The sequence below is a fragment of the Subtercola sp. PAMC28395 genome, from assembly GCF_018889995.1.
In the GTDB taxonomy this organism is placed as follows: Bacteria; Actinomycetota; Actinomycetes; order Actinomycetales; family Microbacteriaceae; genus Subtercola.
Genome location: NZ_CP076547.1, coordinates 3152289 through 3209959, shown reverse-complemented (window position 1 = coordinate 3209959; position 57671 = coordinate 3152289). Strand labels below are relative to the sequence as shown.

49 protein-coding genes and 1 tRNA gene (2 of these 50 cut by a window edge) are annotated in these 57671 nt (G+C 64.5%); 18 read left to right on the top strand and 32 right to left on the bottom strand.

Annotation, left to right across the window (positions count from 1 at the left end; translation table 11 throughout):
- Nucleotides 1–273 carry the 5' portion of an alpha/beta hydrolase fold domain-containing protein gene (locus tag KPL76_RS14625; RefSeq protein ID WP_216334320.1) on the bottom strand. It extends 918 nt beyond the left edge of the window, so only the first 273 of its 1191 coding nucleotides appear in the window; the start codon lies at nt 271–273; its stop codon lies beyond the left edge, outside the window.
- 380 nt (nt 274–653) lie between these two features.
- Here KPL76_RS14625 and KPL76_RS14620 point away from each other — a divergent pair, with 380 nt between their 5' ends.
- The 6 genes from KPL76_RS14620 (at nt 654) to KPL76_RS14600 (ending at nt 9859) form a co-directional block, all read left to right on the top strand.
- The gene (locus tag KPL76_RS14620) at nt 654–3122 is read left to right on the top strand and encodes an Ig-like domain-containing protein (protein WP_216334318.1); all 2469 of its coding nucleotides are present in this window, start codon (nt 654–656) and stop codon (nt 3120–3122) included.
- Nucleotides 3123–3149: 27 nt separating this feature from the next.
- Entirely contained in the window at nt 3150–3302 is a 153-nt protein-coding gene (locus tag KPL76_RS15005) for a PT domain-containing protein (protein ID WP_371733913.1), read from the top strand.
- Entirely contained in the window at nt 3253–5133 is a 1881-nt protein-coding gene (locus KPL76_RS14615) for an alkyl/aryl-sulfatase (protein ID WP_371733912.1), read from the top strand. The genes KPL76_RS15005 and KPL76_RS14615 overlap by 50 nt, the downstream gene beginning before the upstream one ends.
- Nucleotides 5134–5178: 45 nt before the next feature.
- A complete protein-coding gene (locus KPL76_RS14610; protein ID WP_216334308.1) occupies nt 5179–6111 on the top strand; it encodes a Ppx/GppA family phosphatase in 933 nt (310 codons plus the stop codon).
- 227 nt (nt 6112–6338) lie between these two features.
- Nucleotides 6339–8444, top strand: a complete 2106-nt coding sequence (locus KPL76_RS14605; protein WP_216334306.1) for an adenylate/guanylate cyclase domain-containing protein — start codon at nt 6339–6341, stop codon at nt 8442–8444.
- An 11-nt stretch (nt 8445–8455) separates the two neighbouring features.
- Nucleotides 8456–9859 (top strand): mechanosensitive ion channel domain-containing protein, encoded by a 1404-nt coding sequence (locus KPL76_RS14600; RefSeq protein ID WP_216334304.1) that lies wholly within the window; start codon nt 8456–8458, stop codon nt 9857–9859.
- A gap of 60 nt (nt 9860–9919) precedes the next feature.
- On the opposite strand, the gene KPL76_RS14595 is transcribed toward KPL76_RS14600, so the two are convergent.
- The 4 genes from KPL76_RS14595 to KPL76_RS14580 form a co-directional block, all read right to left on the bottom strand.
- Nucleotides 9920–10657, bottom strand: a complete 738-nt coding sequence (locus KPL76_RS14595) for a hypothetical protein (RefSeq protein ID WP_216334300.1) — start codon at nt 10655–10657, stop codon at nt 9920–9922.
- Nucleotides 10654–11382 carry an NUDIX domain-containing protein gene (locus KPL76_RS14590; protein ID WP_216334299.1) on the bottom strand — a complete coding sequence of 243 codons (729 nt, stop codon included), beginning with the start codon at nt 11380–11382 and terminating at the stop codon, nt 10654–10656. The genes KPL76_RS14595 and KPL76_RS14590 overlap by 4 nt, the downstream gene beginning before the upstream one ends.
- Nucleotides 11379–11765, bottom strand: coding sequence for a DUF1304 domain-containing protein (locus KPL76_RS14585; protein ID WP_216334298.1), 387 nt, complete (start codon nt 11763–11765; stop codon nt 11379–11381). Before KPL76_RS14585 ends, KPL76_RS14590 begins: the two co-directional genes overlap by 4 nt.
- A 95-nt stretch (nt 11766–11860) precedes the next feature.
- A complete protein-coding gene (locus KPL76_RS14580; RefSeq protein WP_216334296.1) occupies nt 11861–12943 on the bottom strand; it encodes an NUDIX hydrolase in 1083 nt (360 codons plus the stop codon).
- Between the two features lie 130 nt (nt 12944–13073).
- Here KPL76_RS14580 and KPL76_RS14575 point away from each other — a divergent pair, with 130 nt between their 5' ends.
- Nucleotides 13074–16916, top strand: a complete 3843-nt coding sequence (locus KPL76_RS14575; RefSeq protein WP_216334294.1) for an AAA family ATPase — start codon at nt 13074–13076, stop codon at nt 16914–16916.
- Nucleotides 16917–16979: 63 nt separating this feature from the next.
- Here KPL76_RS14575 and KPL76_RS14570 read toward each other — a convergent pair whose 3' ends face one another.
- The 4 genes from KPL76_RS14570 to KPL76_RS14555 form a co-directional block, all read right to left on the bottom strand.
- Nucleotides 16980–17228, bottom strand: coding sequence for a hypothetical protein (locus KPL76_RS14570; RefSeq protein ID WP_216334292.1), 249 nt, complete (start codon nt 17226–17228; stop codon nt 16980–16982).
- A complete protein-coding gene (gene mscL / locus KPL76_RS14565; protein ID WP_371733911.1) occupies nt 17225–17701 on the bottom strand; it encodes a large conductance mechanosensitive channel protein MscL in 477 nt (158 codons plus the stop codon). The genes KPL76_RS14570 and mscL overlap by 4 nt, the downstream gene beginning before the upstream one ends.
- A 9-nt stretch (nt 17702–17710) precedes the next feature.
- Nucleotides 17711–18154, bottom strand: a complete 444-nt coding sequence (locus KPL76_RS14560) for an FmdB family zinc ribbon protein (RefSeq protein WP_216334290.1) — start codon at nt 18152–18154, stop codon at nt 17711–17713.
- Nucleotides 18155–18243: 89 nt separating this feature from the next.
- Entirely contained in the window at nt 18244–18822 is a 579-nt protein-coding gene (locus tag KPL76_RS14555; protein ID WP_216334288.1) for a 5-formyltetrahydrofolate cyclo-ligase, read from the bottom strand.
- A gap of 84 nt (nt 18823–18906) precedes the next feature.
- On the opposite strand from KPL76_RS14555, the gene galU reads away from it, so the two are divergent.
- The 4 genes from galU to KPL76_RS14535 all read left to right on the top strand — a co-directional run bounded on the left by galU (nt 18907) and on the right by KPL76_RS14535 (nt 21968).
- Nucleotides 18907–19794, top strand: a complete 888-nt coding sequence (gene galU, locus KPL76_RS14550; protein ID WP_216334287.1) for a UTP--glucose-1-phosphate uridylyltransferase GalU — start codon at nt 18907–18909, stop codon at nt 19792–19794.
- Between the two features lie 95 nt (nt 19795–19889).
- Nucleotides 19890–20543, top strand: coding sequence for a GNAT family N-acetyltransferase (locus tag KPL76_RS14545; RefSeq protein ID WP_216334286.1), 654 nt, complete (start codon nt 19890–19892; stop codon nt 20541–20543).
- Nucleotides 20544–20690: 147 nt separating this feature from the next.
- Entirely contained in the window at nt 20691–21779 is a 1089-nt protein-coding gene (locus KPL76_RS14540) for a hypothetical protein (RefSeq protein ID WP_216334285.1), read from the top strand.
- A gap of 116 nt (nt 21780–21895) precedes the next feature.
- Nucleotides 21896–21968, top strand: a tRNA-Ala gene (locus tag KPL76_RS14535).
- 114 nt (nt 21969–22082) lie between these two features.
- On the opposite strand, the gene KPL76_RS14530 is transcribed toward KPL76_RS14535, so the two are convergent.
- The 6 genes from KPL76_RS14530 to KPL76_RS14505 form a co-directional block, all read right to left on the bottom strand.
- On the bottom strand, nt 22083–22931 hold the full coding sequence (locus KPL76_RS14530) for a hypothetical protein (RefSeq protein ID WP_216334284.1): 849 nt from the start codon (nt 22929–22931) through the stop codon (nt 22083–22085).
- A 4-nt stretch (nt 22932–22935) separates the two neighbouring features.
- Nucleotides 22936–23547: an energy-coupling factor transporter transmembrane protein EcfT gene (locus KPL76_RS14525; RefSeq protein ID WP_216334283.1), complete on the bottom strand. Its 612-nt coding sequence runs from the start codon at nt 23545–23547 to the stop codon at nt 22936–22938.
- The gene (locus KPL76_RS14520) at nt 23544–24251 is read right to left on the bottom strand and encodes an energy-coupling factor ABC transporter ATP-binding protein (protein WP_253202075.1); all 708 of its coding nucleotides are present in this window, start codon (nt 24249–24251) and stop codon (nt 23544–23546) included. The genes KPL76_RS14525 and KPL76_RS14520 overlap by 4 nt, the downstream gene beginning before the upstream one ends.
- Nucleotides 24248–25645: a thiolase family protein gene (locus tag KPL76_RS14515; RefSeq protein WP_253202074.1), complete on the bottom strand. Its 1398-nt coding sequence runs from the start codon at nt 25643–25645 to the stop codon at nt 24248–24250. The genes KPL76_RS14520 and KPL76_RS14515 overlap by 4 nt, the downstream gene beginning before the upstream one ends.
- Nucleotides 25638–26999, bottom strand: a complete 1362-nt coding sequence (locus KPL76_RS14510; RefSeq protein ID WP_216334282.1) for a class I adenylate-forming enzyme family protein — start codon at nt 26997–26999, stop codon at nt 25638–25640. Before KPL76_RS14510 ends, KPL76_RS14515 begins: the two co-directional genes overlap by 8 nt.
- A gap of 248 nt (nt 27000–27247) precedes the next feature.
- On the bottom strand, nt 27248–27877 hold the full coding sequence (locus KPL76_RS14505) for a biotin transporter BioY (RefSeq protein WP_216334281.1): 630 nt from the start codon (nt 27875–27877) through the stop codon (nt 27248–27250).
- A 184-nt stretch (nt 27878–28061) separates the two neighbouring features.
- Between KPL76_RS14505 and KPL76_RS14500 the strand changes: the two genes are divergently transcribed.
- Nucleotides 28062–28778: a TetR/AcrR family transcriptional regulator C-terminal domain-containing protein gene (locus KPL76_RS14500; protein WP_253202073.1), complete on the top strand. Its 717-nt coding sequence runs from the start codon at nt 28062–28064 to the stop codon at nt 28776–28778.
- Between the two features lie 284 nt (nt 28779–29062).
- Nucleotides 29063–30688 carry an HNH endonuclease signature motif containing protein gene (locus KPL76_RS14495; protein ID WP_216334279.1) on the top strand — a complete coding sequence of 542 codons (1626 nt, stop codon included), beginning with the start codon at nt 29063–29065 and terminating at the stop codon, nt 30686–30688.
- 137 nt (nt 30689–30825) lie between these two features.
- On the opposite strand, the gene KPL76_RS14490 is transcribed toward KPL76_RS14495, so the two are convergent.
- Nucleotides 30826–33198 carry an acyltransferase family protein gene (locus tag KPL76_RS14490; RefSeq protein ID WP_253202072.1) on the bottom strand — a complete coding sequence of 791 codons (2373 nt, stop codon included), beginning with the start codon at nt 33196–33198 and terminating at the stop codon, nt 30826–30828.
- 468 nt (nt 33199–33666) lie between these two features.
- The gene (locus tag KPL76_RS14835) at nt 33667–33936 is read right to left on the bottom strand and encodes a hypothetical protein (RefSeq protein ID WP_253202306.1); all 270 of its coding nucleotides are present in this window, start codon (nt 33934–33936) and stop codon (nt 33667–33669) included.
- On the opposite strand from KPL76_RS14835, the gene KPL76_RS14485 reads away from it, so the two are divergent.
- Nucleotides 33881–34870 carry a serine hydrolase gene (locus tag KPL76_RS14485; protein WP_253202272.1) on the top strand — a complete coding sequence of 330 codons (990 nt, stop codon included), beginning with the start codon at nt 33881–33883 and terminating at the stop codon, nt 34868–34870. The two genes, KPL76_RS14835 and KPL76_RS14485, sit on opposite strands and share 56 nt — an antisense overlap.
- A gap of 495 nt (nt 34871–35365) precedes the next feature.
- Here the strand turns inward: KPL76_RS14485 and KPL76_RS14480 are convergent, their stop codons facing one another.
- Entirely contained in the window at nt 35366–35893 is a 528-nt protein-coding gene (locus KPL76_RS14480) for a hypothetical protein (RefSeq protein ID WP_216334273.1), read from the bottom strand.
- 154 nt (nt 35894–36047) lie between these two features.
- Here KPL76_RS14480 and add point away from each other — a divergent pair, with 154 nt between their 5' ends.
- Nucleotides 36048–37079 carry an adenosine deaminase gene (gene add / locus KPL76_RS14475; protein ID WP_216334271.1) on the top strand — a complete coding sequence of 344 codons (1032 nt, stop codon included), beginning with the start codon at nt 36048–36050 and terminating at the stop codon, nt 37077–37079.
- A gap of 39 nt (nt 37080–37118) precedes the next feature.
- Here the strand turns inward: add and KPL76_RS14470 are convergent, their stop codons facing one another.
- The 5 genes from KPL76_RS14470 to KPL76_RS14450 all read right to left on the bottom strand — a co-directional run bounded on the left by KPL76_RS14470 (nt 37119) and on the right by KPL76_RS14450 (nt 41620).
- Nucleotides 37119–38153: an LLM class flavin-dependent oxidoreductase gene (locus tag KPL76_RS14470; RefSeq protein ID WP_216334269.1), complete on the bottom strand. Its 1035-nt coding sequence runs from the start codon at nt 38151–38153 to the stop codon at nt 37119–37121.
- 116 nt (nt 38154–38269) lie between these two features.
- Nucleotides 38270–39484, bottom strand: coding sequence for a low temperature requirement protein A (locus KPL76_RS14465; protein ID WP_216334267.1), 1215 nt, complete (start codon nt 39482–39484; stop codon nt 38270–38272).
- A 103-nt stretch (nt 39485–39587) separates the two neighbouring features.
- On the bottom strand, nt 39588–39917 hold the full coding sequence (locus KPL76_RS14460; protein WP_216334265.1) for a protealysin inhibitor emfourin: 330 nt from the start codon (nt 39915–39917) through the stop codon (nt 39588–39590).
- Nucleotides 39918–39981: 64 nt separating this feature from the next.
- Nucleotides 39982–41115 carry a M4 family metallopeptidase gene (locus KPL76_RS14455; RefSeq protein WP_216334263.1) on the bottom strand — a complete coding sequence of 378 codons (1134 nt, stop codon included), beginning with the start codon at nt 41113–41115 and terminating at the stop codon, nt 39982–39984.
- 31 nt (nt 41116–41146) lie between these two features.
- Nucleotides 41147–41620: a DUF3052 domain-containing protein gene (locus KPL76_RS14450; RefSeq protein WP_216334262.1), complete on the bottom strand. Its 474-nt coding sequence runs from the start codon at nt 41618–41620 to the stop codon at nt 41147–41149.
- 33 nt (nt 41621–41653) lie between these two features.
- On the opposite strand from KPL76_RS14450, the gene KPL76_RS14445 reads away from it, so the two are divergent.
- Nucleotides 41654–43348: a class I SAM-dependent methyltransferase gene (locus KPL76_RS14445; protein WP_216336569.1), complete on the top strand. Its 1695-nt coding sequence runs from the start codon at nt 41654–41656 to the stop codon at nt 43346–43348.
- A gap of 80 nt (nt 43349–43428) precedes the next feature.
- Here the strand turns inward: KPL76_RS14445 and KPL76_RS14440 are convergent, their stop codons facing one another.
- From KPL76_RS14440 to KPL76_RS14405, 8 genes are all read right to left on the bottom strand, one after another.
- Nucleotides 43429–45123: a threonine/serine exporter ThrE family protein gene (locus tag KPL76_RS14440; protein WP_216334261.1), complete on the bottom strand. Its 1695-nt coding sequence runs from the start codon at nt 45121–45123 to the stop codon at nt 43429–43431.
- 9 nt (nt 45124–45132) lie between these two features.
- The gene (locus tag KPL76_RS14435; RefSeq protein WP_253202071.1) at nt 45133–45927 is read right to left on the bottom strand and encodes a dienelactone hydrolase family protein; all 795 of its coding nucleotides are present in this window, start codon (nt 45925–45927) and stop codon (nt 45133–45135) included.
- Nucleotides 45928–46102: 175 nt separating this feature from the next.
- Nucleotides 46103–47842, bottom strand: coding sequence for an ABC transporter ATP-binding protein (locus KPL76_RS14430; protein ID WP_216336559.1), 1740 nt, complete (start codon nt 47840–47842; stop codon nt 46103–46105).
- A gap of 26 nt (nt 47843–47868) precedes the next feature.
- Nucleotides 47869–48861, bottom strand: coding sequence for an ABC transporter permease (locus KPL76_RS14425; RefSeq protein ID WP_371733967.1), 993 nt, complete (start codon nt 48859–48861; stop codon nt 47869–47871).
- A gap of 163 nt (nt 48862–49024) precedes the next feature.
- The gene (locus KPL76_RS14420; protein ID WP_216334259.1) at nt 49025–50137 is read right to left on the bottom strand and encodes an ABC transporter permease; all 1113 of its coding nucleotides are present in this window, start codon (nt 50135–50137) and stop codon (nt 49025–49027) included.
- Between the two features lie 122 nt (nt 50138–50259).
- On the bottom strand, nt 50260–51891 hold the full coding sequence (locus KPL76_RS14415) for an ABC transporter substrate-binding protein (RefSeq protein ID WP_216334258.1): 1632 nt from the start codon (nt 51889–51891) through the stop codon (nt 50260–50262).
- Nucleotides 51892–52230: 339 nt separating this feature from the next.
- Entirely contained in the window at nt 52231–52905 is a 675-nt protein-coding gene (locus KPL76_RS14410; RefSeq protein ID WP_216334257.1) for a hypothetical protein, read from the bottom strand.
- A gap of 221 nt (nt 52906–53126) precedes the next feature.
- Nucleotides 53127–54704 carry a glycosyltransferase 87 family protein gene (locus KPL76_RS14405; RefSeq protein WP_216334256.1) on the bottom strand — a complete coding sequence of 526 codons (1578 nt, stop codon included), beginning with the start codon at nt 54702–54704 and terminating at the stop codon, nt 53127–53129.
- An 83-nt stretch (nt 54705–54787) separates the two neighbouring features.
- Here KPL76_RS14405 and KPL76_RS14400 point away from each other — a divergent pair, with 83 nt between their 5' ends.
- Together KPL76_RS14400 and KPL76_RS14395 are read left to right on the top strand one after the other, a co-directional pair.
- Entirely contained in the window at nt 54788–56164 is a 1377-nt protein-coding gene (locus KPL76_RS14400; protein ID WP_216334255.1) for a molybdopterin-dependent oxidoreductase, read from the top strand.
- Nucleotides 56161–56691 carry a hypothetical protein gene (locus KPL76_RS14395; protein WP_253202070.1) on the top strand — a complete coding sequence of 177 codons (531 nt, stop codon included), beginning with the start codon at nt 56161–56163 and terminating at the stop codon, nt 56689–56691. The genes KPL76_RS14400 and KPL76_RS14395 overlap by 4 nt, the downstream gene beginning before the upstream one ends.
- On the opposite strand, the gene KPL76_RS14390 is transcribed toward KPL76_RS14395, so the two are convergent.
- Nucleotides 56688–57671, bottom strand: partial view of an LCP family protein gene (locus tag KPL76_RS14390; RefSeq protein ID WP_216334254.1) — the 3' portion only. 315 nt of this gene lie beyond the right edge of the window; only the last 984 of its 1299 coding nucleotides appear in the window; its start codon lies off the right edge, out of view; it ends in the stop codon at nt 56688–56690. The two genes, KPL76_RS14395 and KPL76_RS14390, sit on opposite strands and share 4 nt — an antisense overlap.

The following is a 57671-nucleotide window of genomic DNA, read 5'->3' as shown; positions in this document are numbered from 1 at the left end:
GTGACGTGGACGGACGGAGAAGTTCGTGAAGTCGCCGAACTGCTGGTCAATGACGATGTGGCGTGTGCGCAGTGATGCCGGCGGCATCGATTGAGCCTTCTGCTGGGCGAGGCCAGCGTGTACCTGCTCGGTCGTCGTCGATCGAGGTCTCTTTGTGGCTCGGAGCAATTCTGCGACGATCTTCATCTGGATGCTCGTCATGGGGCGCTTGCCAGCCCTGCCGTCGTCATCAGCCCGGTGCGTTGCAGCCCGGTGCGTTGCAGCCCAGTGCATTGAATCTCAGTGCAGTGAATTCCATTGCGTTGCACTCCATTGCGTTGCATCGCTCAAGGATATCGAGTTCAGCGTGTGAGCCGGCGGAGACGATCTGAGCCCGCAGAGCAGCCCCGTTCCGGCGCAGCTGCCTCACGAGGAGGTCGGTTCCCGGCCACGATCCCCGGTAATTCGCGCCATCAGGCAAGAAACTGCGCAAAAGCTGCGCGAATTGCGCCCGGATCCCAGCGGGGCCGCAGAGGGTGCGACCGCTACTGTTCTAACCGGCGCTGCACCAATCGGTACACCAATCGACTTCGCGCCCCTCACTTTCACACCTGTCACTCATCCAGCAGACTTCGCTCATCCAGCAGACTTCGCTCATCCAGCAAGGGAACACCGTGCAATCCACCACCCCGGCCACCCCCCGCCGACTCACTGTCCGACACCTGATCGCTGGTCTCGTGGCTCCTGTCGTCATAGTGTTCGGCACTGTTGCCGCCGTCGCTGCACCTGCCTCGGCTGCTCCTGTCGTCTCGGTGCCGGCCGGCACCAACCTGGTCTCAGAATCGTTCTCCGGTACGACGGTCACCGAGAGCTCGTGGCGGGCGCTCGGCGACGGCTGCCTTACCCGCGCGACCGCGGCCCCTGCATCGACCGCATCGAATCTCGGCGTCTGTACACTCCGGACGGGTTCGCCGGCCGTCGACGCGGCAACGGGTTACCTGCAGCTCACCGACACGAGCACGAGCCGCAAGGGTGGTGCGGTGTACACGAAGGCGTCAGCATCCAATCTCGGACTCGACGTCACGTTCGACCAGTGGCAGTACGGATCGGCAAGCTCCGGTGGTGATGGTCTCAGCTTCTTCATCGCGGACGGCTCGGCGAACATCACCACGCCAGGCGGGTCGGGCAGCTCGCTCGGGTACGCCCAGAACACAAACCAGCCTCCGGCTCCGAACGGCATCGCCGGGGCATACCTCGGGGTAGGACTCGATGTTCACGGCGCATTCGCGAGCACGTCCGACGGGCACGGCACTGGATGCACGACCGGCCAGTCAGCGACCTTCCAAGCCAACTCGGTGGTACTCCGGGGCCCCGGCTCGGGCAAGGCGGGGTACTGCTACCTCGCAGCGACCAACCTTCCGACCGCGTCGCAGAAACTTCGTACGAACCTGAACGACCCGGGCGTCATCACTCCAGCGATGGCCCGAAAGTTTCGCGTGACGGTTTCGGCCGACCGCTTTCCGACGGTCACGGTGTACGCAGCCTTCCCCGCGAACGCCGACCTCAAGCAGGTCCTGCAGTACACGATGACCGATGCGGCTCCCTCGAGTTACCAGTTCGGGTTCGCCGCGTCGTCGGGATCGCTGACCGACGAGCACCTGGTGGGCAACGTGTCGGCAGCAACCGTTCTTCCGATCGACACGACTGCCCCTGTCGTCACGATCACCGGCGGCGCGAAAGCGCTCGTCGCCACGTCGACTCCGACGATCACCGGTGCCACCGATGAGGCCGCAGGCGCTGCGGTGTCAGTCGCAGTTGGTACAGGCGCTGGCTCGCAGAAGCTGCCGACGACGGTTGCCGCTGACGGCACGTGGAGCGTCACGCCGTCGGCGCTCGCCGAGGGCACCGTGACGGTCACGGCGTCTGTGACGGATGCCGCAGGCAATGTCGGCTCGGCGTCGCAGGCGTTGACCGTCGACACAATCGCCCCGGTGGTCTCGATCACCGGCGGCTCGAAGGCCACGGCCGTCTCGGCGACACCGCTGGTCAGCGGTACGACGGATGCGCCCACAGGCACCGTGCTCAAGGTCACGATCGGGAACCAGGTCTTCACCCCGACCGTCCAGTCCGGCGGGACCTGGTCGGTCACGCCGGCCGCGCTCGGAAACGGTGGCGTCACGGTCACCGTGGCGGCAACGGATGCTGCGGGCAACATTGGCGTGGCGACGCAGTCGCTCACGATCTCTGTCCCTGCACCGGTGATCGTGCCGACCCCGACACCCACCCCGACACCCACCCCGACCCCGACACCCACCCCGACCCCGACACCCACCCCGACCCCGACACCGACCCCGACACCGACCCCGACACCGACCCCCACCCCGACCCCCACCCCGGTGGCGGCGAGCGGATGGGTCGCGAACTACTCTGCCCCGATCATCCAGGGCACGACGGATGCGGCGGTCGGCACGAAGGTCACGCTCACGATCGCCGGTCAGGTGCTCACGACGTCGGTGAAGGCTGGCGGTCTGTGGGGCATCCGGTTGAACCCGATGCCGAACGCCACGTATGCGGTCACGATTGCGGTCACCGATCCGGCCGGCAAGCGCGGTTCCGTCACTCAGAACCTGCGCATCGACACGACATTCGGGGAATCCGCGGGCAGTGGTTCGACGCCCTGTGGCTTGCTCACAGCCAACAAAGAGGTCACCGTTTCCGTTGCAAGCCAGACGCTGAACGCGTCGATCGCACGGCTGGGCGTGTGGGCCGTCGCACCGACCTCCGCCGCGAGCTGCGGGTTCGTCGTTGTCGCATCGGTTGCTGACCAGGCCGGAGACACGGGCATGTTCAGTCGCGTCGCAGTGGGGCAGAACCCTGCTCCGACAGTGACCATCTCTGGAGGTGCCACCGCACCGGCCACGACATCGACGATCTCGGGCACCACCACTGCACCGGTCGGGTCGAAAGTCGTCGTGCGCTACGCCGACCAGACCCAGACCACAAAGGTTCTGGCTGGTGGAACCTGGAGCGTCGTGCGTAACACGCTTGCCCCGGGCGTGCACCAGGTCGTCGTGGCCATAACCCCTGCTGTCAACTCGGCCACTGGCACCGGATATGCCATGCAGCTGCTGACCACGAAGTAGGGGGAATTCGGCCGGGACTTTCGGCCCGTGGTCGCCGGCAGCCCGGTGCGACACTGGGTTCGCGCAAGAGTTGCTCGAGCGAATGGAGTGCGCGATGACAGGCCCAGCGACCAACCCAGCGACCAACCAAGTGACCAACCCCGTAACAAGCCCAGTGACAAGCCCCGAGAGCACAGCTGACAGCCCGCACAGCTATGTCTACGACGACAACCGCGACTTCGTGGATGCCCGGCGAGGCCTGATCGAACGCCTGGAGCCCGGGACGATCTTCACTGAGTTCGGTGACCCCGTCTGGGACGCCGACGCGTACCATTTTCTGCACGGTGACGCTCCGGAGACGGTGAATCCGAGCCTCTGGCGCCAGTCCCAGCTGGTTGCGATCCAGGGCCTCTTCGAGGTCGTGCCGGGCATCTACCAGGGCCGCGGACTCGATCTCTCGAACATCACCTTCGTCGAGAGCGACAACGGTGTCATCGTCATCGACCCGCTGATCTCGACCGAGACGGCTGCGGCCGCCCTCGCCCTGTATCGAAAGCATCGCGGCGACCGGCGTGTGGTGGCCGTGATCTACACGCACTCGCACATCGATCACTTCGGCGGAGTCAAGGGCGTCACCACACAGGCCGATGTCGACGCGGGTCTGGTGCAGATCTATGCTCCGACCGGCTTCATGGATCACACCGTCGAGGAGAACCTCTTCGCGGGCACCGCGATGAGTCGTCGAGCCGCCTACATGTACGGCATGAACCTGCCGAAGAACCCCCGCGGGGGAGTAGGGGCGGGCCTCGGCCAGATGACATCGACGGGCACGGTCACCCTCATCGCACCGACGATCGAGATCAGGGAGACCGGCGAAGAGCACGTGATCGACGGCGTGCGCGTCGAATTCCAGATGGCGCCGGGCACTGAAGCCCCGTCGGAGATGCACTTCCTCTTTCCCGACCTTCGCGCACTGTGCATGGCTGAGAATGCCACGCACACGCTCCACAATCTCCTCACCCTGCGCGGCGCCGTGGTTCGCGACCCCCACGTCTGGTCGCAGTACCTCACCGAGGCCATCGAACGCTTCGCCGACCGTACCGACGTGGTCTTCGCCTCGCACCACTGGCCGACCTGGGGCCGCGAGAACTTCGTCGACTTCCTGGGCACACAGCGCGACCTGTACGCCTACCTGCACGACCAGACGCTCCGGATGATCAACCAGGGCATGACCGGAATCGAAATCGCCGAGGCGATCGAACTCCCTCCGGCGCTCGAGAAACGCTGGCACACGCACGGGTACTACGGCAGCGTGAGCCACAACGTGAAGGCCATCTACCAGCGGTACATGGGCTGGTACGACGGGAACCCCTCGCGACTCTGGCAGCACCCGCCGGTGGAGGCTGCCGTTCGCTATGTCGATTTCATGGGAGGCGCAGACGCGGTTGTCGAGAAGGCGCAGGCCTCGTTCGACGCGGGCGACTACCGGTGGGTCGCCCAGGTGCTCGATCACGTCGTCTTCGCCGAGCCTGGTCACGACGGTGCGAAGAGACTTCTGGCAGACGCGCTCGAGCAGCTCGGATTCGGCAGCGAGAACGGCACCTGGCGGAGCGTCTATCTCTCGGCCGCCCTGGAGCTTCGTGAGGGAAACCAGGGCACGCCCGTTGCGGCAGGCTCGGCGGACCTTCTCGCGTCGATCACAGCGGAGCAGCTGTTCGATTCGCTGGCGATCCAGATCGACGGCCCCAAGGCATGGGATCTCGACGCCTCGATCACCTGGAACTTCACCGACACCGGTAAGAGCTTTCGCACCACTCTTCACAACGGGGTATTCATCTCCGTCCCCGGATCCTCGGCTGCCAGCGCGCTCACGGTGTCATTGCCGTCGGGCGCGATTGCTGCGCTTGCCTCCGGATCACTGCAGAACGCGGTCGACGCCGGTCTTGAGTTGCATGGCGACCAATCCCAGCTGATGACCGTGCTCTCTGTACTGTCGCCGGGGGATGTGGCGTTCAACATCGTGACGCCGTAGCGTCTGTGTCCGGCCTCCCTCTCACCCTGCGATAGATTCGACCCCATGCGGCTCGGGGTACTCGACATCGGTTCGAACACGGTTCATCTCCTTCTTGTCGACGCTCACCCGGGCGCACGGCCGATACCGTTCGGCTCACACAAGAGGCCGCTTCAGCTCGTGGCGTTCCTCGATGAAGCTGGCGCGATCTCCGAACAGGGACAGCGTGAACTGATCGACTTCATCACCGAAGCCGCCGAGTTCGCCCGGACTAACGACGCCGAAGACCTGCTGGCCTTCGCGACCTCAGCCATCCGGGAATCGGCGAACGGCCCGCAGGTGCTCGAGCGCGTACGGATCGAGACCGGCATCGTGCTCACCGAACTCAGCGGCGCCGATGAAGCTGCCTCGACGTTCCTCGCGGTGCGGCGCTGGTACGGCTGGGGTTCGGGCACGATTCTGAACCTCGACATCGGCGGCGGATCGTTCGAGCTCGCGATGGGCGCTGACGAGCATCCGGAGCTTGCTGTATCGGTGCCGCTGGGTGCCGGTCGGCTCACCTGGGATCACCTCGACGCAGACCCGCCGACGGCCAAGAGTGTGAAAACGGCGCGCAAGTACATTCGGCAGGTGCTCGCCGAACCGATCGCAGCGTTTGCCGAGCTCGGAACGCCGACGATCGTCGCGGGTACCTCCAAGTCGTTCCGGTCGCTCGCGCGCATCACGGGTGCCGCTCCCCGGGCGGCCGGCCCGTACGTCAAGCGCGAGTTGTTGCTGCACGACCTGACCCTCTGGGCGAACCGTCTCGCTGCGATGACGGCCGACGACCGGGCAGATCTGCCGGGTGTGTCGGATGTGAGGGCGAAGCAGCTTCTCGCCGCAGCCCTGGTGGCCGAAGCCGCGATGATGGGGCTCGGGGTCGATTCGCTGCAGATCTGCCCCTGGGCTCTTCGCGAAGGACTCATTCTTCGGCGGTTCGACCACCTGCAGTCTGCTTGATGCCTCGCCGAGAGCTATTCACCTCTGAGAATTCTCCGTTTCGCACGAGAATTCGTGGTTTCCACCCACGTATTCACCCGATCAGACACTCCAACAGGCAAGCGATCAGGACATAATCGACTCAGGTGGAGTGCGCCCACAGCGGTGGTGAAGATACCGAATGGGGGCGCACGTATTTCGTGGGGCGTGGGGAGAGGTAAACAGTGGCGAGCCGGTTCGGTATGAGGGTGTCTGCAGATTCGAGACGACCTGGGTTCAGCATCCAGACGAAGCTTCTCGTCATGCTGCTCGGTGTCAGCATCGGTTCCTCGGTGGTCGTGGGTCTGGTGGGCTATATCTCGGGATCAGACTCGCTGAGGCAGGCCGCATATGCCCAGCTGACCGAGACCCGCGAATCGCGTGCGCGCGAGATCACCAATTTCTTCACGACGACCGAGAATTCGCTCGTCGTCTACACGAGGGGCACAACGGCGATCAACGCCGTCACGGACTTCACCGCAGGGTACAAGGCTCTCGAAGGCAGCCAGCTGAGTGCCGCCCAGAGTTCGGGACTCGACGAGCTGTATACCTCGACGTTCGCGCCAGCACTGGCGAAGCGCACGGGTTCGGAGACTTCGGCTGCAGCGTTCATTCCCACAGACCCGGCGGAGCGGTACCTGCAGGCAACCTACACAGACCCTGGACTGGACACCACCAAGAGCATCACGGTCGCTAATGCGGGGGACGGGAGCGCGTGGTCTGCCGCGAATGACCGGTACCACGACTATTTTCACGAGATCATCAACCGCTTCGGTTACGAGGATGCTCTGCTCATGGACACCGAAGGTCATGTGGTCTACTCGGCAGACAAGAATGTCGACCTCGGTACGAACCTGCTGACCGGGCCCTACAAGGGCACAAGTCTCGCCAGCGGTTACAAGGAGACACTCAACTCGAACGTGGTCGATTTTGTGAAACTGACTGACTTCGAGCGATACCAGCCGGCACTCGGTTCGCCAGTGGCATGGATCATGTCTCCGGTGGGGGAAAACGGCGTCACCAGTGGTGTGATGGCGCTGCAGGTGCCCATCTCCCAGATCAACACCATCATGACCGCAGACAATGGTTGGGCCGAAGACGGGCTCGGCGCGACAGGGGAGACCTACCTTGCCGGACCCGACATGCTCATGCGGTCGGTTTCGCGTGAGCTCATCGAGAACCCCGAGCAGTACCAGAAAGACGCGATCTCTGCGGGGACTGCTCCTGAAGATGCAGCACGCGCTGTCGCGGTGAAGGGCACCATTCTCATCCAGCCCGTTCGAACAGCTCCGGTGAAGGACGCACTCGCCGGGCAGACCGGCCTCGTCCAGGGCACCAGCTATCTCGGCACCGAGACACTGTCAGCGTATGCGCCGCTCGACATCAACGGCCTGCAGTGGGTGATCGTCGCGAAGATCAATACGAGCGAGGCGTTCTCGGCAGTAAGCGATTTCACCAGAAACCTCATTCTCGCGATCGTCGCGCTGATCATCGTGGTGTCACTGCTGTCATTGGTCCTCGCGCAGGTCTTCGCCCGCCCGGTTCGCCGCCTGGTGGGCGCCGTACGTCAGGTTTCGGCGGGTGACCTTGCGGTGGAGGTGCCGCAGGGCGGCCGCGACGAGTTCGGTGACCTCGGCACGGCGTTCAACGAGATGGCGAGATCGCTGCGCATCAAGCAGTCGCTGATCGACGAACAGTCGGCTGAGAACGAGAAGCTCCTGAGCACGCTGATGCCGGCCGATGTGGCCAGAAGATACAAAGAGGGCCAGGAGACGATCGCCGACGTTCACCAGGATGTCTCTGTTCTTTTCGCCGACCTCATCGGGTACAACGACTTCTCCGCCTCGTTCCCCGCAGAGAAGGAGTTGTCCCTGCTCAACGGAATCGTGGCAAGTTTCGACGAGGCGGCTACCCGCATGGGCGTCGAGACGGTTCGGACCCTGCGTGAGGGGTACCTGGCCAGCTGCGGACTGGTGGTTCCCCGAATCGACAATGTTCGGCGCATGGTCGACTTCGCTCTCGAACTCCGAAAGATAATCGAGCGGTTCAATGGCCAGCACTCCACATCGCTGAGCATCCGGATCGGCATCGATGCCGGCACGGTCAGTAGTGGACTGGTGGGTCGGTCGAGCCTCGCCTACGACATGTGGGGTGACGCTGTGAACCTCGCCAACCGAGTGCAGAGCGTCTCGGGTTCCGCGGGCATCTTCGTGAGCCAGTCCGTTCGCGACCGCATGCGGGACGCCGCCGTGTTCGTCGAAGCAGGCACACTCGATACCGCCGACGGTGAACAGACCGTCTGGAAGATCCAGTAGGGCTGCCGGTCATGGCTGACATCTGGAGCGAACCGTGGTTCGGCCTCGCGCTGGCCATCGCCATCGGGCTGCCCATCGTGCTGGTGATTCTCACCGAGTTGCTCGCGTACCTGGTGAGGCGCGAGCATCCGGCGGCGAAGCCCGTGCGGCTGCTGCGCAACCTCGTACTGCCCGTTGGCGCCCTGCTGGCGCTGCTGAGCCTGGCGAGTACCTCGCGGGTGGAGATCACCTGGGTTCGCGTGGTGGCCACGGTCTTCGGGTTCCTGGTCATTCTCCTGCTGCTCTCGAGTGTGAACGTTGTGCTCTTCGGCAACCCGGCGGAGGGGAGCTGGCGTGAGCGGTTGCCCTCGATCTTCATCGACCTGGCCCGGCTCGGCCTGATTCTCGTCGGCCTGGCGCTGCTCTTCTCCTGGGTCTGGGATGCCGACGTCGGCGGGCTGATCACCGCTCTCGGTGTGACATCGATCGTGATCGGCCTGGCGCTGCAGAATGCGGTCGGCTCGGTGATCTCGGGCCTGCTTCTGCTCTTCGAACAGCCGTTTCGCATCGGCGACTGGCTGAACGCCGGTGGTGTTCAGGGGCGCGTGGTCGAGGTGAACTGGCGGGCGGTGCACATCGATACCGGCAATGGAATCCAGATCATGCCGAACGCGTCTCTTGCGGGTTCGTCGTTCACGAACCTGAGCCAGGCGCCCGGTGCCTTTCGGGCGACTGCGACGGTCAAATTCTCGACGGATGATCCGCCGCACCAGGTTCTCGAACTCCTGCAGAGCGTTGCCAGCGCGCTGCCGATGCTCGAGCGCAGCGAATCGATCGATGCGTCGTACGCCGGGAGTGCGACGTATTCCATCTCCATCCCGGTCGTGGGGCCGGCCGATGCAGGCAATGCGACTGCACTCTTTCTGGCGTGGCTATGGTACGCCGCCCGGCGCGCGGGTCTCGCGCTCGACAACGATTCGACAGACCCGATTTCCACGCCAGAGCGTCGAGACGAGGCTGTCGCCGCCATGATCCGGGTACTTCGACTGGCCCCCGGGGACTACGGATGGTTGACTGGCAGGGTTCGCCTGGAGCGCTACGGGCACGGTGAGGTCCTTCATCGCTCGCACACCATTCCCGATGCATTCCGGTTCGTGCTCGACGGTGAGGTCATCCTCTCGGTTCCCACGGAGCTCGGCGAAGTCGCCTTTCAGACCTTGCGGGAGGGCGAATTCTTCGGGATGCTCGCACTCAGCCGACAGGTCGATGCGAACTCGGCGGTGGCGAAGGGGACCACCACCGTTCTGCTCATCCCGACCGGTGTCGTAGATCAGCTGATCGACGCGAATCCGGGCATCGCGAGAGACATCGGGCGGATCATCGACCTGCGCAGAGACGCGGCGAAGGCTGCGGTGACGGCGCTCGGTATCAAGTGAGGGTGAGCGTGAGGGTGAGCGTGAGGGTGAGGGTGAGAACCGGAGGGTGAGCGCGCTCTCTCACGGGGACGGGGTGAGATCGACGACCACGTCAGCCAGAGAGCGCGGATTCTCACGCGCTACGAATTCGTTCTCCTGCTCAGCCCACATGTCCCAGTACGGTTCGTAGGTCTCTCCGTCGCGTGCGAGCGCGCGTTCTCGCCTGGTCTCGTCACCCAGTTCGAGCCAGACGGTGAGGGTGGCGAGCGAGGCATTCTGTCGGCTGAGGCTTCCGGTGCCCTCGATGATGAGGGGGACTGACGGGTCGACGGTGACCCAGTCGGCCGCGAGGCCTGTCGCCCAGTCGTGACGGCGCCAGCCCGGGCCGGCCGGATGCCCGGCAGGCGGGGTGGCGCTGGCCGCGCCTATAGCTGCGCCTGCGGAAGCTGCGCCTGCTGTAGCTGTAGCGCTGTCTTCGTCTGGTGTCTCAGCGCTTGCGAAGGGGGACAGCAGCGAATCATGCACGTGCTGGCTGGCTGCCTCGAGTCCGCTCCAGCCGGGGTAGATGTCGTCCAGGTGAACAAGGGTGACAGGGGAGAGCCATCGTTCGGTGAGGGCCTCGGCGAGTGCGTTCGAGAAGTCCGTCTTTCCGGAGCCGGAGCGCCCGTCGACCAGGATGACCACACCGAGGAATGAGGTGCACGCCCCGGATTGGTGGGCACGAGCTTCGTGGATCAGGTCGAGCACAGCATCCACAGCGTCAGTCACCGCTGAGAAGTGCAGCAGGGTCGCGGGCCGACGTGAGAACGCTGGGGTCATGTCGTGGTGAGATGAGCTGTGCTGAGCGGCCCGGCGCTGAATAGGCCTGAAATCGCGGCCCACTGGAGCAAGATCACCGTCTTCGCGTCGACGATACTGGTACCGATCTGGGCGAGGGCTGCATCGAAGTCGAGCTCGACGTTCTCGATGTCTTCGCCTTCCTCACGCAGGCCACCGCCCTGGCCGGCCTGCGCATCGGAGCTGTACTCTGCCGCGTAGAAATGAAGCTTCTCGGTGACGGAACCGGGGCTCATGAAGAGGTCGAACAGGTGCCGGGCGTCGGAGATCGCAAAGCCCGTCTCCTCCGCCGTTTCGCGCGTGATCGCGGTGAGGGGGTCATCGGAGTCGAGCAGGCCAGCGGGCGCTTCGACGAGGTACCCGTCGGGGTGGCCGTTGACATAGGCCGGGAACCGGAACTGCCTGGTCAGCAACACCGTGCGGTTCTCGAAGTTGTAGAGCAGGATCGTCGCGCCGTTGCCGCGATCATAGGTCTCGCGCTGTTCCGTCGACCAGTGGCCGTCGCTGTGCCGAAAGTCGAACGTCGTCGTTCGCAGAACGAACCAGTTCGACGACAGCAACGTCACGTCACGGACGATAACGTTGCTGTTCCCAGAGAGGTCACGGCCCGTCTGGTCGAGCCCGGTGCGTCCGCGGCGATCGTGCACATGGATGCCCGGAACGCCTATCCCTGTCTTGGTGTCGCCCGGAGCGTCAGCGTTGCTCATCGGGCGATCAGGAGAAAGACAAGTCCCAGCAGCGCGGGCGTGCCCTGCAGAGCGGCTGCTCGCAGGCGCTCCCGACCGGTCGAGAGCAGTACGAGGGCGGCGCACACGATCGACGCCATCGTGAATACGGAGAGAGCGAACCCGGCCTGGTGGAAATCGGGGATCCAGTAAAGCACGAGCCCGATCGCGGCCCCGATTGCCAGGAACAGGTTGTAGAAGCCCTGGTTGTACGCCAGCGGTGCGGTGGTGTCTGCATCAGCCTGGCTGGTGAGCCCGAATCGTTTCCAGATTGCCGGGCGGCGCCACTGGATGCTCTCCATGACGAAGATGTAGACGTGCAGCAGAGCCGCGAGAGCGACGAACACCGTTGCGAGAATACCCATGGCCCCAGTGTAGAGATGTACGGAGTGCAGGGACCTACGCAGCGCAGGGATCTACGCAGCGCAGAGAATTGCACAGCGGGGAGGCTCGCGGCCGGTCACTCGGCGGGCGGCGCCTCGAGCAGCTGCCACAACCAGTTGGGCCCTCGAACAGCCGCACCGAGAAGTTGAACCCTGGTTCGGAGTTCACGGTCTGCGGTCACCACCAGCACCTGCGGGCTTGGCGTGCCGGGGAACTCCGGCGCCAGTAGTCGCTGCACGGTGTCGACGATCGCCTGGTCACCGTCGGCTTCGGCGCGAACGAGCGAGAGAGCGGTCGCGAGGTCGTGGGCCTTCGCGGGTGTGCCGGGACGGGCATCCGTTTCGGGGTGTGCCTCGTCTCCGATGACCGTGCCCCTCGCCTGGCCCTCGACGACGACGAGGATCGATGGCCACCAGGTGGAACTGCCCGGTTCACTGTCGTGTTCGATGCCGAGTGCTTCTGCCGGGAAACCATGAATGGCACGGCCGGCCAACGCGGTGGCGAAGCGTTCGGTAGCGCCGAGCCTGTCGTTCCACCAGCCGTCGGGCTTGGAACCGACCACGTTCGCCGCATCGACGACGAGAACCGTGCCATGCTCCAGCCCCGTTCGAAGCGCCGGCCACGCCGATTCGAAACCCGGGTGCAGGGGCAGAGTCGATACTTCGTCGATGGGTACCCAGCGCACCTCGATGCTCTCGGCGTCGGCGATGACAGCATCGAAGGGTGTCGCCACGTCGACGACGACTGTCGTATAGCTCCAGAATCCGAGGTCGAGCGTCGACGTGAATCGCAGGGTGAGCGCTTCAGCGGGCACGCCCGCCTCTTCGTTTGCCTCTCTGATGGCGCCCTGCACCGACGTCTCGTCGTGATGGCGGGCACCGCCCGGCAGACCCCAGGTGCCCCCGAAGTGGCTCCAGTTGGCCCGGTGCTGCAGCAGGATACCGCGTTCCCGGTCGTGGGCGAGGAGGCCTGCTGCTCCGAATCGACCCCAGAATCGTCGGCCAGTGCCGTCTTCGACCCAGCCGTCGCCGCTGTCTCGGTTGAAGCTCAGCGCGGGAGGCACGAAGGAGTGCGGGGACGGGTGCGGCGACGGGTGCGGCAGGGGGTTGTCCGCCGGGTCATCTGCAGAATGTGGCGAGGGATTCGCCGATTCGGTCATGGTGCAATTTTGTCACGCACCACACGATCCCCTTTACACGGACCCAGTCCATCGAAACAAACCCAGCACAGCCGCAAAACTCGCCGCACGGTTACCGGCTTTACGGCGAGTCTCCGCATAGGGTGTCGGTGTGTGGCGCGCCGATAAGAAACGAGAGTCAGACCCGACAGAGGCTGACAGCACTGTTGCTGACAGCAGCGGGGCTGACGATGACAGAGCCGCGACGATCTGGGGTCGCCGCGGCGACTTCGACGGCGGCTACGGCAGGCCGGGTTCGGGGTCTGGTGCAGGGCAGGGCGACGGGGGCAAATCGGGCCTCATCATCTCACCCGATGACCTGGTTGAGCCATCGCGGGAGCGCTGGCGCGAAGAACTTCGCGGGCTCGGCGGCGTCTCACCGCTCATCCACTTCGACGATGCCCCCCGCACGCGTGTCGATCTCACCACCACACACCCGAGCGGCCTCGCCCAGTTCATCACCGGCAATGCCACCCTTCTCTCGAGCCTGATCCGCGACGAGCTCGCCCTTCGAAGTGCGCGCATCGCGGCGGGAGCCATCACCGACAAGGGAGTCGAACTCCGGTCGGTGCGAGGCATCGATTCTGTTCACCTGGCAATCGGCCTCGCCCAGTGGAAGATCACTGATGCCGAGCAGAACGACACGCACTTCACTGCCCCCGTGCTGCTTCGCCCGCTGTTGATCCGCCGCTATGGCCGCGATTTCGAGCTCAAGCTCCGCGGCCTCCCGTTCGTCAACCCTGAACTCGCCCGTGCCCTCCAGGAGCAGTTCCAGATCACCCTCGACGCCGAGACCATGGTGGCGCTGGCCGCAACGAACGGCGTGTTCAAGCCGCAGCCGGTCATCGACCACCTGCGTGGCCTGACCTCTCATCTACCGTGGTTCAGCGTTCAGCCGAGGCTTGTCGTGTCGTCGTTCGCCGACGTCGCCAATTCCATGGTGTCCGATGCACGGCAGCTCGATCATCCGGTGCTCGACGCCTTGGCCGGGTCACTGACCGCCAGGCGCGCTGTCCAGGAGTCGTACCACCCGGTCGACGCCACGCCACAGGATGCCCGGCCGCCGTCGACCGACACGCTGCTGCTTGACGCCGATGCCGAGCAGGAGAACGTGATCGCGCAGATCTCTGCGGGCAATTCGCTCGTGGTGAAGACGCTGCCTGGTACCGGCGGCACCCAGACCATCGTGAATGCGATCGGCGCACTGACCGGCCAGAACAAGCGTGTGCTCGTCGTGAGCCCCCGTCGTCTCAGCCTCCGCGGGATCGCGAGGCGGTTCAACGACGTCGGGCTTCCCGGTATCGCCGTGTCGCCGCGTACGCTGCGGCGCGACCTCATCCACTCGATCGGGCGCAACGAGAAGGCCACGCAGCCGCACGTCGCTGACGTCGATGAGGCCCTGGTGCGCCTACGACACGTGCTGCTCGACTACCGCGGGTCGCTCAGCCGCGTCGACCCGCTTCTGAAGGTGTCGGTGCTCGACTCCCTGCGCGAACTCGCGCGCCTCTCCCTCCTCCCTCACCCGCCGGCGACCACCGCGCGCCTCGACCGGCAATCGCTTGAGGCGTTGGCCTCTGGCAGGAGCCGGGCAGCCAAGACGCTGATCAAGGCCGCGGCACTCGGCGAGTTCCGCTATGGCCCTGACGATTCACCGTGGTACGGCGCGTCGTTCGACTCGGCCGACGATGCGACGAATGCCCACAACACGGCCAAGCGTGTGCACCGCTCCGACCTTCCCAGCCTGCTGACACGAGCCTACGAACTCATCGGGCAGACGCACATGCGGCAGTTCACGACGGTCTCCGAGCTGGGTTCCTATCTGCGGCTGCTGCTCGACATCCGCGAGACGCTCGACAAGTTCCTGCCCGTCGTATTCGACCGGTCACTCACCGACATCATCGCTGCCACCGGGCCACGCCGTGATTCGGCGCAGATGACCGGCACCAGTCGCCGCCGGCTGCGCAGCCTCGCAAAGGAATACGTCAGGCCCGGCGTGCACGTCGGCGACATCAACGCCTCCCTGCGCCGCATCCAGCAGCAACGTGTGCTGTGGCACCGGTATGCCGCTGCAGGCATACCTCCCGAGGTTCCGACAGGGCTCGCCGACGTGCAGGTCGCGTTCCAGCGGGTGAATGAAGACCTTCTGCGACTGGATGTTCCGCTCGGCACACTCGGAACGGCACGCCAGCTCAATGAACTCCCGATCGGCGAGTTGATCGGCCTGCTCGATGCCCTGGCTGCAGACTCCGAGGTGCTTGCGAACCTGCAGGAGCGCACAGCACTGCTCGACACCCTGCGCGAGCTGGCGCTCGACCCTCTGCTCACCGACCTCTCGCAGCGCCACGTGCCCGAGAGTGCCGTGGCCGATGAGCTCGAACTCGCCTGGTGGCAGAGTGTTCTCGAACAGATGCTCGCCAACGACCGCGCCCTGCTGGGTGCGAACACGGGCATTCTCGACCGGCTCGAAGCAGACTTCAGGCTCGTCGACGAGGCGCACGCCTCCGTCAGCGGTCAGATCCTGGCGTGGCAGCTCGCCGAGACGTGGAGCGTCGGTGTTGCCGACCATGCCGACGAAGCGGCGTCGCTCAAGACCCTGCTTCGTACCGATGCCGTCGATTCGCTCACGCTGCAGAGTGCGGCACCGTACCTCAGCAAGGTACTCGCTCCCATCTGGCTCGCGTCGCCATATGAGGTCGCCGAGATCAGCGACGACATCGTCTTCGATGCCGTCGTACTCGTCGACGCCGGCGCCACGACCCTCGCCGAGAACGCAGCGGCCATCCGGCGGGCCCGGCAGGTCATCGCCTTCGGTGACCCCGTCACGCAGACGCCGTCGCGCTTCGAGATCGCGGTGCCGGCCGTGGTGCAGCCCGCCCCACGGTCGAGCGTCGCCGACACCCGCTCGGTCGAAGAGCGTTCGGTCGAAGAACTGGCCAGTGATTCCTCGTTGGCTCGCCTCGCCGAACTTGTGCCGACTCTCTCGCTCACCCGCAGCTACCGCGCAGGCGGAGAAGATCTCGCCGAGCTCGTCAACCACCGCTTCTACAACGGCAAGATCGATTCTCTGCCCTGGGCGGGCACCTACCTCGGTCACGGCAGCCTCACACTGCACTACCTCGAGGGTGCCGGCGGCATGCCCGACAGCGAGACCGGAGCCGTCGAGAGCGTCGACGCCGAGGTCGAGCGCGTGGTCTGGCTCGTCATGGACCACGCCCAGAAGTACCCGCGCGAATCGCTCATGGTCATCACGGCCAGCGCAAAGCACGCCGTGCGCGTGCAGCAGGCCGTGCTGTCGGCGTTCGCGAAGCGCAGCGACCTCAGCGACTTCATCCTGAAAGACAGGGCAGAGCCGTTCATGGTCGCAACCCTCGAGCAGTCGGTGGCACAGAGCCGTGACCGCGTGATCTTCTCGGTGGGCTATGGCAGAACCCCGCACGGCAGGGTCCTGACCAACTTCGGAGCCCTCGCGAAACCGGGCGGCGAACGCCTTCTCGCCATCGGCATGACGCGGGCTCGCCGGTCGATGGACATCGTGAGCTGCTTCAAGCCAGCCGACATCGACGAGGAGCGCATGAACTTCGGAGTGGTCACGCTCCGCCAGATCCTCACCGAAGCCGAGAATGGGCCGACGCCTGACACCTTCTCAAGCCCCGGGGATGCCCTGCTGATCGACCTCGCACGGCGCCTCGGTGCCCGTGGGCTCGAAGTGGCGTTCGAACACCGCGGCAAGCTCACGCTCGTTGCCTCCTATGAGGGCCGTGCCGTCGCCGTCGAGACCGACTCCGTCGTGCACTCGATGAGCCTTCGCGAGTCGCTGCGGCTGCGACCCGACATGCTCAAGCGCCTCGGTTGGCACTACCTTCGTGTTCACAGTTTCGAGCTGTTCACAGACCCCGAGGCGGTCGCCACCAGGATCGCCACCGTGATCGGGGTACGCCAGCTCGCTGCTGTCTAGCCGTCGGCCTGGCACTACCAGTACGAGTACGAGTGCCATTGCGAGTACGAGTACCCGCCACCCCTACCAGTGCGGCGGCTTGTCCGCCCTCAGACGCTCGTCGTTCGGCCCGGTGCCCGGTGCTGTCGCATCGCGGGTGTCGTCGGTGTCTTCTGCGGCTCTGACGACGGCGAGGTTCGACCGGAGGGTCTCGGCTGACTGGGGCCGGGCATCCGAACCCTGCACGGGTTCGGTCTGCACACGGCGACGCCCGATGCGCCTGACCTTGAGTTCAGGCTCTGTGCCAGACCCCGTTCGTGGCTCTGACGTCACTCGTTGGGCCACGGGTGATCGGCTGAACCGGGGGCCCCTGCGGCACGCCCGGTCGGCGCGCCCGTGCCCTGCTGCTGAGCGGCGAGCAGGTCGCGGATCTCGGCGAGCAACTCGAGGTCGGTGGGCGGAGCCTCGGCGATCACTTCCTCGGCGGGACTCTGCTTGCTCTTGAAGAACGACACCTTCTTGAGGTGGTTGATGGGCAGAACGAAGACGAAGTAGACGACGACAGCCACCAGAAGGAACTGGATGATCGCGCCCAGCACAAGCCCGAACTTGAGAGTGCTGGCACCGACCTGCACCTGGAACGCGTCATTCAGGGCTTCAGCGCTGAAGAGCGCAGCGATCAGGGGGTTGAAGATGCCCGTGACGATCGCGGTGACGACCGCGGTGAATGCCGCACCGATGACCACGGCGACGGCCAGGTCTATGACGTTGCCGCGAAGAATGAACTCTTTGAAACCCTTGATCACAGTGAAGCCTTACTTTGATGCGCTTGAAGCGGCGGAGGAGGAGGGGGATGAGGAGGAGGTGCCGGATCCACCGGAGCCGGATCCACCGGAGCCGGATCCACCGGAGCCGGAGCCGGAACCGGAACCGGAACCGGATGAGCCTGAACTGCTCTCGGATTTCTTCTCACTGGACTTACTGCCCTCGGACTTACCGGAATCGGACTTGCCGCCCTCAGATTTGCCGCCCTCACTCTTCCCGCCCCCGGATTTGTTAGCTCCGTCGGATGAGCTCTTCGTCGCCCGCGAGTCGTTGCGGTAGAAGCCCGACCCGTTGAAGGTGATGCCGACCGGGCTGAACACCTTGCGGAGTTTGCCGCCGCACACCGGGCATACGGTCAGTGAATCGTCGGTGAAGCTCTGCTGAATGTCGAAGGCGTTCTCGCACTCGGTGCAACGGTAGGAATAGGTAGGCACGGGATGCTCTCCAGATTGGTTAGAACAGAGTTTTGGGGCTTTGGGCTCTGGGCTGTGGGGTTGTGAAGCTGTGGGGTTGTGGGGTTGTTCTAGAACGTCACGATGCGTGTCGGTGTGACGACCCCGTTGACCGGTTCGTCGTGCACTTCGCGCGGCACGGAATCGAGCAGTTCTTCGTCGTAGATCATGGCGAAGACGGGTGGGCATTTCTGCATCGACCCGAGAGTCTTGTCGAAGTAGCCCCGCCCCCAGCCCATGCGCATTCCGGTGCCGTCGATAGCGGCCGCTGGAACGATGATCAGGTCGACATCGTTGATGGCGATGGGCCCCAGAAGTTCACCAACAGGCTCAGGCATGCCGAACAGGCCCTGGGTCTCTGTCTCGCCGTCACCGTGGGCCCAGTCGAGCAACCCGTCTTCACGGGTGATCGGGAAAAGCGTTCGAACGCCATTTGCAAAAGCCCAGTTGAGGAATGGGCGTGTGTTCGGTTCGTTCTGCGCCGACAGATAGCAGGCCACTACGGTGGCCTCGTGCTCACGGGTGAGCGCGATGAGATTGGCGGTGAACCCTGTCGTGGCCTCTTCGCGCTCGGTGCACGTGAGAATGCGCCGTCGCTCACGGAGTTCGGCACGCAGAGCGCGCTTGATGTTGCTCGTCTCCGACAGCATGTTTCGATTTTACGTGCAGTTTTGTAACACGAGTGTTTCGGCGGGTCCCCTGGAGGGGGGCCATTCTTGGATATTGTTTCACCCATGACCTCATCTATCACCAAAGTTGTGATTCCTGCGGCCGGACTGGGGACTCGTTTCCTTCCCGCCACCAAAGCCCTGCCCAAAGAAATGCTGCCCGTGGTCGACAAGCCGGCCATCCAGTACGTCGTTGAAGAAGCCGTTGCGGCGGGCCTCGTCGACGTGCTCATGATCGTCGGTCGCAACAAGAATGCGCTGGCGAACCACTTCGACCGCAACACCGAGCTCGAGCACACTCTCGAGGCGAAGGGCGACAACAAGAAGCTGGCGCTCGTCGCCGAGGCCAGCCAGCTCGCCGACGTGCACTTCGTGCGCCAGGGAGACCCGAAGGGACTCGGGCACGCCGTGCTGCGGGCCAAATCGCACGTGGGGAACCAGCCCTTCGCGGTGATGCTCGGCGACGACCTGATCGACGCCCGCGACGTTCTGCTGACGAAGATGCTCGACGTGCAGGATGAGCGCAAGGCCAGCGTGATCGCCCTCATGGAGGTCGAGCCGTCGCAGGCGCACCTCTACGGGATCGCCTCGGTCGAAGCGACCGAAGAGACCGACGTCGTTCGCGTAACGGGCCTCGTCGAGAAGCCGGAGCCGGGCACCCAACCTTCGAACTACGCCATCATCGGCCGCTACGTGCTGTGCCCCGAGATCTTCGACGTGATCGAGAAGACCGAACCGGGCAAGGGTGGCGAGATCCAGCTGACGGATGCTCTGCAGACGATGATCGCCGGGCCCATCGCCGGCGGGGTGTACGGCGTGGTGTTCCGAGGCCGTCGGTACGACACCGGTGACCGGCTGGACTACATCAAGGCGATCATCCGGCTTGCGAGCGAACGAGACGATCTCGGCAAAGACCTGCGACCGTGGATCAAGGAATTCGCCGAAGAGCTGTGACCCGCGCAGGATCGGCTGGCCGTTCGGCTCTGACTGTGTGGCTTCGGCCGGGCGAATTGCGCCCGGCCGGGCCGCGTAGCTGATTATCATTGCCTATGTTCGTTCCCAGCCTCGCCGAGGGTGCCATTGGCATTCGTCCCATCCGCATCCGTGATTCCAAGGCACTCGAGAACGAGCTCATCGCCAATCGCACCTGGCTGCGAAAGTGGGAGGCGACCAGCCCGAACGCTCCGATGGCGTTCGACACTCGGGCGAGCATCCGGTCACTGCAACAGAATGCCCGCGCGGGCTACGGCCTGCCGTTCGTCATCGAATACAAGGGTGAACTCGCCGGCCAGCTGAACGTGTCGTCGATCAGCTACGGGTCGGTATCGTCGGCCAGCATCGGGTACTGGGTGGCAGAGAGGTTTGCCGGGCTCAACATCACGCCCACGGTCGTCGCGCTCGCAACCGACCACTGCTTCTTCTCGGTGGGCCTTCATCGCATGGAGATCTGCATCAGGCCGGAGAACGGCCCGAGCCTGCGTGTGGTCGAGAAACTGGGCTTTCGCTACGAGGGTCTGCGGCGTCGCTACATCCACATCAACGGCGATTGGCGCGACCACTTCTGCTTCGCGTTGGTCGGCGAAGAACTGCCCGTCGGTGTGCTGCGCCGGTGGAAGGAAGGTTCGGTGCCCGCCGGTCAGGGGAGTGTGCCTGAGTCAGACCGTCGTGAGGCGCAGACGCCGATCGCCACTCGGCCGCGCTGAAGGCCAGGGTTCGCGTTTGGCACAACGTGTCACTGAGCTCTGCGCACACCCGCCACTGGGTCTGTGGGTGAGCGATGAGCACCGTGCGTGAGCGACACGCGCTCCAGCCTCAGGCAGATACGGCATTTCGGCTCATACCGTAGACCCATGACATCAGACTGGCTGGGCGGGGGCCTCATCATCGGCCTCGCCGCCGTGCTCTGGCTGATCTATCTGCTGCCCACCTGGTTTCGCCGGAACGAATACCTCGCCACCGAGCGCAACGTCGTCCGGCTGCAGCAGACACTGCGCATTCTCGCCGAGACGAGCGAAGTGCCCGACGAGGTTCGAGTCGAGGCGAGCGCCCGGAGCGTCGTCGAGCAGCAGCGCCTGCTCAAGAAGGTCACCGTGCAAAATACTCCTCCCGCTGTGCGCGCTGCGGCGCACATCCGAAAGTCTCGTGCCGTCACGACGGGCATTCTCATGCTGGCGCTCGTGGTCTCCGTGCTCGGTGCCATTCAGATCGCTGTCAATGGCACCTGGATCATCCTGGTCGTCGGCCTCCTCTCGGCATTTCTCTGCCTCACGCGGCTCGGAAGGCTGGCGAAAGACGGCCGAGCGCTTCGGCTTCCCGGTTCTGCCATGGATGCCGCAACGACCGCGTCGCGCCGTGCAGGTTCGTCGGCCGGGCGTCGCCGTCTTTCACAAGCTGGGCGAGGGACTTCTGGTGCCGATTCGTCGTCGTTCGACCATGACGTCGACGACCTCGACAGTGCTGGGTTCGACGAGTACGCCGATTCTGCGGAATCGAACCACGACGCTCTCTCGACCGATGCACCGGGTTCCGGGTCGGCATCAGACAACGACGGCAGCTCCTGGACCCCCGTGCCACTACCCAAGCCGCTGTATGCCGGTCGTGCCGGCCAGCGCCATTTCGTGAGCAGTGCGCCGAGCCTCAGCGATGCCGAGCGGGCTGCCCTCCAGGCCGAAGATGTGCTTCGAGCCGCTGCAGCCCAGTCCGAGCAGGCGCTTCGCGCCGCACAGGCAGGTGCCATCGATTTCGATTCCGTCGGCGCGGCTGGTCGAACCGGAGACGCTGACGAACCGAGCGGATCTGGCGAGTCCGCATGGGTTCCGTCGCCACCGCCTGCTCCGAAGGCCCCTTCGAGCAGATTCAGCCGCATGGGCATCATCGATGACGCCGAAACCGGCGCACTCGACGTCGACCAGGTGCTTGCGCGCCGACGGGCCGGCTAGCGTCACCAGAGGCACGGTGGTTCCTGCAATTCCGTCGGTCGTCTGGGTCGATCATGTGGGCCTGTGGCCGTTTGGGGTGGCCTTGCTCCCGTGGTAGTCTGAGCGAGTTGTTTTGAGGGGCTATGGCGCAGCTGGTAGCGCGCCTCGTTCGCATCGAGGAGGTCAGGAGTTCGAATCTCCTTAGCTCCACAACGACACAAAGGGTCCGCTCGCTGAGCGGGCCCTTTTTTTGACTCGAGGGTCCGCTCGCTGAGCGGGCCCTTTTTTTGACTCGACAGTGAGGGCAGACCGCACACCCCACCCTCACCCGAAGGTCGCGTGCACCATGTTGTCGTCGACGACGTCGAGCAGCTTGTCGAATTGGAAGCTGGTGAACGAGGCGGCGTCGGCGGCAGCCACGTAGACCGAGAGCCGGGTCACCAGGTTGTCGTGGCGAATGTCGACGGAGTAGATGATGTCACCGGCCGAAGCGCCCTGACCCGTTTCCTTCCAGCCCGCCGAAGCAAGACCAGGAACAGCGGAGTACGAGGTGACGTCGGCCGACCACGCCTTCGTCGAGACCGTCGGGCAGAAGTGAACCGCGCTCCGAACACTCTCGATATAGGCATCGGCTTCGGCTCCACCCGTGAACACACGCGTCGACTGGCTGGCGATCGAACCTGTTCCTATCTTCAGGATGCTCGACCGCAGTTGCACCGGCTCCGTCGAACCGACTTCATCTACGGTTGCGAGCACGGGGAATGACGTCGATACGAATCGACAATCCGTGTTCGACGGGTTGGCGGCGACCGAAGACCATTTGTCGACCATGTGCAGGCCCACGGCATCCACCGTGCTCGTCTGAGCCGGATTGTCGCTGTACGTACCCCAGGCGGCCGCCTGCGAAGGGGTGAGGAATGCCTGGGGAGCCTCTGCAGGGGTATAGAGGGGCTCCGTGATCAAGGGTGCGTCGGTGGGCGACGGTGTTTTCGGAGTCGTCGAGTGACCGGGCGAAGCTGCCGACCCGAACGGTGCGCGGGCCGTATTCAGTGATTGGGAGACGATCGTGGCGGCCGCCAGCGTTGCCCATATGCCCGGTAGGAGAAGGGCCACGAATGCGATCGCGCTGATGGTGACCCAGAGGCCGGTGCTCGAGCGCGACCCAGATTTCATGGTCTCACTCTAGGCCGCGCGCGGCCAGCGCGTCGGCCAGGTCGTCGGAGTGCTTCAGCGACATGACCAGCAGCGGTACGACGAACGTGCCCAGGCGAACCGGAACGCCCCGGGCCCGCTGGGCCTCGCGGATCGTGCCGGCGAATCCCGCGATCACGGGAATCGTGGTGATGGTGATCGCCAACAGTAGACCGATCGCCCGCGGGTTGACCCCGAACCTCGCGAATGGTCCGAGTGCACGTTCGGTGGCGTCGAGCAGGTCGGGGATACGCGTGGTCAGCGTGATGAGCGAGGCCAGCACGATCACGGTCAGAACACGAGCTGTCGTCGTCGCGGCGATGGCGAACGGCAGGAAGATGAGCTGCGTGACGAGCATGACCACCACGACCCACCGGACCGCGAGCACCTGCGCCACAATCTCACTGGCTCCGAAGCCGGCGAGGAGATACGCGGCAACCGTGATGGCGGCGGCGACGGGCAGGCTCCAGGCGCTGCCTGCCCACGCGCTGCCGGCCAGCACGCTGACGGCGATCGCGAAGCAGGCGAAGAGAAGCACTTTCAACCCGGCAGGCGCGCGGTGCACGAGGCTCGACCCGGGTCGGTAGAGCGAAATCACGAGTGATCTCTCGTATAGCTGTCGATGACGGTGGCTGGTTCGTCGATGTCGAGTATTCGGCCACCCTCGAACCAGATCGCCACGTCGCAGCGGGCAGCGAGCGCCAGGTCGTGCGTGACCAGCACGACCTGCTGCGGCAGTGTATCGAGCAGGCGGGCGCTGATCAGGCGAGTGTTCGCGGCATCGAGCAGGGCAGTCGGCTCGTCGGCGACCACGAGAGCCGGATCGGTGATCAAGACGGCGCACAGGGCGAGAAGCTGCTTCTGCCCGCCGGAGAGGCTGTGGGCCGGGGCATCGGCGTGTGCAGTCAGTCCGAACGTCTCGAGAGCCTCTGCGACACGGGTTGCGATCTCGTTGTGGCTCAGTTTGCGGCCGCCCAGCTCGCGCCCCCGCAGCGAGAAAGCGACGTCTTCGGCAACCGTGGGCATCACGATCTGCACGTCGGGGTTACTGAAGATGAATCCCACCGTGCGCCGTAGTTCTTTGCCCTGTTTCACCGGATCGAGTCCGTGCACCCGCACCGAACCCGAGGTTGGAGTGACGAGCCCGTTGAGCAGGCGAGCGAAGGTCGACTTGCCAGAGCCGTTGGAGCCGATCACGGCGATGCGCTTCTGGCCGAGCGCCACCGAAACGTTTTTCAGGGCGGGGCGTGCGGCGAATTCGACGGACACGTCGTCGAACACGATCTGTGGATGCTCGGTCACCGCACCACCTCGAACAGCGCTGCGACGCCCATTCCGCCGCCGATTGCGGCTGTTGAGATTCCGAGCGTTCCCGTCGGCGCTCCACCTCGCACGAGCCGTGAGAAGAGCCGCACGACTCCGACGGCACCGCTCGCTCCCCAGGGGTGGCCGAGGGCGAGTGCGCCGCCGTCGGAGCAGACCCGATCATCCACTCGAAGTGTCGTCACGGCGCTGTTGGTGACGCTGTTGGTGGCACCGTCGGCGTCGCTGTCGACTGCGTTGGTGGCGCCGTGGCTCCGACCACGGCTTTCGGGCACGTCTGGAGCGAATTCAGCTAGTCCGAGAGCCAGGAGCACAGCCAGACTTTGAGCCGCAAAGGCTTCGACGATCTCGAATGCAGCGATGTCTGCCATGGTCAGCCCGGCCTCGCCCAGCAATCGGTTGACAGCCCCGACAGGACCGATTCCGGGGAGTGCCGGGTCGCAGCCGACGGTGGCATGGGCCCTCAGTGCCAGGGCGGGTGCGGTGCCGCGAAATTGTGCGGGCACGAAGGCCACGGCGGCAGCGCCGTCACTGATTCTGCACGAATTGCCTGCCGTCACGGTGCTGGGTGCGGGCTGGACTGCGGTGTGCTGGCCGTGTTCGGCAGTCGCAGGCCCGGCAGTCGCAGGTCCGGCAGTCGCAGGTCCGGCAGTGCGAGTGTCGTCGCTGCCTGGCTCGCGCGATCGATAGAGCGGTACGAATCGGCCGAGCAATGCGGCTATGCCGGCGCGCGGACCATCGTCGGCCCGTACGCCGTCGACCGCAACGATCTCTTCGTCGAACGCTCCGCTTCGCGTGGCCGACACGGCAAGTCGGTGACTTCGCTCTGCGTAGGCATCCTGTGCGGCACGGTCGATCCCGACGACCCGGGCGAGTGCGTCAGCGGCCGGGCCCATCTCCGGGTCGGGAAAGCCTGTCGGGGCGAATGGCGCCCGAGCATAGGCCACGCCACCCTGAACTCGCAGCGGCGCAGTCGAAGCGCTCTCTGTGCCTCCTGCGACAATCATTCGCCTGCCACCGGCGCGGATCGACTCTGCGGCAGAGATGATGGCCGACAGTCCGCTGCCGCACTGTCTGTCGATGGTCATTCCCGGCACAGAAACGTCGAGGCCGGCCGCCAATGCTGCAGACCGGGCCACGTTGCCACCCGGACCCATGCAGTTGCCCAGCAGAACGTCACCGATCTCCAGGTGCGAGCCTGTGGCCCGGTGGGCATCGTCGACACACGACCGGATAACCGGTGAAGCCAGCTCGTCGGCCGCGACTCCCGCCAGATCCCTGCCCTTGGTGGTGATGGGGGAGCGGCGCGCGGCAACGATCATCGGCCAGGTTGCGCTCTGCGCACTGGAAGCGGAGGCGGCAGTGTCAGTCAAGGCGGGGCAGCCTTCCTTCGATGGCATCGGCACGAATCTGTGCGCGTGCAGGTTTTCCGGCGGAATTCCGCGGTAGTCGATCGGTGACATACCAGCGCCGGGGCAGATGCGTGAGGCTCATCCTGTTCTCGGCCTGTTCCCTCAGTTCTCGTATTCTCGGTCGGGGGGCGTCTGCCGACGTCTCGATGACAGCGGCGACGAGAGAGCCCGCGCCCGAGTTCGGGAGACCGAAGACAACCACATCGTCGACTCCCTCGATTGTGCGGAGAGCTGCTTCGACGTCTTCGGGGATCACTGTTGCGGCCGCTGTCAGTATCGCACCGTCACGACGGCCACGGAAAAGCATCCGCCCGCTGGTGTCGAGCTCCACGAGGTCACCGACGGTAGCCCAGCCCTGATCGTCGCGACTCAATGCGCCGGTGTCTGGGGTCGCTGGCGATGTTGCAATCGGTGGCTCTTGTGATGCTGCAACCCCAGGCTCCGGTGCCGAGACGTAGCCTGCCGCGAAGTAGGGTGATCGAACCCACAGAACCCCGGCTGCGGTGTCGCTAGTACCCCCGTCTGCTTTGCGGTTTCTCGCTTCGATTCGAGTTTCGACCCCTGGGAACGCCCGTAGGCCGTGGCCGTCGACATCGACCGCGACGAAGGAGAGTTCGGCGGCCCCGTAGTACGAGACGATGCGCACTCCAGCGACTTCAGCCCGGGTGCGCAGACCCGGGTCGATGGCCGCGCCTCCGACGAGCGCCGCACGCAGCCGATGGTGAGCACCCGCCTCGATGGCGTCGACGATTGTTCGGAGCGCGATCGGCGTGCAGTGCACAATCGTGGCACGCTCGAGATCGCCTGGGGTGATCGAATGATTGCGGGGCACGATGAGGGCTGCGCCGGTCGCACGAGCGTGAGCGAGAGAGAAGAGCGACATCGACGAAACAAGCGGGGCCGGGAGATAGACCGTATCGCTCTCGGTCAGACCGAGCAGGTCACTGAGCGCAGAGAACGACTGCGACCACGACGATTCCGACCGGATGATCACCCGTGGTGTGCCGGTACTCCCTGAGCTGAACGTAGCCCACGCGATGCCGGCTTCGCTGGTGTCTGAAGGGTCTGCTTCGGTCTCAGCGTTACGACGGGCATGGGCATCATGGGGAGACGTGGCGTCGTAACCGGCTTTGGCGTCGCGACTCGTGCTCGTGCTGCGGCGGCGGCCGTGGCCGATTTCTGTGTCAGAGCGAAGGTTGACCATTCCGGCCCGCCGTTGAACGTGCTCCCAGTATTCGTCTGACCAACGGTCGTCGCCGACCAGCGGCACGTCGCCGGTCTCGCGAACGGCCAGCGTCTCGATGATCGTCTCCACCGGGTCTCTGTGTCTGATCGGCACAAGCCGTTGAGTTTGGGCAGCTCGTGCAAAGAGCCCAGAGCGTGATTCTCCTGAAGTCGGTGCCGCTCCAGCAGCGTTTGCGTGCTCATCGACGATGATCTCAGCATCCGATCGCCGATCGTCGAGCATCCTGTGCGCGTGTGAGACCACTTGGGCACGCAATTGGGTCTCGGAAAGCGCCTGCGACCCGCAGATCACGGCCGGTCGAGCAGTGGTCAGGTTCGTCACACGCTCGTTGCCACGGGCTTGCGGGCCCGGCCTTCGAAGGCGCGAGGGTAGGCGCGCCAGAGCGAGAGCGTGATGATGGTCGTCACGATCACCTTGATCAGATCGCCCGGGATGAACGCCAGCGCTGACAACGCGGCGGAGCTCAGTGGCAAGCCGAGGACGAACGCCTGGACCGGGATCCCGAAGGCGTACACCACACCGATGCCGCCGACGACGCAGCCGAGCGCAGTGCGGTACCAGGTCGGTCTGAGGCGGTCAGCACGCACGATGGCTCCGATCACGAAGGCGCCGACGATCCAGCCGATCAGGTAGCCCGCCGAGGGGCCCACGAAGACCCCGGCGCCACCGCGGCCGCCCGAGAGCAGCGGCAGGCCGATCAGCACGAGTACTTCGAAGACGGTGACGGCGGCCGCACCGCGCCACGAACCGAGAATCGCTCCGGCGAGCATCACGCCCAGAGTCTGCGCCGTGATGGGTACTGCGCCGTTGAACGCCGGAATCGCGCTCGGGATGCCCAGCACGGCGATGATCGCGGCGAAGACAGCGATCTTGGTGATGTCGCGAGTGGTGATGCGAGTTGCGGGGCGGGTTATGGGGCGGCTTGTGGTGCGGGGCTGTCGGGTCATCGTGAGCTCCTGCTGCGGTGTGGTGGTGAGGCGAGTGTGGTGGGGCGATTGTGGTGAGGCGAGTGTGGGTAGGCACTTGTGGCTCGGTGGAACAGTGTTGTCGTGAGCAGCGTTGTCATGAACGGCCTCGTCATGAACAGTGTTCACCTGAACGCTGTTCATGATAGCTGCTAGAGTCGTCGCGATGAACACTGATCCCGCAACGACCGCCAGGTCGACCCGTCACTCCCGGGTCGATGTTGTGGATGCCGCACTCGGCATCCTCGACGAATTGGGCCTGCCCGACCTCACCATGCGTCGACTTGCGGCGAAGCTCGACGTGCAACCGAGTGCGCTCTACTGGCACTTCGAGAACAAGCAGGCGCTTCTGGCCGCGGTCGCCGACCGGATCATCGCGGGGGCGCGGGTGCCAGATGCGGCGCGAGATGTGATGCGAGATGGGGCACAAGCAAGGGATGGCGTGAGCGCCGCGGCTTCAGAACGGGCATCCTGGCAGCTGGCAACCCGGGCAGAGGCTCTGGCGCTGCGTGACGCGCTGCTTGCGTATCGAGACAGTGCCGAAGTCGTGTCGAGCACACTGGCGCTGGGACTTGGAGCAGGCGAAGCGCACCTTCGGTTGGCAGCGGCGATCGCCAGCGGGGGATTTGACGCACAGACGAGCGAGGCGTCGGCCGCCGCCCTGTTGCACTATGTGCTCGGTCATGTCTGGCACGAGCAACAGAGGTTGCAGGCCGACAGCCTCGGGGTTGTAGCGCCTGCCCACGCTGTTGGTCCCGAATCCGCGAGTGAAGTGCACGCGACGGGGGGTGGGGTGAGCCCGGCGAACGGAACAGCAGCGTTCGAATTCGGACTCACACTGCTCCTCGGGGGACTTTCGCTGTTGACGCAGGCCCGCAGCTGACGCGGGCGACGCAGGTGACGCAGGTGACAGGCCCGCGGCTCACGCCGGCCCGCAGCTCACGCCGGTCACGCCGGTGACGCCGGTGGCGCAGGTGACGCAGGTGACAGGCCCGCGGCTCACGCCGGTGACACAGGTGACGCAGCCTCGCAGATGACGCGATCGCTTTGTTGATCCACGGTCTCTGATGCTCCCGCATCACACGTCCCTGGCAGCGCGGCTCCGCTTGTTCCTCGCCGACAAGCAATAGATGAGTGAATGTCAGTGGTTGGTGCGATGCTTCATGCATGACCGATTTGCAGGAGGATTCCCCCTCCGCGGCTGAGCCCGATCCGCGCCCCACCGCGGCAGGGTTCTCCGGTGCGGCAGGGCTCTCCGGGGCGGCAGGCTTCTCCGGTGCGGCAGGGCTTTCCGCTGCGGCACCGCGGTCGGGAGTGCCGGCACAGTATGGCCCAGCAGAGAGATCTTATGAAGTGCCGCTCTCGAGCGTGGCAGAGGGGCTCATCGCGGTTGTCGCCGACCTTGACGGTATCGGGGCATTCGATGCGGTGGCACCATTTGGCCTTGCTGACGACGAGGTCGTGGCTGCAACCGTACTCGCCGAAAAGCTTGGCAGGGTGGCCGATGCCGCCCGAGTGAGGTTCGCTGGGCTGATTGCCGAACGGTCTGAACCCGAACGGGGCGATGCGCGGCTTACTGTGCGGCACGGCGTGCCGACGGTGCCGAAACTGGTCGCCCGACTGACCGGGGTTTCGATTCACAGCGCAAAAGGGCGCATCACGCTGGCGGCGGCAGCACAATCGACGATGAGTCTCATAGGCACGAGCAACGAATCGAATTTCCCAGCGGTAGAGAAGGCGCTCATCGAGGGTTTGATCAATGTGGACGCGGCGGCGGTGATCACAGAGAAACTCACCCAGGCTGCGAGACGATCAGGCTTCGGCGCAGACCTGCACGAAGCTGAAGATACGCTCGTGCTTGCTGCCCGTCCTCTCGTCGACGGGGGCACGGGCTTCACCGCAGATGAGGTCGACCTGCTGGCGACGCGGTTGCGCGAACACCTGGACCCAGACGGTGCAGAGCCCCGCGACGAGGATCTGCAGGAGAAGCGCGGCATGACGTTGACGTCGCTGCCTTCGGGTTGGTACAAGATCGCCGGGCTGTTGCCGCCAGATGTCGCGGCCAAGTGGCTGGCTCTCGCCGAGTCCTTTCTGAGTCCGCGCACCAGACCCTCATTTTCAGGTGGAGCTGCTGGAGCTGAGGCCGAAACTGGAATCCAGACCGAGGCTGAGACCAACGTCGGTGGTGACCCGACACTCGTGGAGCCACGCACGAGGCCACAGCTCTTGCTCGACGGTTTCACCGAACTGCTCGTCAAAGCTGCCGGTCTCCCCGAGATGCCGCGCCTCAATGGGGCCAGGCCCACGGTCAACCTCCACGCGTCGCTTTCTGATGTTGTGAGTGGGCGGGGTGTGGGATGGATCGATGGTCTCGTCGAGCCTGTTCCCGTTTCCACGGTTCGGCAATTGCTGTGTCACGGTGACTTCATCACTACTCTCCTGGGCGAGAATGGCCGAGTGATGCAGCACGGCAAGACCCGGCGCCTGTTCACCGCCGCGCAGAATCGGGCCCTTGCAGTTCGCGACGGAGGGTGCGTGTGGCCGGGCTGTGAACGACCGCCGTCGTGGGCCGAAACGCACCACGTCACGCCCTGGCTCACTGAGTATCACCCTCGCGGGCCTACAGACATCGACAACGGGGTGCTCCTCTGTCATTTTCACCATGCAAATGTGCACAAGTCAGGCTGGCGAATGGTCATGCGCGACGGAGTGCCGCACATCATCCCTCCGCCCTGTGTCGACTGGAGGCAAACGCCGCGCCCCTGCACGCAACGCCGCACCAGTCTTCAGTGATGTGTACCTGTAGTGACGTGTGCCTGCAGTGATGTGTGCCTGCAGTGATGTGTGCCTGAAGTGACGTGTGTCTGCAATGACGTGTGCCCGCCATGAGGTGCTGCCGCAATCACTCGCACCTGTTGTGACTCCGCGCGTCACATCAGACCGAGAGCAACAAATTCCTGCTGGATGACCGGGCCGATGTGCGCCGAATATTCCGCCGTGAGGTGCACCGAGTCGTACTTCGTCGGAAGGGTTCCGGCGAAAGCCGGGCACACGCCGTTCGAGCAGCTGAACGGCAGCGATGTCACGAAGTGGTCTCCGTTGGCGCTTGCGGCTGCTTCGGTGGCGCCGGCGAAATCCTGCCAGGCCTGGTCGATACCGGCATTACAGTCCTGCGGGCTCGACACCTGTGAGTAGCAGCGACCCAGGTCAGAGCCAAGCGGTGGCGGTGCGAGGTATACCAATCGGCCCGCAGCATTGTATTTCGCACTCTCCGCGAGGGTAGAAGTCGTGATGTCGTCAACACTCAAGGGGGTGCCGGCGCTCGATTTACCGAGTGCAAAGGCATTCGAGACGACGACGAGTCGGGGTGCGTCTGCAGCGATCTTCGCAGCGATGTCATCCTTTCGCTGCGTGCACACATCCATCACACCAGACCCGTCATTCTGCACCAATACATCGGTGAATCGGCAGCCGTAGAGCCCCACGGCCGTCACCTGCCACAAGCCGGCGCTGGCCTCGGCGATCTCCTTGAAAGCGGGTGCATACGCAAGCGCCGTCGAATCGCCCACCAGATACAGGTGATTCGGGGCACTGTGGCTGCCCCAGGTGCAATCGTCGAAATTCGGCGTGTCTCCTACGGCGAAACAGCTATTTGCCGGGTTGTCGCTCGACGTGCGTGAAATCGCGTCGTCGAGTGACGGTGAAAGGTCGCTCGGCCATGCTGATGACGAAGCCGCTGAGGCCAGGTCTGCCTGCAGGGCGACGGTGGGATCCTGATCGGGAACAGCAAGGCTGCTGGAGACCGGTGCGCCGGGCAACGGTGCATCACGAAGTGACACCTCGATAGACACAGCGATCACAGCGACCACGGCGACGAGTCCCACCGTCGAAAGGATGAACTGGGTTCCGAACCGGTCGCGCCACTCCTGCCACGCTGCCGAACGCGCCTGTCGGCGCGTCACGCCGTCGGTGTCGTGGGTGGGTGGCTCTGATGTGTGTGGCCCTGATGTGTACGGCCCTGATGTGTGCGGCCCCGAGTCGAACGACTGCAACCACGGTGATCGGTGGAGGGGCTGCTCGATCAGGAAGTATGAAACGAGCGACACCGCGAGAATGAGGGCACCGATGATCAGGGTGTTCTCGAGTGTCGGCGCCGGGAGAAAGAGCAGGGCGAACACGATCACCGGCAGGTGCCAGAGGTAGAGCGAATACGAGAGGTTGCCGACGAACACGCTCACCGGGTTCGTGAGGGGAAAGAGCCCTGTCGTCGAGCCCCGGATACCTGCGGCGATGACCAGGAGGGTCGCGCCCACCGGCAGTGCGGCCCACGGCGCGGGGAAGGGAAGCGTGTCGTCGATGACGAAGAGGGAAGCGATCAGGATGATGGAGCCAACCCATGCGAGAAGCACGCAGAGGGCGCGGGGCATCCTGGCGAACAAGGGCGCGGAGATGGCGAGAAGAGCTCCCGCTCCCAGTTCCCACGCGCGGGAGAACGTCGAGAAGTAGGCTGCGGTGGGGTGTGTGGCGGTCTCGGTAAGGCTGAACGAAAATGAAACCACCACGACGGCAGCGACGACTGCCCAGACGATGAGCCGTCCAGGAAGATTCGGGTGCCACTGCGACCCGCCTTGCTGTGACCTGTCCTGCAGCGACCCGCCCTGCTGTGACCTGTCCTGCAGCGACCCCTGCTGCTCTGACCCGCCCCGCAGCGACCCCTGCTGCTGTGACCCGTCCCGCAGCGACGAACGGGTGAACCGCGCCCCGAGTGCAAGGCACCCCAGGACGAGCACGGGCCAGACGAGGTAGAACTGTTCCTCTAGTGACAGAGACCAGAAGTGCTGCAGGGGAGAAAGCGAGTCTCCGGCCTGGAAGTAATCGGTTCCGGTCGCTGCGAAATGCCAGTTCGAGACGAAGAAGAATGCGAAGACGGCATCCCAGAGCGTCGACAGCGCCTTGCCGCGGTTGAACAAGAGAAAGCCGAGCGTCGTGGTCACGACGAGAACCGTCACTGCGGCGGGAACGATCCTGCGGATGCGGCGTGTGTAGAAGTCGGTGAAAGAGTGTGAGCCTGGCGCGTTCGTGGCCGCCGTGTCATGCATTCGAAGCAGGATGCCGGTGATCAGGAAACCCGAGATCACGAAGAAGATGTCGACGCCGGCGAAACCGCCACTTGGCCAGTGCAGCAGATGATCGAGCACTACCGCTATGACGGCTATGGCGCGGAGTCCTTGAATGTCGCGACGTACGCGGGGCCCGGCGATAGCGGTTGGCGTGACGCCTTCGACCTGGATCGTGGCTGTCACGCGTGTCCTGCCCATCTCTGAGTGTCAGTTGGTATGTGTGTCAGTTGGTCTGACTGTCTGTTTGGCTGTTTGTCAGTTGGTCTGACTGTCTAGTTGGCTGTCTGGTTGGCTGTCTGCTTTGTCGCTTGCACGAGCCCGACTGTGAGAGCGCTCTCAAATCCAGGTTTCAGTCTAGGCGGGTGAAATGCTCGCCCTGAACAGATGACGGGGCTTGAACGCCGCCAATATAATTCGGGAACACGCTGCAGCATGAACCACATGAGAGGGTGCCGCAATGAAGCGATCGGCTGTCCAGATGCGATTGTCTTTCTTCAAGCGATTGTCCGTCCAGAAGAGATTGCCCGTCCAGAAGCGATCGTCCGTCCAGAAGAGATTGTCCGGCCGGAGACGATCTTCCGGCTCGGCTGTCGCCGCGCTTGTCGTGGTGCTGGGTTTCGCCCTCACCGCGTGTGCGCAACGAGGCTCTGCTCAGACAGTCACGTCCTCTCCGGCTGCCGTAGTCGATTCGACGTGCGTTTCTGGTGTCGCGTCGGTCATCAGTCGCCAACCCACGTCCCAGATGATCACCGGCGTATTGCCCGCGGCCGTAACTGATTCACTGGACGCGGCTGCCCGGTCGTCGTTCACTGAAGCTGCCTCGCCAGGGGCAATCGTCGGCGTACGTACTCCGCAGGGCACCTGGATGTCGGCATACGGAGTAGCTGATCCGTCGACAGGCGCACCGATGCAGGTGGGCATGCACACTCGAATCGGCTCTGTGACGAAGACCTTCACCGGCACACTGCTGATGCAGCTGGCTGAAGACAAGAAGCTCTCGCTCGACGACACGATCGGAAAGTACATCCCGGGCATTCCGAACGGCGACCAGATCACCCTGCGCCAGCTCGCCTCGATGACGAGCGGCATAGCAAGCTACACGATGAATTCTTCGTTCACCGACGTGTATTTCGCCAAGCCTGAGACGATCTTCACGCCGACCGAGTTGGTGGCCGCGGGGGTTGAGAAGTCCCCGATCTTCGCGCCGGGAGAGCAATTCGACTATTCGAACACCAACACCGTTCTCCTGGGTCTGGTCATCGAAAAAGTCACGGGTGAGCCGGTTTCAGACGTCTTTGCCGAGCGCATCCTGAAACCACTCAGCCTCACGAGCACGTCGTGGCCGGGTGACCAGACGGCCATGCCCGAGCCGTACGCCCAGGGTTTCACCCTGCAAGGGGATTATGCGACCCCTTCCGCCCCGAGCAACGCGACGAACTGGAACCCCGCCTGGGGCTTCACCGCCGGCGAGCTGATCTCGAACATGCCCGATCTGCTCACCTACGGGAGGGCGCTTGCCACGGGCCAGGGCCTGCTCGACACGGCCAGCCAGACCGAACGCCTGACATCGTTCCCGGGCGCGGCCGGTTATGGCATCGCTGTGGGCTGCATCGGTGGGTGGGTCGGGCACACGGGTGAGCTACCTGGGTACAACACCAGTCTTTTCTACGACACGACCACAGACACCACTGTTGTCGTGCAGACGAACAGCGATATTCCTTCGGGCAATTGTGAGGTATCGCCCGTGCTGACCGACGATCCACGTACAGCAGTGTGTTCGTCTCCGGCTACACGGATGTTCGTGGCACTGTCGACTGCGCTCGGGCATACCTTCACGCCGAACCCCTCGAAGTGACGTTCATCTCTCGCATGAGGGTGATGTGCTAGAGTACGGAGCGCGTGCTTGGAAGCAGACTAGCTTGACTGCAGATCTCCAGTTGGAGAAGTCCTTCATCGGATACAAGACGCCACAACACCGCCGAGGCTCGCCTCGAACTCCCACGCTCCGCACTGGGTTGGCATTCACATGTCTTCATACAGTGCCGTTCGTGGGTAACCGTGGTTCGCAGCACAGTGAAGAGCGTCCTTGATTCTTTGATAACTCGGGGCATTCTTTGAAAACGCGCCGACCACATTGTTCGAATGCCTCACGTGGGTGTCGAGGCGAGCGTGAAGAGCCGAGCGATTTCCTGTCTGGGCTGACAGAACAGGAAATCGCAGCCGCGGCCCGGCACAGTTGATGGGTATGGTCAATGTGGCTGGCTAGCAGTCCGGTTGCCTGGCTTGCCGGCTGCCCTCAGTGGTCACCGTTGTTGGTCACAGTGACGGACGTGCTGGCCTTCTTGCCGTTTCAAGCCACGATCGTGATCGTGTAGCTGTGGTTGTCGGGGCAGCCATAGACGAGATCGTCAAAGGATCCTGAGCCTGGCGCCAGGGGGCCCGCATAGGGTGCGGCTTGAGCGTCGGAGGCGTCGACGCCGATCCACGCTTCTTTTCCGCCGGTACTCGTCCAGGTGATGTGCAGTGGCGTGCTCTGGAATCCGCTGGTGCCCGGCGCGCCGGTGGAGCAGGTGACGGTGGTGGGCATGACCGAGAACGAGGTGACGGCGAGCGTGGACGCGGTGCCAGACGATGGTTGTGATGTCGGTGCAGTCGATCCGGGCGCTGAAGGGGAGGATCGCGTTGTCGGCCCAGCAGACGGCGTTGACGCCGGTGCGGAACTGTCTGAAGGCGATGAGCTGGCCGGTGACGTACTCGCAGCCGCGAGAAGCTTCGAGTTGTTCTGAGCGAGGACGACCACGGTGATCACAAGACCTGTCACCACAAGTGCAGTTACGCCGACGATCAGCCAGATCATCCACTTCTTTCGCGCCTTCATGACATCTCCTCATGTATCCCGGGAGATCACTCTGTCAGATTCGGCGGCAATGCGCATCCCCCCAGAGATGCCCATGTTGCAACATTCACGCAACACGGCCGATATTCCGGCGTGCTAGCGTCTCGAGCGAATCCGATCGAAAGGCACACAGCTCATGTCGAATGTCTCAGCCCTCAGCCCCGAGTTTCTCGCCGGATTGCCGAAGTGTGAGCTGCATCTGCACCTCGAAGGCACGTTGGAGCCGGAACTCAAACTCGCCCTCGCCCGGCGCAACGGCGTCGACGTCGGCCAGAACACCGTGGAGGAGGTGCGGGCGACCTACCAGTTCGATTCGCTGGCGAGTTTTCTTGCTGTGTACTACCCGGCGATGGATGTACTCGTCGAGGAACAGGACTTCTACGACCTCGCCTCTGCCTATTTTGTGCGGGCAGCGGCCGACGGCGTGCGGCGGGTCGAGGCCTTCTTCGATCCGCAGGCGCACACCTCACGAGGGGTGCCGATTTCGAACGTGATTCTCGGCTATTCGCATGCTGCGCGCGACGCGGCTGCACTCGGGGTGTCTGCGGAGCTCATTCTCTGCTTTCTGCGTGACTTCTCCGCCGAGAGCGCGCTCGAGACGCTGCGCGAAGCCCTGGCGTTCAAGGAACACTTCATCGGGGTCGGCCTCGACTCCGATGAGCGGGAAAATCCTCCGGTGAAGTTCCAGCCCGTGTTCGAGCTTGCCAGGGCCGAGGGTCTGAAACTCACCATGCACTGCGACATAGACCAGCTCGGCAGCATCGAGAACATCCGGCAGGTGCTCGAAGACATCGGCGTCGACCGCATCGACCACGGCACGAACATCGTCGAGAATCCCGCTCTCGTCGCGCTCGCCATCCAACGTGGGGTCGGTTTCACCACGTGCCCTGTCTCGAACAGCTTCGTCACAGCTGATATGAAGGCAGACGAAATCGTCGAGCTCCTGCGACAGGGCGCCCTGGTGTGCGTCAACTCTGACGATCCGGCGTATTTCGGGGCGTATATCGCGAAGAACTATGTCGCGCTCGTCGAGAGGGCGAACCTCAGCCTCGACGACGTGGTGACGTTGGCCAGGAATTCATTCGATGCCTCCTGGCTCAGCGACACAGACAAGGCGATATACCGTGCGGAGATCGACGCCTATGTTGAGGGGTTTGTGGACGCCTGAAGACCGATGCCGGAATACTGACGGTCGTGAAGCGAACTCCTAGGCCGCAACCCCCAGCATCGCGTTGGCCGTCAGCTCGACGGAGCGAAGGCGATCGGCGATGTTCTGCGACTGGAACCCGATGATGAGTTCGTCTGCCTGTGCTGACACCGCGAAAGCCTCGAGGTAGTCGCGCACGTCGTCTGGCGTGCCGGCGACGGTGTACTTCATCATGTTCGCGATACCTCGGCCGTTCGGTGTGGTGAGGAACTGGTCGATCTCGTCGTCGCTGTACTCGTTCGCCGGCCCGCCAGCTGTGTTGCCAGCAGGGCCACGCGAGAGCATTCCCCGAACGCGGGCGCGGCGGGTGGTGATGAACTGCTGCTGGGCATCTTCTGCGTCATCGGCAGCGATGACATTGACGCCGGCGATGACGTGCGGTTCGGCCAGCTGCCGCGATGGTGTGAAGTCACGGCGGTAGATCGCGACTGCTTCGTGCAGGGCATCCGGTGAGAAATGCGAAGCAAAGGCGTACGGCAGACCGAACGCGGCGGCGAGCTGGGCGCCGAAGAGCGAGGATCCGAGAATGTACAGCGGCACGTCGGTACCGGCCCCTGGTATGGCTTGCACGCCGGGCACCCGCGATTCGCCGCGAAGGTAGCCCTGGAGTTCGAGCACGTCTTCGGGGAACTGATCTGACGACTGCGCATCGCGGCGCATCGCGCGCATGGTGACCTGGTCGCTGCCGGGAGCCCGGCCGAGGCCGAGGTCGATGCGGTCGGGGTAGAGGGTCGCCAGGGTGCCGAACTGCTCAGCGATGGTGAGTGGCGCGTGGTTCGGCAGCATGATGCCTCCGGCACCAAGCCGAATGGTCGAGGTCTGGCCAGCGACATGACCGATCAGGATGCTCGTGGCCGATGACGCGATCGAGGCCATGTTGTGGTGCTCGGCGTACCAGACGCGCCGGTAGCCGTGTTTCTCTGCCGTCTGTGCCAGCGCCACGCTGGCGGCGAAGCTGTCGCGGGCGGACTGCCCGGGTGCGATGGGGGCGAGGTCGAGCACGGAGAGAGCAATGTGCTCAGCAGAAACAGTCATACCTGGTACAACAGCGGCGGGGCCGATATCGTTCCCGGGCAGTCGAGAGTTTCAGCCGAGAGTTTCAGCCGAGAGTTTCAGTCGACCGTTTCAGTTGACAGTTTCGGTCGACAGTTTCAATCTACCAAGCCGGGCGACGTCTCAGTCGATTCTCGTGCCTCGGCGGTGGCCACCACGAGGGTCGCCACGATCAGCACCACGATCATGGCCGTTACGATCTCAGCCCAGGGCGTGAAGGCGCTCATGGCGATGAATACTGCGGCCACGGGGATGATCGTGTTGACGATTGGGCGTGCGCGAACCAGTGGGTTCTTCGGCCGGATCGTCAGTACCCAGACGCCGATGATGAAGATCGCAACGGGGAGGGTGAGGGTCAGAGATGCTTCGGTATTGGTGAGTTCGGTGTGGCCGGCGTAGAACTCCACGGCCACTTCTATTCCCGCAGAGACAGCGCCGGCGGCAGCGAAGATGAAATAGTGCGAGTACCCGAACTTCAACGACTGGCTCAGGTTGCCGAGCCTCGAATGCTGCGGCACCGCGAAGTAGATCCACCACATACCGGCGACCACGATCAGGCCGCTGGCCGCGAGCACAATGAGGGGCAGAACATGTTCGGAATCCGTCATGCCGTTGACGATGGCGTTGGCTGAACCCAGCAGCCCCTCACCGAGCACGATCAGGGTGAAGAGGCCGTAGCGCTCTGCGATGTGGTGGCTGTGCCAGGGCGTGACGGTCTTGCGCTCGGCCCAGATCGGAACCAGAACCTCGGCTGCGACCAGTACGAAGAAGCTCAGCACGCCGAACTCTGCGGGCAACAGCAACCTCAGTACCCAGAAGAGCTGAACGACGGTGATGCCGGCGGCGTACTTGAGTGCGGTCATCCGGAACCGGGGTGAATTGCTCGCGACCCTTATCCACTGGCTGACCATGGCCAGCCGCATGATCACGTAGCCGAAGGTGATGAGCACGAAGTCTCCGTGCTCCATCGACTGTGGCACCCCGGCAGCCAGAACGAGCACCCCGGCCATCTGCGTGATGGTTGTGACACGGTAGAGCCAGTCGTCGTTGTCGAAGGCTGTGGCGAACCAGGTGAAGTTCATCCAGGCCCACCAGATGGCGAAGAACACCATGCAGTAGTTCAGGAGCCCGGCCCATGCCTGGTGCTCGACCTCGAGAGTATGCAGCGATACGGATGCGAAAGAGACGGCGACGACGAACACGAGGTCGAAGAACAGTTCGAGCGAGCTCGCGGCCCGATGGCTCTCGTGTCTGTCTCTCGGCAGCACCGGTCGCAGTCGAAGCCGCGCAAGGGTTGGCTGGGCAGGTGGCATAGTGAGAGTGTATTCGGGCCCGAAGTCACTTCGACTGCCCGCAAGGCGGCCAGACAGTGGCACCATGTCCACCACGCACGTGCACTGTCGAGCCGCCGGCGTGCTATTGGCTCGTAGCGCTCTTCACCCTGTCGATCAGCTCCCGCCACGAGTCGGTGAGGTCGGATTCAGCCACCACAGCACGGCGTTCGGGTTGCGCACCGTCGTCGGTCGAGGTTGAGACGCTGATGCGATAGGTGAAGCGGTCAGGCGCGGTGGATTCGTCAACGGGTATAGACCCGACAGGGGGGTCAGTACTGTGGGTTCCTGGGTCGCTCTCCCATGAACACTCATCAAGCAGGGTGCACCAAGCGCCGACGTCGGCGTCACCGCTCGCCTCTGCCGTCCAGATGCGGTTCAGGCCTGCAAACCCGCCTGAACGCGCGACGGACACGAGAAGTTGCGGCGATGCAGCAGGCTGGCGGGGTGCTGTTCGCCGCGGGGGCGGGACCGGGGTTTCAGGTGCGTGAACCACCCTTCAAGACTCCCACTTTCACCCACGCGGCGCCAACGGCTTCTGCTTCTGGCGAAGCAGCGCCGTACCGGAGGGTCGCGGCGGTCACGGTTGCTGCGGCAAAGGTGGCGAAGTCGGCCTTGGCTGGAAGGAGGGTGGGTGCAACAGAGCCAGCAGGTGCGCCCGCAGCGGTCATCGTGTCGTACCAGATCTGGCCCGCGCGCTGCCAGGCGAAGCCGCCGAGTTCAAGCGCGGTGAGGGCGAAAGCCCTGTTGGGGATGCCCGAATTCAGGTGCACCCCGCCGTTGTCGTCGGTCGTCTTCACGTAGTGCGCCATGTCGGCTGGCTGCGGGTCTTTGCCGAGCACGTCGTCGTCATACGCCGTGCCGGGAGCGGTCATCGACCGGAGCGCCTTGCCCTGCACCGCGGGGGTGAAGAGCCCCTCACCGACGAGCCAACTGGCTTCAGCGGCGGTCTGGTTGTTCTGGTGCTGTTCGACCAGTACTCCCATCACGTCGGAGAACGATTCGTTGAGTGCGCCCGATTGCCCCTCGTAGGCCAGCCCGGAGCTGAACTGGGTGACACCGTGGGCGAGTTCGTGACCGATCACCGAGACGGAGGAGGTGAAACGGCCGAAGACTTCGCCGTCGCCGTCGCCGAACACCATTCGCTCGCCGTCCCAGTACGCGTTGTCGTAGCCGCGCCCATAGTGCACCGTGGCGAGGAGGGGCAGGCCCCTGCCGTCGATCGAATCACGCCCGAATACCTGGCTGAAGAGGGTGAAGGTTGCTCCGAGGCCGTCGTACGCTTCAGTGACCGCCACATCTGCGGTTGCCGATTCGCCCTCGTGACGAACGATTCGCCCGGGCAGTCTTTCGGCACCCTGGGCATCGGAGATCGTGCGGTGGACGACCGGGGGGACCGCGTGGACCACAGGGCGGGCGGCAGGATCGCCTTTCGAGTGGGGAGTGCTGGCGCTGAAGTGCTGTACCTCTGTGGCATGGAGACGGCGTTCTTCGTGCAGCGGTTCGGTGCCCTCGAGCGCGCGCCGCGCCGCGGCGGCAGCAACGGCCATTCCGTGCTCGTCGGCCTGGGCGATCTTGGCCAGGAGATACGGAGGAACAATTGAATGCTTCATGAAAAGACCCTAAGTCAGCCCGCCGACAGTGTCACGAAACTCTGTTCTCCACCCTCCAGACGAACTTCAGGGCAGACCAATCGCTATCGAGTGCGGCCACTTTGACGTCGACGATGCCGAAGGAGAGTGCAGTCTCCCGGATCACACTGTCACCGAGGTCGCTGATGTGACCGGCCGCCTTGCGCGGCCAGGCGATCCACAGCGCTCCGGTGGGGAAGATGCTGGCTGAGAGTGACGGGAGCCGTTCTGCAAGCTCCTCGGCACGTCGGAAGAAGGCCACGACCAGCTCGGGCAGCTCGGGGGGATGCACGTCGGCGGGATGCACGTCGGCGAGGTGCACGTCGGCGAGGTGCACGATGTGGATGTCGGGCGGGGGAGAGTCGAGCATCCAGCCGGGGGGAGCTTCGTCGAGGCACACACGCATCGCTGGCTTGAGTCCGAGCTTGCGAGCCTGGGGTGTGGAGGAGTAGCCAGCCTGGGCAGAAGGGGCATCATCCGCATTCATGGGTTGATTGTAGGTGACGCACTGACCGGGCTGATGCAGTTGAATGGATCGGTGAGTTCACCCTTGATAGCCCGATTGCGCCGAGACCTGATCACCTCCTCATTCACGGTTGAGACTGTGGGGGAGCTGTGGGGGGAGGAGGCTGCAGCTGCCCTGTTCCGTGGGCAGAGGTTGCCGGCCGTTCGGGCGCTCCGTCGGCGCCGGGTCGCCGGTGTTCCGCAATCGAAAGCCGAGACGCTTGCGGCGGTATTCGTTCTGAACGTGCTTATCACGAGCAGGCAATTGGATGATGCTCTTCCGCAGCTCGGATCGCGGGGTGCTGAGCAGCTGGGGTTGGTGGGGCCTGCGTCTGGCCAACCGGCGCTGGATGACGATGCCCTCGTGTCAGCGCGGCTCGACCTGCGTCCGTACAGTTTTGTCGACAACTTCGGAGCGGGTAGCTGGTGGATCGCCTCGGATCTCGGGGAGACGGCGCTGGGGCGGCCGCTCGATGTGGATCATGTGCTGGGGGTTGGTGGAGCATCCATGACCCTGAGCGGGTTGATGCTCACGACGCAGGTTGCCAGTGTGCTCGATCTGGGTACGGGGTGCGGCATTCAGGCCATGCACGCTTCGCGGCACGCCGATCGTGTGGTGGCGACCGACATCTCGGCCCGTGCGCTGGAGCTTGCGGCGCTGAACGCCGAGCTCAACGCGATCGACAACATCGAGTTCCGTCTCGGCAGCCTGTACGAGCCGGTCGCGGGGGAGAGATTCGATCAGATCGTATCGAACCCGCCGTTCGTCATCACTCCGCGGACCGCGGGAGTTCCCATGTACGAGTATCGAGACGCCGGGCTGGTGGGTGACGCGCTCGTTGCGGCGGTCATCCAGGGGGCGGAGTCGCACCTGACAGAGGGCGGTGTCGCCCAGCTCCTGGGGAACTGGGAGTATCGTGCGGGTGCGGGTGCGGGTGCGGGTGCGGGTGCAGGTGCAGGTGCGGGTGAGCCCGCCGACGGGCTCGACCGGGTCAGTGCGTGGACGAGTGAGACGAACCTCGATGCGTGGGTCATCGAGCGCGAACTGCAGGATGCCGCGCTGTACGCGGAGACGTGGATCCGTGATGGTGGTACGCGGCCGGGTACACCGGAATTCGACGAACTCTATGCCGCCTGGCTCGACGACTTCGAGGCCAGGAGTGTGAAGAGCGTCGGTTTTGGTTACGTGCTGCTGCGACGGGCTTCCCGACCCGCAGGTGTCGGCTCCGCAGGTATCGGGCCCGCAGGTGTCGGCTCGGCAGGTCTCAGCTCCGCACGTCTCAGTGCAGGACCTCTTCGCCGCTTCGAGCGACTCACCGACGCGCGAGGTTCGAACCCAGCAGGACTCGGCCAGTACTTCGAGGCCAGCCTCGCGGGCTTCGACTGGCAGTCGGCGCTGTCAGACACTGCGCTTCTCGGTTCGACGGTCACGTACGCGCACGATGTGACCGAGGAGCGACACTACTGGCCCGGCCAGGAGAATCCGACGGTGATGACGCTTCGGCAGGGCAGTGGATTCGCCCGCTCGGTGTCGCTCGATACGGCACTCGCTGCCCTCGTCGGGGCCTGCGACGGTGACCTGGCGATCGGCCAGATCATCGGGGCGCTTGCACACCTGCTCGAGGCGGATGAGACCGCGCTCGTCGCCGATCTGCTGCCGCGGGTGCGGGCCCTCGTGAACGACGCGTTCCTGGTGCCCCAGACTGACTGAGTGATTCTGCCTGACTGAGTGATTCTGCCTGACTGAAGGATTATGCCTGACTGAGTGATTCTGCGGCTCACCCCCCAGGGCTAGCCTCGGCGGCGCTTCGCCTTGTCGAAGTCGCGGGTGAGGCCGGTGCCCACGAGGATGCCGAGGGCGATGGAGAACAACGACAGCCCCGTCGTGACGAGGGTGGAGACGCTGGCTGCGGCCCCGCTCACGGCCGTCTGCGCTGCGGCCTCATTGATCCCGATGAATCCCAGGGCGCCGGGCACCAGCAGCCAGAACGAGGCCAGCATCATGACGGTCGCCGGCGGCGCCGTTCTGAACTGCGCGAAGAAGCGGCTGAGCGGCACGACGACGAGCGCCCCGACGAATCCTGCCAGCTCGGGCCCGATGACGAGGGCCCCGAGGGCCTGGGCACCATACGACGCGAACAGTGCGACGACGATCCAGAGCAGAGCGCGGGGAGGTGCCGAGAGGAACAGCAGGAATCCCACCGCCACGAACGCTACACCGACCAGCGGTGCCCACCAGCCCAGAGTCTGGCCCGTCGTCGACACGGTGACGTTGCCTGTCACCGTGAGCCCGGCGATCACACCGAATGCAAGCAGGAGCAACTGCGCCACACCGTAGACGATCCGACTCGCCCCGGCGATGATCTGATTGCTGGTGAGCTCGATCGACGCCACCGTGAGTGTGAGCCCCGGCAGAAAACTCACCAGCGCCGGGGCGATCAGCTTCAGCGGGTCGTCGCCGACGGCATTCGCGAGAAAGAGAGAGGTGACGACGGTGACGATGAAGGCCGCGAACACCGGCATCGCGCTCGCCAGGGTCGGCAGGCGTCGGCCGAGCAACAGAAGCACTCCGACCAGTGCACCCAGCAGAACGTAGGCGGGCAGGGCGGCGAGGGTGGGATTCAAGGTCAGCCCGAAACCGACACAGAGCACGGTGTGGCCCAGCACGGTCATCCACGGCCCGAAGCGCGGGGGTGCTGCCCTGATTGCAGCGAGGCGGTCGAGAGCGTCGGCGGGATTCAGGGTGCCCCTGCGGGCATCGTTGACCAGCCGCTCGATCGCTGCGGCCTGGTCGAGCCGGATCGAAACCGTCGAGACGGTGTCGAGGTCGGTGCGGCCCGCGCGCGCGATCCCTGGCTCGCCGGGGCTGGGTCTGGGCGCATAGGGTCTGGGCACACCGGGGCCGGGCAAACCGGGGCCGGGCACACCGGGTCTGGGCACACCGCGATTGGGCGAAGGAGCACCAGAAACGGTACCGCGCTGGTGGCGTGAATCGGTGTGGCCGAGCACGATGCGCTGTGCCCCGGTCTCGAGCGAGATCGATCCCGTCACCGGGCTTTCTCCAGGCCCGGCGATGGCATCGAGCTGCAGGATGACCATGGTGGGCAACACGGCGATCCGGATGCCCGTCAGCTTGTACGTCGCGGCGATCTCATACAGCGTCGATTCGACGTCGTTGGTGGCCTGGCTTGAGGCGAGCATCGCTACTCCGAGAGTGCGGAGCATCGTGAGGATCGCCGTGTCTTTCGTCGTCGCTGCGATTCCGGCCGCGTCGGGGTCGAGGGGCACGGGCGGTTTCAGCGTCTTGCCGAGAAGTCTCCTGGCGGAGTGCCATGCCCGGCGCGGGTCGGTGTGCCGCGGTTCTGGCTGGGATTCTGGCTGGGATTGCGACTGGGATTGCGATTGGGATTGCGACTGGGATTGCGACTGTGATTCCGGCCAGCGGTCGCCGTGGGCGTCTGGCTGGTGTTCAATTCGGCCGGGCATCGCGGCACTTCACGCTGTCGGGGGGAGATGTGCAGCGAAGAACCCCAGGGTCTTCGCCCACGAGTCGCTGGCTGCGTCAGCCCGATAGGCGGCCGGGTTGGAGTCGTTGAAGAATGCATGTGCCGCACCGGGGTAGCTGACGGCCTCGAAATCCACACCGGACTCCCTCATCTGCGTGGTGAGTGCCGGCAGCGCAGAGAACAGCGCGTGGTCGTCTTCGCCGACGAAGTAGAGCACAGGGCAGTCGATCTCGCTGAGCAGCTCGTTGGTGAAGTTGGCGTAGCCATAGAACGGCACGGATGCCCGGACCCTCGAATCGGCGACCGCGAGGCTGAACGCGTAACTGCCTCCGAAGCAGAAGCCGGTGACGCCGATGCGGCCGTCGACGCCGTCCAGCGCCTCGAGGAAGTCGACGCAGTGCACGAGCTTCGTGATGGCCGAGGCGGCGAACTCCGGAACGGCGACGGGGGCCATCAATTCACGTAGTCGTGGCTGGGCCGCTGTGCGTACCTCGGGGTCTTCTGCGAACAACTGCTGCTGCAGAACGGAGGCGTCTTCGGCGCTCACCGCCAGGGTACCCATCAGGTCGGGAGCCAGCGCGATGTAGCCTGCTGCGGCATACCGGTCGGCGATGCTTTCGATGTGATCGACGAGACCCCACACCTCGTGGATGACGATGACCGCGCCCTTGATCTGCTTGGAAGGGAGGGCGGGCGTCACGACGTACGCTTCGAAGTACGCGCCGGGTGAACCGAGCTGCACGCGCTTGCTCGTCGAGTTGTCAATGCCGGGACTGCTACTCACGGAACTTCTCGTTTCTGCGTTCAGAGTGGGTGTTCGCCCTTACATTCTGACCCATATGCTGCCCGCCATTCAGCACCGCCTTTCAGCACCGCCATTCGGCACCGCCTTTCGATGCGCACCGCCTTTTGATGCGCACCGCCTTTCGATAAGCACCGCCTTCGATAGGCCCCGCCCGCTACTCTGCTGCGCGCAGGGCTCGCAGGGCATCCCGACGCCTGGCCTGCTCGATCGGGTCGGGAACGGGCAGGGACGCGAGAAGGCGCTGGGTGTATGGATGCTGGGGGGCACCGAGTACTTCTGCTCCGGTTCCCTCTTCGACCAGCTTGCCCTTGTAGAGTACGGCGATCCGGTCGGCGAGCAGGTCGACGACGGCCAGGTCGTGGCTGATGAACAGCGCAGCGAACCCGAATTCGCGTTGCAGCTCGGCGAAGAGTTCGAGCACCCTGGCCTGCACTGAGACATCGAGTGCCGAGGTGGGTTCGTCGGCGATCAACAGCGTCGGTTCGAGTGCCAGGGCGCGCGCAAGGCTGGCCCGCTGTCGCTGGCCGCCGCTCAACTCGTGCGGGTAGCGATCGCCGAAGGCCTTCGGCAGCTGCACCGCCTCGAGGAGTTCGTCGACACGTCTGCGGGCAGAGCTGGGGTTGCGAGCCACGCCGTGCACGATCAAGGGTTCAGCGACGCATTCGGCAATGGTGAGCAGCGGGTTGAAGCTCGATGCCGGGTCCTGGAAGACGAACCCGATGTCGCGCCGTGACTTCTTGAACGTTCGTTCCCGAACGCCGTTCATCTCGTGGCCAAGCACGGTGAGCGACCCACCGGTGACCCTGGTGAGACCGGCGATGGCGCGGCCGATGGTGGTCTTTCCCGATCCGCTCTCGCCGACCAAGCCGAGCACCTCCCCTGCGCGGATCTCAAAGCTCACTCCATCGACGGCGACGAAACCGCCTCGGCCGAGCCGCCCGGGGTACTGGATGCGGAGCTGGTCTGCAACCACGACGGGTGTGGCATCCTGCCAATCGGCCAGGCGGGAAGATGCTCGTTCTGCCGTCTGCAGGGCACCCTGCCCGACGTGGGGCACCGAGGCCAGCAGTGCCTTCGTGTAGTCATTCTTCGGGTTCGAGAACAACGTGACGGCATCGGCCTCTTCGACGACTTTGCCCTGGTACATGACTGCCACACGGTCAGCGAGGTCGGCCACGACACCCATGTTGTGGGTGATGAGCACGATCGCGGTGCCGAACTCGTCACGGCACCGGCGCAGGAGGTCGAGGATCTCGGCCTGTACCGTCACATCCAGAGCCGTTGTCGGTTCATCAGCGACGATGAGCCCCGGTTCGAGCACAAGCGCCTGCGCGATCACGACGCGCTGCTTCTGGCCTCCCGAGAATTGGTGGGGGTAGTAGTTCACTCTCGTCTCTGGGTCGGGGATTCCGACCCGACCGAGAATCTCGATGGCCTTCGCCTTCGCCTCAGCGTGAGAGTACTTTCCGTGCGCCCGGAGGCCCTCGGCGATCTGCCAGCCGACGGTGTACACAGGGTTGAGTGCGGTCGAGGGCTCCTGGAAGACCATGGCGGCGTCAGAACCACGGATGCCCCGCAACTGTTTCTTCGACAGGGTGATCACGTCGTTCGTGACGCCGGCAGTGCTGTTGTTGTCGCCGTTGTTGTTGCTGGCGCGACGGGCGAGGATGACGGCACCCCGCGCAGTGGCGGTCTCCGGGAGAAGGCCGAGGATCGTCTTCGCCGTGACGGTCTTGCCGGAGCCACTTTCGCCCACGATCGCGAGCACCTCGCCGGCTGCGACCGAGAGACTCACTCCGTCGACGGCCTTGATGGCACCGGCGTCGGTTGCAAACGAGACCTCGAGGTCGCGGATGTCGACGACGGGTTGGTTCTGCGTGTCGTGCACCTGCATGTCGTGCAGCTGGGTGTTTCGCGTGTTCATGACTCCCGCCCATCGTCGACGTGCACTGCTTCGGCGTTGTCGTCGAAAGCGCCGCCGCCCTCGAGCCCGCTGAGCCCGCCGGGGCCCGCTTCGAGCGGACCTCCGGGAACGACCGAGGTCTGGGCGATGTCGCCGGCGGCAGCGGCCACGGCACGGCGACCGCGGAGGCGCGGGTCGGCCAGGTCGTTCAGGCTTTCGCCGACGAGCGTGACGCCGAGCACCGACAGCACGATGGCAAGCCCGGGGAACACGGCGGTCCACCAGATGCCGCTCGTCACATCAGAGAGCGATTTGTTGAGGTCGTAACCCCATTCTGCGGCAGAGGTCGGTTCGATGCCGAAGCCGAGAAAGCCGAGGCCCGCGAGTGTGAGAACGGCTTCAGAGGCGTTGAGCGTGAAGATGAGCGGAAGCGTTCTGGTGGAGTTGCGGAGCACGTGGCGCACCATGATGCGCGTGTTCGAAGCGCCCATGACCTTGGCCGACTCGACGAAGGCCTCGCCCTTGATGCGCACCGTCTCCGCGCGGATCACGCGGAAATACTGCGGAATGTAGACGACGGTGATCGAGATGGCGGCAGCGAGAATACCGCCGTACAGGCTCGACTGGCCTCCGGAGATCACGATCGACATCACGATCGCGAGCAGCAGCGACGGAAAGGCATAGATCGCGTCTGCCAGAACGACGAGAATCCGGTCGAGCCAGCCGCCGAAGTACCCGGAGACGAGTCCCAGAAGCACCCCGGCGAAGATCGAGAGGATGACCGCTACCACCATCACCTCGAGCGCCGTCTGCGCTCCCCAGATGACCCGGGAGAACACGTCGTACCCACCCACCGTGGTGCCCCAGATGTGCTCGGGGCTCGGGGGCAGCTGGGCACCGAAGGGGCCGTCGGGGCCTCTCAGTTGCGCGAAACCGTAGGGTGCGATCCATTGGGCGAAGACGGCGCACACGATGAAGACTGCAGTGAGAATCAGGCCGGCCACGAGCATCCCTCGCTGCAGGCCGACGCTCTGCCGGAGCTGGTGCACCACGGGCAGGCGTGAGAAGAGAGACTGCTTGCGTCGCTTCTGCGGCAGCGGTTCTGTGGTCGAGCCGGGTGTGGCGCGGCCGGGCGTGGTGCCGGGCGAGGTACTGGGTGTGGTGGTGCTCATGTCAGTACCTCACCCTCGGGTCGATCAGCGCGGCGATGACGTCGACGATGAAGTTGGTCAGCGCGACGATCACCGCCAGCAGTGCGACGATGCCCTGCACAGCGACGAAGTCTCTCGCCGCAAGGTACTGGGCGAGCTGGAAGCCGAGGCCCTTCCATTCGAAGGTCGACTCGGTGAGCACGGCACCGCCGAGCAGCAGGGCGATCTGCAGCCCGATCACGGTGATGATCGGGATCAGCGCCGGCTTGTAGGCGTGCTTTCGCACGAGCCGGTACTCGCTCACACCTCGGGAGCGAGCCGCATCGACATAGTCGGTCGAAAGCGTTCCGATGACGTTTGTTCGAACCAGCCGGAGAAAGATGCCCGCCGTGAGAAGTCCGAGGGTGATGGCTGGCAGGACGGCGTGGCTCAGAACGTCGGCGATGACGGCCGGGTCACCGGTCTGGAAGGCATCGATCAGGTAGATGCCGGTCTTGTTGGGCAGGAACTGCATCGCAAGCTCTGAGCTTGTGGATGCCCGGCCGGCCACCGGCAGAACGTTCAGCCACACCGAGAAGACCAGTTTGAGAAGGATGCCGGCGAAGAACACCGGCGTCGCGTAGCAGAGGATGGCGAAGACGCGGAGCGCGGCGTCCTGTCCCTTGTCGCGGTGGTAGGCCGCGAGCATTCCCAGGGGAATGCCGACGATGAAGGCGACGATGAGGGCGTAGAACGCCAGCTCGAGGGTGGCGACGCCATAGGTCAGCAGAATTGTCGTGATCGGTCGGTTGTCGCTGATGCTCGTTCCGAAGTTGCCGGTGACGATCTGGCCGAGGTATTCGAAGTACTGCACCAGGATGGGCCGGTCGTAGCCCGCGGCGTGGATCCGTTCCTGGAGCTGCGCGCCGCTCAGGCGGCCACCGAGGGCGGCCGTGATCGGGTCGCCTGTCGAGCGCATCAGGAAGAAGACGAGCGTGACAAGGATGAAGATCGTCGGGATGATCAGCAGGAAGCGCACGACGATGTAGCGCCCGAGCCCACCACCCGCTGATTTGGACCGCGGGCTGACGGCCGAGGTGCCGGGCGTGGGGGAGCCGGGTGCCTCGGAGCCCACGGTCGATACGGTCGCTGTCATCGGTGCCAATCGGGAATCGGGAAGTCGGGAATCGGGAACGGATGAGACTGGTCATGATCGTGGGGCGACCCGAGGAATCGGGCCGCCCCACTCACACCAGACGGTTGTTGCCAGGCCGCAACTCAGCCCTTGGAGAGGGCGCCGTAACGGAACTTGAACGAGGCGTCGAGCGTGTCGGAGGTCCCGTTCACGGTCGAGCCGACGACGGCCACCTGCGAACCCTGCAGGAACGGGATGGTGGACAGGTCGGCCGCGACCTTGGCCTGGATGTCTTCGATCTCAGAGGTGCGCTTGGCCTGGTCGGTCTCGCCCACCTGCTGGGTGATCTCGTCTTGTACCGCGGTGTTGTCGTAGTGGTTCGCGAGGAAGTTTTCCTTCGAGAAGAACGGCGTCAGGTAGTTGTCTGCGTCGGAGTAGTCCGGGAACCAGCCGAGCTGGTATGCCGGGTACAGGTCTTTGACGCGGTCCTTCGAGTACTGCACGTAGTCCGTCGACTGGAGGTTCACGGTGAACAGACCGCTCGATTCCAGCTGGTCCTTGATGAGTGCGTACTCGTCACCTGATGATGGGCCGTAGTGCTCGGTGGCGTACTGCAGGTTCAGTGTCACCTTGCCGGTGACGCCGGCTGCAGCGAGTGTCGACTTCGCCTTGTCTGCACTCGGCTTGCCCGTTCCGTCACCGTAGAGGCCCTTCAGCACATCGGTCGCGCCGGTGAGCCCTGCGGGAACGTAGGAGTAGAGAGGGGTGTAGGTGCCCTTGTAGACCTGCGTGGCGATCGCATCCCTGTCGATGAGGTCGGCGACGGCCTGGCGAACAGCGAGCGCCTTCGCAGGATCGGCTTCTGCTGTGGTCGAACCGAAGGGCTGCGTGTTGAAGTTGAAGACGATGTAGCGGATCTCGCCGCCGGGGCCGTCCACGACCTTGACCTTGGTGTTCTTCTTGAGGTCGTCGATGTCAGTGGCCGACAGGCTGCGGAATGCCACGTCGATGTTGTTCTGCTGCACGTCGAGCTTGAGGTTCGCCGACTCTGCGTAGTACTTGACGTTGACCGTCGCTGTCTTGGCTGGCCCGAGCAGGCCCTGGTAGTTGGGGTTCGCCTTGTACTGGATGGTGTTGTTGAAGTCGTAGCTCGAGATCACGTACTGGCCCGCGAAGGCGTTGCCCTTGACGATGTCCTGGTCGCTGGTGAGTGCGGTGGGGGAGAAGACCTGCTCGTCGACGATGGGGCCTGCCGGGCTCGAGAGCACCTGCGCGAAGGTCTGGTCGTTGGGCTGCTTCAGGGTGAACACGATGGTCGTGGCATCCGGTGCTGCGGTGCTTGCGAGGTTGCCGAGCAGCGAGGAGGGGCCGTTGGCATCGGCGATGGCGAGCTGGCGGTCGAAGCTGAACTTGACGTCAGATGAGGTGAGATCGTCGCCGTTGGCGAACTTCAGGCCGCTCTTGAGCTTGACGGTGTACTCCGTCGGGGAGGTGAAAGTGGCCGATTCGGCGATGTCGGGCTTGACATCCGGGCTGCCGTAGGGGCTGTTCATCAGGAACGGGAAGACCTGGTTCATCACGGCGAACGACCCGTTGTCGTAGGAGCCGGCCGGGTCGAGCGTGGTGATCTTGTCGGTGGTGCCGATGGTGATCGAGCTCGCCGTCGCTCCCGACGTGCTGTTCGAACCGCCGGAGCAGCCGGCAAGCACGAAGGCGGACGCAGCGAGAGCCGCGGTCACCCCGATCAGTCGTGTGCGATTCAGTGATGAAGGCATAGGCGTGACTCTTTCTCGAGAGGTGCTGGGAGTGTTTGCTGTGTATCAAGTCTTAACACACCCAGAAAGTGCCTCTGATCCAGACGCGGGAATCCTTAGCGTCACGCAACAGATTGGCCGTGAATTGCTTACAGATGAAGCAAAAGTCCGGCTGGAATTCTCTCTGGCGACGGAATCTGCAGATATGGTCAACCCGAACGGACCAGTCTGTGCCGTTAACGAAAGAAGGCCCACCCGCGCCAGGCGGGGAGGCCTTCTTTCTTTACTGTGCAGTGCTTTTCGCTATGCAGTGCTGCAGTGCAGTGTTGCCGTGCAGTGTTGCAGTGTTGCGAAGGGTGACTACTTGGTGTTGACCGTGATCTTGGCGACTCCGACGAGGAGGCCTTCCTTGACGGCGGTGGTGTTGTAGGTCTTGTTCAGCAGGGCAGCCGCATCAGCGGAGATGTGAACCGTGGTGCCCTCGAGGATGGCCGTGTTGTTCGGGCCGGTCTGCAGGGGCTTCAGCGTCGAACCGTCGAGGTCGAACAGGAAGGCCTGCTTGACGACGGAAGCGCCGTTGGCTGAAACATCACCGTAGAGCTTCGAGGTGCCCGGGTCGATCGTGAAGTTGGTCAGGTCGACCTCGGTGCCGCCGGCGGAGAGGCTGAGGCCCGAACCCTCGTGCTTGATGCTGCCCTGGACGTACGGGCGGTAGGACTGCGACGGGTCGTAGTACTTCACGTTGCCGCCCGTGATCGGGAAGGCGAGCACTCCGGCGTTTGAGAGCGTTGCGGTTCCCACCACGCCCGGCGTGAGGCCGAGTGTCTTGAGTGCTGCGAGGAAGCCAGCGTCAACGGTGACCTCGGTGTCGACACCGCTCAGGGCGGGAATCGAGGCGACCGGGGTGGGAGTCGAGGAGGTCGACGCCGAGGGTGAGGTGCTGGTCGTGCTCGACGTCGATGAGCAGGCGGCGAGTGAGAAGGCGAGTGCGCCGGTTGCGGCGACGGCCAGAACAGCGGTGGTGAGCTTGCGCATGAGAGATTCCGTTTCTGTAGGTGTTCCACGCACGCCGAATATCGTTGGGAGCAGCGCGAACGAGTCGCCCTGTCACACGAGATCCGGCGTCCAAGTGGAACTTGGTTTGTCGGTGTGATTGCCTGACGCTATGAGTTCGGTTCCCTCCCCGAATCGGGTTGGTATCGGTTTTTCTACTCAGCTGGCTCTCAGGTTCGCGAGGTTTCGATGCGCCCTGCGGGCTACCGAACCGGCGCGGACGCAACCGCGCGGCCATACACGCGCTGGCGGTAGGTCCGGTAGGCCAGACCGGCCAGAACGACGGCGATCGCCAGTGCGAATGAGACCCGGGCAACGGCAAGTGTCGGTACAAGCAGCCCTGCGGTGAGAGCAGCGGGTACGGCGAGCCACTCCCAGCGCCCACTGAGTGCGATGAACGGTACGAGCAGCAGGGCGTACCAGGAGTAGTGCGGCGTCACCACCAGCAGTGTGGTGCCGATCATCACGACCTGCCCGAGCCACGGGTTGGCTGGGTCGGTACGACGCCAGACCTGTACCGCCGTCACGAGCAGTATCACTGCAGCGATGACAAGGGCGGCAGGCCCGGGCAGGATGATCGACAGCAGGGCGAAGCGACTTCCGTCGTCGTAGCCCTCCTCAGAGAGATAGCCCGGGAGAAACCCGATCACCGCGATTCCTGTCGCTGCGACATAGGGGATGTAGACAGCTACGAACGCGAGCACGGCCGGGATGGCCACGGCGAACGAGTGCCTGCGAAGGAGGGCAGGTGCGCCGATGACAGGCACCAGCTTGACAGCGACGGCGAGCCCGAGCAGCAGTCCGCCAGCGATCACCTGCCAGCTGCGCACGAAGTTCTGCCATCTGTGCGCGTCTGGCCGCGGTGGGGAGACACTCCCACCCCGGGCATCCAACTCGCTTGCGCGCCTCTCTTTTTCAGCGAGGGCAGATCGGGCAACCAGAAGAGTCGCTGCGAGCAACAGGAGGGCGGCCAGTGCATCGACGTGTGAATTGGTGACAGCTTCGGCTGCGACGAACGGGCTCCACGCCCAGATCGCCGCCCAGCGGGGATTCAGTCTCCGACGGAGCATCGTCAGCACCAGAAGACCTGAGATGGCAACCGAGATGAGTGCTCCGGCGACCTGGAACGGCCAGTATTCGACCGACGGATCGACAACGAACCGGACCCCGGCGAAGTACAGCTCGGCCACCGGCGGGTAGATCGTGTGCACCTGTGGGCGGTTGATGGCCGTACAGAGAACGGTGAAGGAGGGCACGCTGATCGTGCGTTGAATCCGGGGACCTTCGCACTGGGGGTGGCCCTCATCGTCGAGCACCACCTGCGGAAAGAGCCACGATGTGCGAAAGGGAGCGAGGGCGTCGTCTGCCGGTGTGTAGGCGTAGGGCGAGACACCCTCGTTCTGAACGATTCCGTCCCACGCGTAGCGCGCCGAGTCAGTGCTGGTGTTCGGTGGGCCTGCCAGCGCTGCCCCGCTCAGCACGGCAGAGCCGGCGAGAACGAGAACGATGGCGGTGCGTGCCGGCACCTTCCGTACCAACACCAGCGCTGCCGCGAAGAGCGCCCAGAGCGCGGCGGTCACCCAGACCACGCCCTGCCCGTTCGCCGTCGCTCCTGCCGTCGTTCCTGCCGGGGCGGCAGGGTCGAAGTATCCGAAGGTGCCGACCATCAACGCCGTGGCGGCGGCCATCACCACGAGGACGAGTGCGAGAACGACGGTGAGCGCGCGCGAACGGGTCGATCGTAGGCCTTCGACGACGACATCCGCTGCAGGTTTCGGCACCCGGCAATCATCGCACCTGCCGTAGACTGCGCCCGAAAGCGCGCGCGACCCACCGATCCACGGCGCCGCTCCGAAGAGAGTGCATGAGATGGGTGCTGTTGAACATGCAACGTGCGGTCGCCGCACCCACCCGCAACCCCCGGTTGGCTGTCGTCATCGGTCGCCTGCTCGCCAGCGCCTTTCTGATCTGCTTCGCGACGGGCCTCTACAGCCACTTCCTGCAGGAGCCGCTGCCGTGGATGCACTTCGCCACCACCCCTGCCCAGCTCTACCAGTTCAGCCAGGGCCTGCACATCACCGCAGGAATCGCGTGCTTCCCCCTGATTCTCGGGAAGCTGTACACGGTCTTTCCGAAACTCTTCGAGACCCCCGCGATCACTGGCCTCGGGTCAGTGCTGGAACGGGCATCCATCGCCCTCTTCGTGGGTGCGTCGCTGGTGGAGATCACGATCGGCCTTCTCAACACCTTTCAGTTCTACCCGTGGCCGTTCGGTTTTCGCGAGGTGCACTTCGCGCTCTCGTTCGTGATCATCGGTTCACTGGCCATTCACATCGGTGTCAAGCTGCCGATCATCGCGCGTTACTGGCGGCGGCGTGACGGTTACGCGCCAGAGCTGTCGTTCACCGTCGACGAGCAAGCCGCGATGGATGCTCCGCTCATCGACGCGCTGCCCCCTCGTGTGGCTGCGGTGCCCGGCGCCCGTGCCGTCTCAGGGGTCACCGGGCGGATCTTCGCGTGGCTCGATGGGCCGGCCCCATCCGCTGAATCAGAATCCGCTGGGTCAGAATCCCCTGAATCGGTATCCTCTGGATCGGTATCCTCTGGGGCCTTGTCTTCGCACCAACCGCACCCCGTCGGGCGCCGAGCTTTTCTCGCGACGATCGGCACCGGGGTCGCGGCCGTCGTGGTGCTGACAGCGGGGCAGTCGTTCGCGTGGCTGAGCCCGTTCAATGCTTTCGCTCCTCGGGTCAAAGGCATCGGGCCGCAGGCCGTGCCGATCAACCGGACGGCTGCCGCCGCTCAGGTCACCGATACGGCGATGAACCCGGACTGGGCGCTCAGCGTCTCGAACGGCTCGCAGACCCTCAGCTTCACTCGCGCCGAGCTGTTGGCTCTGCCGCAGACCACGGTCGACCTCCCCATCTCGTGTGTGGAGGGGTGGAGCCAGATGGCCACCTGGCGGGGCGTGCGCCTCAGTGACCTGGTCGCGAAGGTGGTCGGCAATGACTCCGCGGCCGGCAGCCGGGCGCTCAGGATCACGAGCCTCGAAAAGGAAGGCGGGTATCGCGTGACCCAGATGGGGTCGGAGTACGTCAGTGACTCCAGCACGCTGGTCGCCCTCGAACTGAACGGCGAGACCCTCGACATCGATCATGGTTTCCCGGCACGAATGATCGCCCCCGGGCGGCCCGGTGTTCTGCAGACGAAGTGGCTGAGCACACTGGAGGTGCTGCGATGAGTGCAGAGGCAGATGTGACGCAGAAGCGGCCGATGAAACCCTCGAAGGCCCTGTCGATCGCCCGGTCGGTTCTGATCGGGGCCGGGGTTCTCGGCCTCCTGCTGGGCGCCGTTGTGCTGGTCTCGAAGCAGAGCCCGCTGCAGATCGTCGGGGTCGCGCTCTGGATGCTGGGGGCCATCATTCTGCACGACGCCGTTCTCTCACCTCTCGTGCTGGTGGCGGCCGTAGTGTTTCGACGAGCCGGCCGGAAACCAGCGACTGCGTCTGCTTCTCTCTCTGCGCGGTCGCGCCGGACGTGGCGCGGGGTGCTGCTGATCATCCAGAGTGCGGTCATCGTCGGCGCGATTCTCACGCTCATCGTCGTACCCGAGATCTACGCGAAGACCCTCGGAACGGCCAACCCGACGATCCTGCCGTCGGACTATGGCCTGAGGCTTGCGGTGATGTGGGTCGTGATCGCCGTCGTGACAGCGCTCACGAGCGTTGTCTACGCTCGACGTTCCGCGAAGAACTCACCGCGAGACTAGTTGTTGCCGACCGTGCAGGTCTGCTCTGCTGCAGTCTGGCCGCTGACCGATGTCGGCAGGGAGACGATTGTGGAGCTCGGCGTCGGGGTGGGTGCGTCTGTCGGCGAAGCGGTGCCTGTGGGGGTGCCGGTGGTGTCGGCCGTCGAGGTCGGCGCGGTGGTCGGCGTCGGGGTCGGCGTGCTCGTGGTCGACGGATCGGCTTCTGCAGCCACACCGGTACCACCGGTCAGGGAGATCGGCTGGTTCTTCTGGAGTGCCGTATTCAGAAGCAGCGCGGCGGATTTGTTCGGGATGACGCGGTTCACGTCATCCGGATCTGTCACTGAGGGGTACTGAACGAAGACCATGCTGCTGAGGCTGATGTTCTTGAGTGCCAGTGCGATGGCGACCATGGCGGTCGGGTCGGTGAGCGTCGTGGAGAGCTGCATGTTCGTGACGGCCGCGTTGGCGAGGGAGTAGAGCGTGAGGGGGTTCGTGAGCACACCGGCGCTCGTGATCTTGCGCATCAGGGACGAGAGGAACACCTGCTGGTTGCTGATGCGCCCGAGGTCGCTGCCGTCACCGACACCGTGGCGACTGCGCACGAAGGCCAGAGCCTGGTCGCCGACGAGGGTCTGGTTTCCGGCCTTCAGGTCGAGGCCGGTGAAGGAGTCCGTGACGTCGGTGGCGAGGCAGACGGTTACTCCGCCGACGGCGTTCGACATGGCGATGACGCCGTCGAAGCTGATCTCCGCGGCGTAGGGAATGGTGAGCCCTGTCATCTTCTCGACGGTGAGCACGGTGCAGGAGAGTCCACCGCGTGACAGCGTGGTGTTGAACATCGCGAGGTCGGTCGCCGCGACGCTCGAACCGTCGCCGCTCGGGTCGGGGCACTTCGGTACGGGCACCATCAGGTCGCGGGGAAAACTCACAACGGTCGCGTTCGTGTGGTCGGCCGAGACGTGGAGCAGCATGGTGACGTCGTTGTTGCCGAGACCCGA

What these genes read in the sequence shown, in the direction of transcription:
- KPL76_RS14610 (WP_216334308.1), top strand. Translation starts at nt 5,179, where the DNA reads ATGCGGCTCGGGGTACTCGACATCGGTTCGAACACGGTTCATCTCCTT.
- KPL76_RS14600 (WP_216334304.1), top strand. Translation starts at nt 8,456, where the DNA reads ATGGCTGACATCTGGAGCGAACCGTGGTTCGGCCTCGCGCTGGCCATC.
- KPL76_RS14595 (WP_216334300.1), bottom strand. Translation starts at nt 10,657, where the DNA reads ATGACCCCAGCGTTCTCACGTCGGCCCGCGACCCTGCTGCACTTCTCA.
- KPL76_RS14590 (WP_216334299.1), bottom strand. Translation starts at nt 11,382, where the DNA reads ATGAGCAACGCTGACGCTCCGGGCGACACCAAGACAGGGATAGGCGTT.
- KPL76_RS14585 (WP_216334298.1), bottom strand. Translation starts at nt 11,765, where the DNA reads ATGGGTATTCTCGCAACGGTGTTCGTCGCTCTCGCGGCTCTGCTGCAC.
- KPL76_RS14580 (WP_216334296.1), bottom strand. Translation starts at nt 12,943, where the DNA reads ATGACCGAATCGGCGAATCCCTCGCCACATTCTGCAGATGACCCGGCG.
- KPL76_RS14555 (WP_216334288.1), bottom strand. Translation starts at nt 18,822, where the DNA reads ATGCTGTCGGAGACGAGCAACATCAAGCGCGCTCTGCGTGCCGAACTC.
- galU (WP_216334287.1), top strand. Translation starts at nt 18,907, where the DNA reads ATGACCTCATCTATCACCAAAGTTGTGATTCCTGCGGCCGGACTGGGG.
- KPL76_RS14545 (WP_216334286.1), top strand. Translation starts at nt 19,890, where the DNA reads ATGTTCGTTCCCAGCCTCGCCGAGGGTGCCATTGGCATTCGTCCCATC.
- KPL76_RS14540 (WP_216334285.1), top strand. Translation starts at nt 20,691, where the DNA reads ATGACATCAGACTGGCTGGGCGGGGGCCTCATCATCGGCCTCGCCGCC.
- KPL76_RS14530 (WP_216334284.1), bottom strand. Translation starts at nt 22,931, where the DNA reads ATGAAATCTGGGTCGCGCTCGAGCACCGGCCTCTGGGTCACCATCAGC.
- KPL76_RS14505 (WP_216334281.1), bottom strand. Translation starts at nt 27,877, where the DNA reads ATGACCCGACAGCCCCGCACCACAAGCCGCCCCATAACCCGCCCCGCA.
- KPL76_RS14500 (WP_253202073.1), top strand. Translation starts at nt 28,062, where the DNA reads ATGAACACTGATCCCGCAACGACCGCCAGGTCGACCCGTCACTCCCGG.
- KPL76_RS14495 (WP_216334279.1), top strand. Translation starts at nt 29,063, where the DNA reads ATGACCGATTTGCAGGAGGATTCCCCCTCCGCGGCTGAGCCCGATCCG.
- KPL76_RS14485 (WP_253202272.1), top strand. Translation starts at nt 33,881, where the DNA reads ATGTCGGCATACGGAGTAGCTGATCCGTCGACAGGCGCACCGATGCAG.
- KPL76_RS14835 (WP_253202306.1), bottom strand. Translation starts at nt 33,936, where the DNA reads ATGCCCACCTGCATCGGTGCGCCTGTCGACGGATCAGCTACTCCGTAT.
- KPL76_RS14480 (WP_216334273.1), bottom strand. Translation starts at nt 35,893, where the DNA reads ATGAAGGCGCGAAAGAAGTGGATGATCTGGCTGATCGTCGGCGTAACT.
- add (WP_216334271.1), top strand. Translation starts at nt 36,048, where the DNA reads ATGTCGAATGTCTCAGCCCTCAGCCCCGAGTTTCTCGCCGGATTGCCG.
- KPL76_RS14470 (WP_216334269.1), bottom strand. Translation starts at nt 38,153, where the DNA reads ATGACTGTTTCTGCTGAGCACATTGCTCTCTCCGTGCTCGACCTCGCC.
- KPL76_RS14465 (WP_216334267.1), bottom strand. Translation starts at nt 39,484, where the DNA reads ATGCCACCTGCCCAGCCAACCCTTGCGCGGCTTCGACTGCGACCGGTG.
- KPL76_RS14455 (WP_216334263.1), bottom strand. Translation starts at nt 41,115, where the DNA reads ATGAAGCATTCAATTGTTCCTCCGTATCTCCTGGCCAAGATCGCCCAG.
- KPL76_RS14450 (WP_216334262.1), bottom strand. Translation starts at nt 41,620, where the DNA reads ATGAATGCGGATGATGCCCCTTCTGCCCAGGCTGGCTACTCCTCCACA.
- KPL76_RS14445 (WP_216336569.1), top strand. Translation starts at nt 41,654, where the DNA reads ATGCAGTTGAATGGATCGGTGAGTTCACCCTTGATAGCCCGATTGCGC.
- KPL76_RS14440 (WP_216334261.1), bottom strand. Translation starts at nt 45,123, where the DNA reads ATGCCCGGCCGAATTGAACACCAGCCAGACGCCCACGGCGACCGCTGG.
- KPL76_RS14430 (WP_216336559.1), bottom strand. Translation starts at nt 47,842, where the DNA reads ATGCAGGTGCACGACACGCAGAACCAACCCGTCGTCGACATCCGCGAC.
- KPL76_RS14425 (WP_371733967.1), bottom strand. Translation starts at nt 48,861, where the DNA reads ATGCTCGTGGCCGGCCTGATTCTCACTGCAGTCTTCATCGTGTGCGCC.
- KPL76_RS14420 (WP_216334259.1), bottom strand. Translation starts at nt 50,137, where the DNA reads ATGACAGCGACCGTATCGACCGTGGGCTCCGAGGCACCCGGCTCCCCC.
- KPL76_RS14415 (WP_216334258.1), bottom strand. Translation starts at nt 51,891, where the DNA reads ATGCCTTCATCACTGAATCGCACACGACTGATCGGGGTGACCGCGGCT.
- KPL76_RS14410 (WP_216334257.1), bottom strand. Translation starts at nt 52,905, where the DNA reads ATGCGCAAGCTCACCACCGCTGTTCTGGCCGTCGCCGCAACCGGCGCA.
- KPL76_RS14400 (WP_216334255.1), top strand. Translation starts at nt 54,788, where the DNA reads ATGAGATGGGTGCTGTTGAACATGCAACGTGCGGTCGCCGCACCCACC.
- KPL76_RS14395 (WP_253202070.1), top strand. Translation starts at nt 56,161, where the DNA reads ATGAGTGCAGAGGCAGATGTGACGCAGAAGCGGCCGATGAAACCCTCG.